Here is a 57,671-nt window from a genome sequence, read left to right as displayed (position 1 = left end):
GTTTCACTGGGAGTTCATGTTCACGCGCGCGATGTTCGAGACGCCGGACATGATCGAGCAGCACCGGATCCTCGGCGAAGTCGCGCGGCTCGTCGACGGCGGCACGCTGCGCACGACGCTCGGCGAACAGCTCGGTGCGATCAACGCCGCGAACGTGCGGCGCGCGCACCAGTTGCTCGAAGCCGGGCGCACGATCGGCAAGCTCGTGCTGAGCGGCTTCTGAGCGCGCTCAAACTCGTCGCTTCGTGCCGGGCTCTTCGACGAGGCATTCCCCGACGAGGCCTTCTGCGAGGCTGAAAACCTGGGGCGGCCCGGCGTTTTCTCGAGAGCCTGCATCGTGCATAAGGTTGCAACGCCGCGAACACAAGCGGGGTAACACCCGATGCGTTTGCGGCGCATTGCATGCCGCTTGGCGGTAGACTGGCAACGCATCATGCATCGAAAACCGCGCGGCACGCGCGTGCCGCCGCATTACAAGGAGGTCAGCATGAGCCAACGCAGCTTGTCAGTCGCCGCATCGTGGTCGGCCGTGTTCGCGGCGGCGTGCGTCAGCGCGAGCGTATTCGCGGCGCCGCCGGTCAAGGGCAGCCTGAAGGGCGGCGGTACGGGACAGCTCGAATACACCGTCAAGGTCGACTCGAAGACCTTCGGCAATACGCAGGAGACCCGCAAGATCCGCTCGGGCGAGACGGACGACTTCAACTGGAAGTCGGTGCCGCCGAGCGGCGCGATCGCGATGCCGGACGGCTGCCCGAACGCGGACAACCTGCCGCGCGACGCGAACGGCGCGATGGTGCGCCAGACCCAGGTGCGGCTCGCGCCGTCGATCGACGCGAAGGGGATCGCGAACGTGCAGATGAGCTTCCAGGCGTCCGCACCGAAGGGCACGCGCAACGTGACGGCTGGCGGCAAGTCGCTGCAATGCCCGGACGTCGTGTCGGTGAGCCAGGTGAAGTGGGTGTCGATTCCGACCAACGGCGGATCGAAGTCCGTGACGATGAGCGACGGCACGAAGGTGACGGTGTCGATCAAGCGTTGAGTGGCGCGTGCGGGCCGGCGTTTCGTCCGGTGCGCGCGCAACGGATTCGACTGGCTGTACGAGCAAGGCGGCACGTGAGCGCTGCGTGTCGCCGTCACGATGTTTCCCTCGGCCTGCTTCGCGGTACGGTGCCGCGGCAACGGCATTGCACCCGTTCGCCGCGCGTTCGCTCAGCGTGGCGACCTGCGTGACCTCATGCGGATGTCACGTTATGCTTCGCAGCATCATCACTTTCCTGTAACGACATCCCGATGAAATTCCGAATGTGCATGCTGCTGTCGGCCGCTGCGTTCGTCTCCGCGCACGCGCAGGCGGCCGACGATTGCAGTTTCGTGAAGAAGGTCGAGTTGCCGTCGCGGCAGCAGGTGGCTGTCGTGTCGAGCGGCGCACTCGAACCGTGCTCGACCGGCAGCTACGCGGTGCGCGTGTATTCGACCACGCACACCGCACCCGGCTTCGATACTGACGACTATGTGACGGGTGCGCTGCATGCGCGCGATGGCACGGTTACCGATGCGTTCACTGCGGACCTCGGAGCACGTGCGCCGCAGGCGCTCGTCGTGACGACGCGCTCGGCCGGCAGCGGCGGTTATGTCGGCGCGCAGGCCTATGTTACGACACCGCGTGCGGTGCGGCTCGTCGCGTCGGTCGACGGGCTCGCGCCCGACGCGGACATCGCGGCTGCGTTGCGGCAGGCGATCGGCAAGCGTCGCGCCGCGCGCTGACGCGCTGATCGCGCACCGCGCGAAAGCATCGCGCGGCGCCGCCGCGTGTCAGTGCGCACGCTCTTCGAGCCGCGCTGCGAGAAAGCGGTGATCGGCCGAGAACAGCCGGCGATAGGTCATCAGCACCGCGCCGACGGTGCCGAGCGCGGACGCCGCGGCGATCAGGAACATGATCACGATCTGGTAGCGCACGGCCTGCAGCGGCGACTGGCCGGCCAGCACCTGACCCGTCATCATCCCCGGCAGGCTCACGACGCCGACGACGGCCATCTGGTTCAGCGTCGGCAGCATGCCCGCGCGCACGGCCTGGCGCGCGGCATCCTGCGCGGCTTCCCAGCGTGTCGCCCCCAGCGCGAGCGCGGTCTCGACGCGGTCGCGGCGTGCGGTGAGTTCCTCCATCATCCGCTCGACGCCGAGCGACACGCCCGTCAACGTATTGCCGAGAATCATCCCGAGGATCGGAATCGCGTATTGCGGCGCGAACCACGGATGAATGCGAATCACGACGAACAGGCCGACCGCCGCGACGAACCAGCTGCTGAACCAGATCGACGCGATGCTGTCGATGCGCTGGCCGCGGTACGTGCGCTTGCCGCGTCCCGCGCCGGCGAAACCGGCGATCAGCGTCATCAGCGCGGTGAGCGGCAGCACGACGTACCAGTGAGGATGGCCGAACACCCAGCCGAGCACATAGCCGATCGCGAGCAACTGCACGACGGTGCGCACGGCCGCGAGGGCGAGCTTGCGGCCGAGGCCGAGCGACAGCGCCGCCGAGATCGCGCCGTTGATTGCGACAAGCGCGGCGGCGACGCCGACGTCGACGAGGCTCAGGTCCTGCAGTGCCGGGCTCATTGCGCAGTCTCCTTGGTGTCGGCAACGTGCAGCACGCCGGCCTGCATCATGAGCCGCGTCGTGCCGATCCGTGCGGCCTGGGCCGGATCGTGCGAGATCCACATGTACGCGCGCGCGTCGGGCGCCGCGTCGAACCACGCACCGACGAGCGCTTCGATCGCGCGCGCCGATTCGGGATCGAGCGCGGAGGTCGGCTCGTCGAGCAGCAGCACGTCGGGATCGAGCTGCAATACGCGCAGCAGCGCGGCGATCTGCGCTTCGCCGCCCGACAGGTCGCTCGCGCGCTTGTCGAGAAAGTCGGGGCCGCGGCCGGCACGTGCGGCGAGCGCTTCGGCGCGCGCGCGGTCGAACGCGACGTCGCGATAGATCGCGAGAGAATACGGATAGCGCAGTTGAGATTCGACGGTGCCGTCCATTTGCGCGGGGCGCTGGCGCACGTACGCGACGCTGCGCCGGTAGCGCGGGATCGCGCCGCGCCGGATCCGGCTGCCGTGCCACAGGATGTGGCCGCCGTCGAGCGGATCGAGCAGCGCGAGCGCGCGCAACAGTACGCTCTTGCCCGACCCGGACGGTCCCGTGACAGCAATTCGCGATCCCGTGGCGAGGCTGAAATCGGTCGGGGCGAGCAGGGTCTTGCCGCTGCTGGCGTCGCGCCGCGTGATGTGCTGCGCATCGATGAGGCCGGTGGGGGCTGTCATGTCACAATTGAAAAAAAGCGTTAATGGCGCCGAAACGTCGCCATGGCGTGCGTCATAATACCGATTGAAAAGCCGCGGGTGTCGTGTGCCGTTCGTCCACGCAAGCGGCCCGGCATGATGCGGCAACATTTCAGAACAACAACGGAACCGCCATGACGCTAACCCGAGCCATCGGCAAATCGGCTGCATGGATCGTCGGTATCGTCGCGGTGCTCATCGCGGCGGCCGGCGTCTTTCTCTTCACATTCGACTGGAACCGCGCGAAACCGTGGGTCAACGAACAGGTGAGTGCGGCGCTCGGCCGCCCGTTCGCGATCAACGGCGACCTGAAGGTCGGCTGGCGTCGCCCCGACGGCGAGACCGGCTGGCGCGCATGGGTGCCCTGGCCGAGCTTTTCGGCCACGCAGATCGAGATCGGCAACCCCGACTGGGCGAAGGCGCCCAAGTTCGTCACGCTCGATGCCGCGCACTTCGATCTCGCGATCCTGCCGTTGCTCGCGCATGAAATCGTCATTCCGTCGATCGACGTCGTGAATCCCGCCGTCGACCTCGAGCGGCTCGCCGACGGCCGCAACACGTGGACCTTCCAGTTCAAGCAATCGTCGCAGCCTTCGCCGTGGAAGGTACGGCTCGACAGCTTCGGCTTCGGGAAGGGTACCGTCACGTATCGCGACGCGATCACGAAGGCCGACCTGACCGTCGCGATCGATACGCTCGGGCAGCCGATTCCGCTCGGCGACGTGCTGAAGGAACAGGAGCAGACTTCGCGTGCGGCGTCCGCACAGCGTGTCGGCAAGCACGGTGCCGCGCAGTTGAGCGCGAAGGCGAATGCGGAAGCCGCGTCGAGCGCGTCGGCGGCGCAGGCTGCAGGGGCGTCGTCGTCCATGGCGGTTGCGGCAGCGTCTGCGGTTGCGCCTGCGTCGGCGGCTGCGGCCGCATCAGGTGCATCCGGTGCGTCCGGTGCAAGCGGCACCGCGGCGCCGGCGAAGCCGTCCGGCCCGACCTATGCGTTCGGGCTGAAGGTCGACGGCCGCTACAAGAACGTGCCGATCAGCGGTACCGGCAAGCTCGGCGGCGTGCTCGCGGTCGAGGACACGTCGCGGCCGTTCCCGCTGCAGGCCGACGTGAAGGCCGGCGACACGCGGCTTGCGATCGTCGGCACGCTGACCGACCCGCGGAGTCTCGCGGCGCTCGACCTGCGCCTGTGGCTGCAGGGCACGTCGATGTCGCACCTTTACCAGCTCACCGGCATCACGCTGCCCGACACGCCGCCTTATGCGACCGAAGGGCGGCTGATCGGCAACTTCAAGCGGCGCGCGAGCACGTTCCGCTACGAGAACTTCAACGGCCGCGTCGGCGGCAGCGATCTCGGCGGCACGCTGGTGTACGAGCAGCGCGAACCGCGGCCGAAGCTGTCGGGCGAACTCGTGTCGAACCTGCTGCAGTTCTCCGATCTTGCACCGGTGATCGGCGCGGACACGGCCGCGAGCAAGGCCAAGCGCGGCGACACGACGCGCCAGCCGCCGGGCCGCGTGCTGCCGGTCGAGACGTTCCGTACCGACCGCTGGCGCGCGCTCGACGCGGACGTGAAGTTCACCGGCCGCAAGCTGATCAAGAGTGCGAACCTGCCGATCACCAACCTGTACACGCACATCGTGATGCAGGACGGCGTGCTGTCGCTCGAACCGCTGCAGTTCGGCGTCGCGGGCGGCACGCTCGCGACGACCGCGCACCTCGACGGCAGCGGCGCGCCGCTGAAGGGCCGCTTCACGGTGGCCGCGCGGCACCTGAAGCTCAAGCAGCTGTTCCCGGCGCAGAAGGTGATGCAATCGGCGCTCGGCGAGATCAACGGCGACGCGTCGCTGTCGGCGACCGGCAACTCGCCGGCCGCGCTGGCTGCGACGTCGACCGGCGAAGTGAAGGCGCTCATCACCGACGGCCGTATCAGCCGCCTGCTGATGGAAGCCGCGGGGCTGAACGTCGCGAACGTCGTCTACGAGAAGCTGTTCGGCAATCGCGACGTGAACATCAATTGCGCGGCGATCGACTTCGTCGCGACCAACGGGATCCTCGACCCGAAGGTGTTCGCGCTCGACACCGACGACGCGCTGATCAACGTCGACGGCCCGATCAGCCTGCGCGACGAAACGCTCGACCTGAAGATCCATCCGCACACGAAGGGTTTCCGGATCTTCTCGCTGCGCTCGCCGCTGTACGCGAAGGGCACGTTCAAGAACCCGGACGTCGGGGTCGATGCGGGTGCGCTCGCGTTGCGTGCCGGCGCGATGATCGGGCTCGGCCTGATCAACCCGTTCGCGGCGCTGATTCCGCTGATCGCGCCGAGCAACAACAAGGACGTACCGTGCTCGGAACTGTTCGGGCAGATGAACGCGAAGGCGGCGCAGAGGGCGGCCGCGAAGGCCGGCAAGTGAGACGGGCGGGCGCCGGCGGGTGCCCGGCGCGGAGGGTGGATTGGCGGGGCCGGAACGGCATGGTCGGCAGTTTCTCCGACACCTGCTAAAATGCACGGTTTTCCGTCGATTTATCCTTTAACGGGACCTGCCGTGCTTTCTACTGCCAACATCACGATGCAATTCGGGCCGAAGCCCTTGTTCGAGAATATCTCGGTCAAATTCGGCGAGGGCAACCGCTATGGTCTGATCGGCGCGAACGGCTGTGGCAAGTCGACCTTCATGAAGATCCTCGGCAGCGACCTCGAGCCGAGCGCCGGCAACGTCGCGCTGGAGCCGAACGTGCGTCTCGGCAAGCTGCGCCAGGACCAGTTCGCGTACGAAGACGTGCGCGTGCTCGACGTCGTGATGATGGGCCACACCGAGATGTGGGCCGCGATGACCGAGCGTGACGCGATCTACGCGAACCCGGAAGCCACCGACGACGACTACATGCACGCGGCCGAGCTCGAGGGCAAGTTCGCCGAATACGGCGGCTACGACGCCGAGGCGCGCGCGGGCGCGCTGCTGCTCGGCATCGGCATCGAGGAGAAGTTCCACAACGGCACGATGAGCGACGTCGCGCCGGGCTGGAAGCTGCGCGTACTGCTTGCGCAGGCGCTGTTCTCGAAGCCCGACGTGCTGCTGCTCGACGAACCGACCAACAACCTCGACATCAACTCGATCCGTTGGCTCGAGCAGACGCTCAACGAGTACAACTCGACGATGATCATCATTTCGCACGATCGTCACTTCCTGAACTCGGTGTGCACGCACATGGCCGACATGGACTTCGGCACGCTGAAGGTCTGGCCGGGCAACTACGACGACTACATGCTCGCATCGGCACAGGCGCGCGAGCGCCAGGCCGCGGCGAACACGCGCGCGAAGGAGCGCGTGGCCGAACTGCAGGACTTCGTGCGCCGCTTCTCGGCGAACAAGTCGAAGGCCCGCCAGGCGACGAGCCGCGCGAAGCAGATCGACAAGATCAAGATCGAGGAATTCAAGCCGTCGTCGCGCCAGAACCCGTTCATCCGCTTCGAGTTCGAGAAGAAGCTGCACAACGTCGCGGTGGTTGCCGAAGAGATTACGAAGAAGTACGAGCGCACGATCTTCCAGAACTTCAACCTGTCGGTGCAGCCGGGCGAGCGAATCGCGATCATCGGCGAGAACGGCGCGGGCAAGACGACGCTGCTGCGTTCGCTGCTCGGCGCGCTCGAGCTCGAGCACGGCACGGTGAAGTGGTCCGAGAACGCGAATGTCGGCTACATGCCGCAGGACACGTACGAGGAGTTCCCGAACGACATCACGCTGATGGACTGGATCGACCAGTACCGCAAGGACGGCGATGACGAAACGATGGTGCGCGGCACGCTGGGCCGCCTGCTGTTCTCGTCGGACGACATCAAGAAGTCGGTGAAGGTGCTGTCGGGCGGCGAGAAGGGCCGCATGATCTGGGGCAAGCTGATGCTCGGCCGCCACAACGTGCTGCTGATGGACGAGCCGACCAACCACATGGACATGGAATCGATCGAGTCGCTGCAGATCGCGCTCGAGCAGTTCGAAGGCACGCTGATCTTCGTGTCGCACGACCGCGAATTCGTGAGCGGGCTGGCGAACCGGATCATCGAAGTGCGCACGGACGGTACGCTGTTCGACTTCGGCGGTAACTACGAGGAGTTCCTGACGAGCCAGGGGCAGGAGTAATTGTCCTGAGTTTGTCCCAAGACCACCGTTCATGCGTCCCGGATAGCCCCACGGAATTGTCCCGTTGGGACAACGGCAGTGTTGCTCTGTAGAGGACACTAGACCGGGCGCGTAACGCGTATCGCCAGAAACACGAAAGGCCCGCATCGGCAGTTTGTCGGTGTGGGCCTTCTTGTTTATACGCACTTAGCCAGTTTGCGCGCGGTGGTGCTAGTATCAAGTTCGTTTTTTTCTTAAAGAATTGATAACGGCACGTGGCGCGTATGGTTACTTATCTAATATCCGTTAGAAGAATCCGTTAGAAGAAGACGGCTATCGGGGCAACGATGCACGGAAGAAATGTAAGGCGGCTGACTTTAATGAGATTGCCTCAGCTATAGAAAGTCATGTCAACGGGCTTCTATATGAACAGAAAGAGCCTGTTTGTTCGTATGGCTATGACGAGGTAGTGCACGCGCTTGGATATATATTGAAGCGTAGCCCAGCCGCAATCTCGAATTAACATTCTAAAAAATCATAAAGAAATGTTAATTCTTTTTTCTCAAAAATATTCCATCGCTTTTCAGAGCGGAAAATCAGTCTTCGCTCGCTAATCTAACGATTTGTGACATTGTGGATCGCTCAGCGTCTGCTACGATCGCGCAGAAGGATCACGGGAGACCAATTGTGTGTGCGCTTTGATGTTGGGGCGCATAGCATAGCCGTGTGTAAACCTTTGCGAATCCTGCGCAGCACCGGCCGTGGCTGCGCGCAACGACAACCGGTTCAGTCGGATGTCGATTCCAGTCAAAAATTGAAGTAGCGACGCGATTTGCGTCGAACGAAGAATGAATAAAAATCGCTATCGGGTTGTGTTCAATCGCGCACGTGGCGCGATGATGGTCGTTCAGGAAACCGGCAACTCGTCGCATGCGGCCGGAAATCCGCAAGGCGTAAGTGCGCCGCTGAACATGCCGGGATTGCGCGTCGTGTGGCAACCGATCGCGATGGCAGCAGCGTTGCTGTTCGGCATACCGGTATTCAGCTTTGCGCAAATCGTTCCGACTCCGGGCACAAGCACGCACGTAATCCAGACGCAGAACGGCATCCCGCAAGTGAATATTGCCGCACCGTCCGGCGCTGGTGTCTCGGTCAACACGTACAACCAGTTCGATGTACAAAAACCCGGCGCGATCCTGAACAACTCGCCGACGATCGTGAATACGCAGCAGGCAGGGATGATCAACGGCAACCCGAATTTCGGGGCAGGCCAGTCCGCGCGGATCATCGTCAACCAAGTCAACAGCAACGCACCGTCGCAACTTCGCGGTTATGTGGAGGTGGGAGGCAATCGGGCTGAGGTAATCCTGTCGAACAGTGCAGGTATTCAGGTCGACGGCGGCGGGTTCATCAATACGTCGAGAGCTGTCCTCACAACGGGAACGCCGTATTACGGCGCAGACGGGTCGCTCGGTGGATTCAACGTATCGCGCGGCCTGATTTCCGTAAGCGGTGCTGGCCTTAATGCGTCGAACGTGGATCAGGTCGACTTGATTTCTCGCGCCGTACAGGCCAACGCTGCCATTTACGCGAAAAATCTGAACGTGGTCGCCGGGGCTAACCAAGTCAACCACGACACGCTTGCAGCAACGCCGATTGCCGGCGATGGTGCCGCACCCGCTATCGCGATCGACGTGAGCCAACTCGGCGGTATGTACGCCAACAGGGTCTTTCTCGTATCGAACGAATTTGGTGTCGGTGTCGCGAACGCCGGGACGATCGCTGCACAAGCAGGCGACTTGACGCTTCAATCGAACGGCCAACTCGTACTCACGGGCAAGACAACGGCGAGCGGCAACCTTACCGCAACCGCGAACAGTGTTCAAAACAGCGGCACGACATATTCGCAACAGAGCGCAAACGTTTCGGCAGCCGGTACGTTGTCGAACAGCGGCACGCTCGCAGCTCAACAGAACACGACGATCACCGCGGGCATCATCAATTCGACGGGAACGCTCGGCGCAGGCGTAAATAATGATGGTTCTGTCGGTCATAGCGGTGACCTGAATCTGTCGAGCACTGGCCAACTGACGGCGACTGGCCAAAGCGTCGCGGGCGGGAACGTGTCGATTTCGGGCGCTGCCGTTAACCTGGCGGGTAGTGAAACGGCCGCGAACGGCAATCTCACGCTGAACGCGAACGCAGGCGACTTGAACCTTTCGAACGCCGCGACGAGCGCGCAGGGGGCGGTCAATGCGAATGCAGCAGGTGCATTGATCAACAATCACGGTAGCCTGTCGAGCCAAGGCGGTACAACGCTTACCGCAGGCAGCATTTCGAACCAAGGCGGCAAGGTTTCGGCACAAGGTCCGCTGAGCGTGCAGTCGAACGGCGCAATCTCGAATCAGGGCGGCACGCTGGTTTCGGAAAATGCGATGCAGGTGCGTGGTGGCGCGATTGCGAATAACCAAGGCACGATGCAGAGTGCGGCCGGAATGAATATTTCGGGTAGTTCGCTGGACAACAGTGCCGGTCGCGTTACGTCATTGAATTCGGACGGCCTGTCGATCACGACGACAGGGCAATTGACGAACGCGGCTGGTACGACCGCACTTGGCGCACAAGGCGGCGTCATCGGCGGCAACGGCGGTGTGACGGTGCAAACCGGCAGTGTCGTGAACCACGGCACGGTCAGTGCACAAACGAACCTGCAAGTTGATTCGCAATCACTCGACAATGGCAGCGGTACGTTGTCGGCTGCACAAAATGCAGTGATCAATGCCGGCGCGCAATTGACGAATAATTCCGGCAGCATCGCGGCCGGACAATCGGCAACGGTGAATGCAGCATCGCTGAGCAACGACGCGGGTTCGATACAGGCCAACCAGTTGTCGTTCGGGGCGACGAATTTGTCGAACCACAGTGGCACGATTACGCAAACCGGGACCGGCGCAATGAATGTCGCTGTCTCGAACACGCTCGATAATTCGAGCAACGGCGTGATTCAGACGAACAGCACCGACCTGAACCTGACGCCTGCGACGCTGATCAACGATCATGGAAAGATTACGCACGCGGGCAGTGGTACGTTGTCGATCACAACCGGTGCGATGTCGAACCAAGGCGGCACGATCGCGACCAATGGCGCGTTGAGCCTGAAGGCTGCTGCTGTATCGAATAGCGCCGGGACACTGGCCGCACAGCGACAGGCTGCGCTCAACGTTCAATCGCTCGATAACCACGCAGGTGGTTACGTCGGTGCCGACAGCATCACGCTAAAAGCACAAGGCGCGGTCGATAACCGCGCGGGCACGCTCGAAGCGAACAATGGCGTTTCGGTGACAGCCGACAGCCTCGCGAATGATGGAGGCTCGCTTAAAAACGTGGGTACGAGCGCGCTGTCGGTCACGACGGCGAACGCGCTGACGAATACGGCTGGCGGCACGATCGGCGGCAACGGTGACGTGTCGGTGTCGGCGGGCAGTATCGATAATTCCGGTGGTTCGTTGCTTGCAGGCCAGTCGCTGGCAGCACAGTCGAACGGCCAAATCGTGAATGCCGCTGGTCTTGTTCAGGCGAACGGCAATCTGTCACTTCGTGCGCAAGGTGCCGTGACCAACAGCGCGGGCCAAATTGAAGCGAACGGCGCGACATCCATCCTCAGCGTATCGGGCTCCAGCGTCGATAACAGCGATGGTCGAATCGCCAATATCGGCAACGGTGCGACGACGATCGACGGCGGCGCATCAATCACGAACACGAACGCGTCTGGCAAGGCCGGTGCGGGTACGATTGGCGGAAATGGCGATGTTACGCTGACCACGCAAGCACTCACCAATGCACAAGGCGGGCAGACGCTTGCGGGACACGACCTGACGTTGAATGTCGCGAGCGACGCGAACAATGCAGGCGGCGTGCTGTCGGCGGCGAACAACCTGACGTTCAATGGTGCGAACGCGGCGCTGTCGAACCAGAATGGTTCGGTCCGGGCAAACGGCGCGTTGTCGTTGACGGCCGCATCGATTGACGACACGTCTGGCAAGATCGGTAACGACGCCGGTAGCAACGGCAGCGTGTCGATTCAGACCGGCGCACTGTCGAACCAGGGCGGTGCGATTGGTAGCGATCAAGACCTGACGCTGAACACGGGTACGTTGTCCGGCGACGGTTCCATCATCGCGGGCCGCAACGGCTCAATCACGCTCGCGAGCGATTACACGCAGACGGCGGCGAACAAGCTTCACACAAACGGCAACCTGAATTTCACTACGTCGGGCAAGCTGACGAACCAAGGCGTAATGGATGCCAACGGTGCGCTGACGGTGAATGCTGCGAACGTCGACAACCAGAGTGGTGCGGATTTGAATTCCGCAAACACGACGGTCAACGCGAACGGCGGCACGATCGATAACGCGGGCCGAATCGAAGGCGATTCGGTTACGACCAACAGCGCGACGTTGAACAACACGGGCACCGTGATCGGTGCCAACGTAACGGCGAATGCCAATACGATTACGAATACCGGTGCTGCCGCCGTATTTGCTGCTGCCAATCAGTTGAATCTGTACGCGACGAATCAGTTGTCGAACACGGGCGGTGCGAACCTGTTCAGCGTCGGTGATATCAATATCGCGGCGAATGGTCAGCGCGATGCAAACGGCTTGCTCGCGAACCGCACGCAAAACGTGCTGAACGATCAATCGACGATCGAAGCGCAAGGCAACGTCGAGCTGGCGGCCGGTACCTTCACCAATACGCGTCCCGCACCGACGGTCACGACCGAAACGACGAGCACGTCGAGCAAGCACGAAACGAAGCGCCAGAAATACATCGTGTGCGCGACGATGAATGCTGACCCGAACGGCGGCTGCTCGCAGGCGATGTGGGTAAACGGCTATAAAACGCCACTCACTTCAAGCTATAGCGCCTCGCAGGTTGTCTCGGAATCGTCCGGACCGAACGCGACCGACAAGGTGCTGGTCGTGAACGTGAACGGCAAGCAGCAAACGATTTACTACAACACGCTGACGACCAACGCGGACGGGTCTGTTACGGTCAACTATTGGGATGCCTACGACCCGCACGTCAACTACGTTCCGGATACGGAATACAAGACACGCAGCGACGGCCATAACGGCTATCAGCGGGTCGAAATCTGGCGCGATACGACTTCCACGATTCAGCAAGACAAGGTAACGAGTCAGGCGCAGCAAGCGCAGCTTGTCGCGGGTGGCAGTATCACGATGGCGAACGTCGGCACGATCAACAACGAATACAGCGCGATCACGGCCGGCAAGTCGATTCAAATCGGCAGCACGCAACAAGGCGGCTCTGTTGGCAGCGGAAGCTACGGCGGCACGACTGTGAACAACGTTGGTCGGACGCTGTATCAGTATCAGACCGACAATATCGTATCGATGTACGCGTGGAACGAAGACACGACGCAGGATCGCGGCACGATCGTTGAACCGTCCGTTGTGCACACGCCGATTGCTATCGGTGGAACGGGCGGCACGATCATCGCGAACCAGTCGGTGTCGATCGACGCGCAGAACGTCAATAACCAGAACGTCGCCGCGCAGAATTCGGCTACCGGTGCGACAGGGGGCACGCTTGGCAACAACGCGGCCAATCAGGGTGTATCGGGCACCAATCCGTCCAAGGTCGGAGCGGCGAGCGGAACGACGACAGTTCCGGCACTGCAATCCGTTGCAAGCGCGACCGGTGCTTTGTCGATCACGTTGCCGACAAGCGGGATGTATTCAATTCATCCCGCGCCCGGTCAGCCGTATCTGATCGTCACCGACCCGCGTCTGACGAGCTATACGAAGTTCATTTCGAGCGATTACATGCTCGGCAAGTTGAACCTGAACCCGGCGAGCATTGAGAAGCGATTGGGTGACGGGATGTACGAGCAGCAGATGGTGCGTAACCAGATTACGCAGTTGACCGGCCGTACGTTCCTGCCGGGTTACGCCAGCGCCGAGGATGAGTATCGAGCCCTGATGACGAACGGCGCGAACTATGCGAAGGAATTCGGTTTAGTGCCCGGGATGGCGTTGACGGCTGCGCAGATGGATGCCTTGACGAGCGATATCGTGTGGCTCGTTGACCAGACCGTGACGCTGCCTGACGGCAGCACGACACACGTGCTGGCCCCGGTCGTTTATATGGCGCAAACACATGCGAACGATCTGCAACCGACCGGTGCGTTGATCGCGGCGGACGATGTTGAAATTCATACGACTGGCAGCACGACCAATTCGGGTGTCATCAAGGGTGGCTCGAAAACCGTCTTGACCGCAACGGATATTTTGAATCGCGGCGGCACGATTTCCAGCGACAGCAAAAGCGGCACGACCGTCGTGTCGGCGAGCAATGATGTAGTGAACGCATCCGGGATGATTACGGGCAATCGCGTCGCTGTCAGTGCGGGTCGGGATATCGTTAATACGACGCTGGTCGATACGGTTGGTGTGAGCGGTGCATCAGGCTCGAGCAAGGTCAACCAAACGTTGCTCGGTCAGCAAGGCTCGATCGCGTCTACCGGCGCGCTCACGTTGGATGCCGGCCGCGATTTGACGATTCACGGCGCGAATGTGTCGGCCGGCACGAATGCGTTCGTAACGGCAGGACGTAATATCAATGTCGATACCATTCAGTCGACCACGAACCAATCGATGCACCTGAGCGATCAGCGGCATTGGGAAGAATCCACAACGACGAACGTTGTGAGTGGTGTCAACGCCGGCAACAGCCTGACGATGATCAGTGGCAACGATGCAACGTTCAAGGGCGCAACCGTATCGGCTGGCAACGATTTGCAGGTATCGGCCGGTGGAAACCTGACGGCGACGACGGTCACCGACGAACACCAACTGAATAACGTTGCTGTTGATGGTCGTGCACGTAAGGAGGTCGATCACACCTATGACCAAACTGCGGTCGGTACAACGTTCTCGGCCGGGCACGATGCAGGGCTCGCGGCGATCAATAGCAACGACGCAACCAAGGGTAACGTCACACTGACCGGTTCGACCGTCACGTCTGGAACCAATAGCCTGACTCCCGGCGGCGTGACGATCAACGCTACCGGCAATGTCACGATGAACGAAGGTCGTGAGGAACACGACAGTTTCCGCGACGTGCAGACGAAGCGAGGTAGTTTTGTCAGCGGTTCGACAACCGATGGTATGCAAAACACGCAAACCAATATCGGTGTCGGCAGTACCCTGTCCGGGGATACGGTCCAGGTGCACGCGGGTAAGGACCTGACCATTCAAGGCAGTAACGTCGTCGGCACGAATGATGTGAAGCTCGACGCGACGGGCAACGTGATCATCAAGACTTCGCAGGACACGCAGAACGCACAGAGTTACTACGAGAAACGCGACTACGGTTTCCTCTCGGGCCTGAATCCGTTGAACCAGCTTGACGGTGGCTTGCAGGGTTATTCGATCGGCGTGCGAAAGACCACCGATGCGCAGCAAGCGACGAGCGTGACGAACGTCGGAAGTATGGTTGGTTCGTTGAACGGCAACCTTTCGATTACGTCCGGCAACGACTTGCACGTGACCGGTAGCACGTTGCATGCTGGAAACGATCTGAAGCTTGACGGCAAGACCGTGAAAATCGACGCGGCGCAGGACACTGGAACACAAAGCGAACAGCAATCGTTTAGCCAAACGGGCATTACCGCCGGCCTGAGCGGTACGATTGTTACGGCGGTCCAAACGGGCATCCAGATGACAAAGGACGTGCAGCGCACGAAGGGCGACGCACGTCTCGATGCGCTGGCGGCGGCGACTACAGGGTTAGCCGCGAAAAACGCCATCGATCAAATTGGGCAAACCGGGAATGGTGTCGGGAATATCGGCGTTAGCGTGTCGCTTGGTACAAGCCATAGCAACAGCAGTTCATCAGCGTCACAGAGTACCGCTGTCGGCAGTACCGTTGCAGCCGGTCATAACGTGTCCATCACGGCAACGGGCGTAGGTGAAAATAGCAATATCGACGTGATCGGCAGCACGATCAGTGCCGGTAATGACGCATTGCTGAAAGCAGACGGCAAGATTAACCTTGAGGCCGCGCAAAACACCGACAGCCAGAATAGTAAGAGCAGTGGATCGAGCGCGGGTATCGGCGTGACCCTTGGCGTCGGTCAGCAAAACGGTCTGTCGTTCCAGCTCGGTGTGTCGGGCAACAAGGGCAACGGTAACGGAAGCGATACGACGTACACGAATACGCACGTCACGGCGGGTAACACGCTGACGATGGAATCCGGCGGCGATACGAATCTTATCGGCGCTGTTGCGTCCGGCAAGCAAGTCGTGACCGACGTGGGCGGCAATCTGAATGTTCAGAGCCTGCAAGATACGAGCAAGTACGATTCGAAGCAACAAAGCGCGGGCGTATCGATAAGCGTATGCGTACCGCCGTTGTGCTACGGCACTTCGAGCGGATCGGCCAATTTCAGCCAGCAAAAGATGCACAGCGACTACGCCGCAGTGTCTGAGCAATCGGGCATCAAGGCGGGTGACGGTGGATTCCAGGTCAACGTCAAGGGCAATACTGACCTCAAGGGCGGTGTGATTGCGAGTAGCGACATGGCAGTACGAGACGGCGCGAACAGCCTGACGACAGCGACACTGACGACGAGCGATATCGAGAACCATGCATCGTACGACGCGTCGCAGGTTGGTCTTTCCGCCGGCTATGGCCCGGGAGGTTGGAGTTCTCAGCCCCCTGTTGCCCTTGGTGCTTCGGGCGATGCGAGTTCGACGACGCGCAGCGGCGTTAGCGGCGGGTCACTGACAATTACAGATAGCGCTAAGCAGCAGGAGCTGACCGGCAAGACGGCCGATGAAACAGTCGCCAACATCAATCGTGATACGTCGAACACAGGCGGCGCACTGGCCCCGATTTTCGACAAAGACAAGATTGAAGCTGGTTTCGATATTACGAGCCACTTCATTAGTGAAGCCGGGACGTTTATCCAGAACCGTGCGATAGAAGCGGACGCCGCCCGAAAGGCTCTGGATGCAGAAAAGGCCAAACCGGCAGATCAACAAGACGCTGCAAAAATCGCGCAGTTGACGCAGACCCTTCAGGACGACGCAACGTGGCTGGAAGGCGGAACTGGCCGCAGAGTGTTGACTGCGATCACAGCGGCGGCCGGCGGCAACGTTACCGGTTCGGCCGGCGCGATGGTGCAAAGTGCGGCGGCGTATTATTTCCAGAGCCTAGCCACTGAACAGGTTAAGGGAATTGCCGATGCGCTCGACAGCGAAACGGCTCGCACTGCGTTGCAGGGCCTTGTCGGATGCGCCGGTGCAGCGGGAGCGGGTAAAAGATGTGGGGCTGGCGCGGCTGGCGCGGCCGCAAGCGTGGTCCTGAACAACCTGTTGGATAGCCTGAACGGCACTCAGGCGTCGACGCTTACTAACGACGAAAAGCTACAACGCGAACGGCTCATCGAGTCGATTGTGGCCGGTACGACCGCTGCGTTGGGTGGCGACGCGGCAGCGACTTCAGCCGCTGCTTTGATCGAATCTGAAAACAACGCGACGAATTTCGTGAAAGGCACGACGCCGCGTATGCAGACGGCCGCGACAAGCGTAGCGGACGCGTTGAGAAAGCCGAAGGGAACGCTTACGCGAGCGGACATCGATGCGCAGATTGCCGCGCTAAACGCGTTGGAGGGCCAAGGGAATCTATCGAATCAAGAGGCATTGAACCTTAGTTCGCTGTGGATGGCGGTCGTTGAGCGAGCTGCAGTCGAAAATTTGATGACGCCACAGGAGATCATCGGAAGTAAGCAAGCACTGCAAGCAGCAATCGCTTCGATGATGTTTAGCGGCGGTGGTGATGCCTCCATCGGTGTCGGAAAGGGTACGTCGGGTCCGCAGTTGCCGGGTACAAGCGGCAATCGGACGGGGTACCTTACATCTGGTGGAGAGGCAAATGTAGCTGCGGGGTCAGGCTTACGCAGTCAACTGAATCAGGCTAATCTTGATGCTATCGCAGCGCAAGATGCCCGACTGGCGAAGGCGATAAACGGCGACGGTACTGGCAACCGAAACTTTTCGATCGGCACGGGCACTTATGCGGATGCTCAACGACTTGGCGAAATTTGGGTAGGAGATGGCGCACGACCTATGACCAATGTTCCGGGTGGACTAGTAAGTGCGGATGGCACTCGTACCTACAGACCGCCGACACCCAAAGGCAATTCCCCTTTCGCTATTACCGGGGTGCAGGCGAATTTCCAACAATTCGAAAATGGACAAATGGTCAGCAATGGGCATTTGAATGTGCATCAATGAAAGCAAAAGTGAAATCATTTGATCTTGGTGGGACGGTCGGCGTCTTCGAATACGTTCCAGAAGATCAAGACTGTTTCTGTCTATGGATGACATTCGTTATTGGCAGCGTCGTTAGCGATGGGGGCGATTATTTTCGCCTCATGATTTGTACGCCGGGTTGGCTCAAAAATAACCTCGCATACATGTCGTGGGGACGGCATATGCTGATAGTCAATGATGGATATAAGCCACAAAGCATCATTGATTACGTTGGCGAATTTCTGGCGTCACTTGACGAAAAAGACTGGCCTGCCTTGACGGCGAAGATTTCCCGTGTGATGGAATGGGAATTCGAAGACTACAAAAATTGATTCTAGGCCCGATGACGTGTCGAACTTCGGTACATGGATTCGAGCCTACATCGGCCCGGAGGGCGCGGCTGGTTTTGAGTCGTTTGATATACGTGTTTCCACGCCTGATTGGCTAATATCGCAGATCCACTCTTGAAATCCAAAGGGCACGAGCAAAGAAAAGGCTAGGTATGGATCATAAGCAAATTTTCGCCGGTGAAACACGCTTTGTTGGATGCCGCGCCATACGTTCTTCTTTCTCTTGCTGATGCAGATGGACTCCTTACATTGCGGCTCCAAGAGGGAGTGTGAAATGAAGGAATTGAAAGTAATGGCTGACTGCCAGTGTCATCCAGTGTGGGATATGTCGCCTGAGATGTATGGTGATATCGATCCGAACGCCTTGTCGATTTCGGACGGATTAAAGCGACGACTAGCTGATTGGGCGGGTGAGTTTGACGAAGCGTTGAATATGGAAGACCCTGAAAATTCTGGCTTCAGGAGCGTAGAGGCTGCGACGGTTTTCAAAGAGCAGGGGGGCGGCTTGCAGAGCAGTTACGAAGCAAAATCGGTTCTGACTATCTCGTTTCCGTCAAAGTCTGAATTGCCACAAACACGGATCGAATTTGCTTCAAAGCGGGGCGACATATCGCTCCCTCCACTGGTCGCGAACCCGACAGCGGGACACGAACGATGAAAATCGTTAAAGATTGCTGGGAAGACATGGCGGCGTTCGATTGTCAATGTGGCGCTCATCTTTTTGATGGGAAGGGCGCGTACATATACGTGAACAGCTGGCTAAGGTCATTCGGAGAAGTTGAGGGCCAATTTTCAAAGCGAAATGGCGAAGGTTTTGTAGGGCATTGTGTTTTGGTATTCAAATAAATCAAAAGCTTTGATTTTGATATCAAGCCCTACACTAGGATTGGCAACTCCATATCTTGGGGGGGGATACGATTTCATTCAATTATATAGGTGATGCCCAAGATGTGAGAGCGTATGAATTGGCGGGAAGTCTTCATGGATTCGCTTCGTCGGTAAGCATCTCTGTGGAAGCACATGAATTTGAACTGCATATCTTAGAAATGGATGAGCCCGCGCGCCAATCATAAACCAGCGAATTTGGGTAGCGGTAGATTCGGTGGAATCAGGGAATAGATCAACAATGAAAAACATTAGACGACTGGCGGCATTGCCATTCGTGGCTTCCGTGTCGCTCGGGGTTCATGCACAGCAGACCCCCACGCCTGCTGACCAAGCCGCCGCCGCGCGCGCGAACGCGGAACAGGATCGACAAGCGCAGCAGCAACGCGACGCGCAGCAGCGCGACGCAGCATTGCGCACGCCTTCCGTTCGATCGGAAGTGCCACACGCCGAAACATACCCGCCGTTGCCGAGCGAACAGCCGTGTTTTCGGATTGACCGCTTCACGCTTGACGTTCCTGATTCGTTGCCGGGCACGGTGAAATCGCAAGGCATGTCGACATTGCCGATGGACCGCTTTGCGTTCGCGCGTGAATGGCTCGAACACTACACGGGGCAGTGCATCGGCAAGCAAGGGCTGGACGTTCTCGTCAAAGCATTGTCGCAAGACATTCTGTCGCGCGGGTACATCACGACGCGCATGCTCTTGCCCGAACAGGATTTGGCGACTGGCATATTGAAGGTCTCGCTGATTCCCGGCGTGATTCGGCACGTGCGCTTCGCCGATGAAAAACTGCGTGGCACATGGAAAACCGCGTTTCCGACGCGCGACGGCGAACTACTAAACCTGCGCGACCTTGAGCAAGGTCTGGAGCAGATGAAGCGCGTCACGAGTCAAGACGTGTCGATGCAGATCGTCCCTGCTGACCAACCGGGCGAAAGCGATGTTGTGCTCGACGTGAAACGCGGCAAGCCGTGGACCGTCGTCGCATCGATCGACAACTCTGGAACGCGCGCGACCGGTAAGCTGCAAGGCAACCTGTCGATCGGCATCGACAACCCGTTGGGCTTGAACGACATTTTCAACGTGGGTGTGAGTCAAGACCTTGAACTTGGTGACAAGCGCCTTGGTTCGCACGGCTGGAACGGTTTCTATTCGATTCCGTGGGGCTACTGGACCGCGACGTTATCGGCCTACACGAACACGTACTACCAGCAAATCGCGGGGGTTAATCAGACGTTCGTGGCGAGCGGAAATTCCAAGACGATTGATTTCAAACTGGCACGCGTGCTCGCACGCAGTCAGAACGACGTGTTGGGCGGTTATTTTCGCTTGTCGCGTCGCTTCGGCCAGAGCTTCATCGAAGATACTGAGATTCCGCAGCAGCGCCGCAACAACACGTTCGTTGAATTCGGGCTGACCGATCGCCACTATTTCGGCGGCGCGCAGTTCGATGGCACGCTTGCGTACAGGCAAGGTATCGGCACGTTTGGCGCACAGGATGATGTATTGGCAACGGGTGGTGGTCCGACGTACCGCTACAAAATGGCCGTGCTGGATGCGAACCTGTCGGTGCCGTTCGCGATCGCGCAACAGCCGTTCCGCTACGTCACGACCTTTCACGGCCAATACACCGGCAACACGTTGTACTACATTGACGACCTGACGATCGGCAGCCGTTACACGGTCCGCGGTTTCGACGGCGAAACGATGCTGGCGGCGGCGCGCGGCTTCTACTGGCGCAACGAATTGCAGATGCCTATCGGGCAGACAGGGCAGGCGGTCTACGCGGGCCTCGACTACGGACGTGTATGGGGATCTCAACCGGTGGCGTTGGTCGGGACGCAGTTGGCCGGTGCTGTGATCGGCGTTAAGGGCAGTGTAGCAACGCGCTTCGGCGGCTATGGCTACGACCTGTTCGCAGGAACCCCAGTCTACAAGCCGTCCGGATTCCCGACTGCGCGCGTCACGGTCGGATTTCAGATTACAGCGCAGTTTTGATCATTTCGTATCTGACTGCTCCACGAGGTTGAACACTTTGCTCAGTAGCATCGGCTGCTGTATTTTTTCTACAACGACAAAACAACGTAAATCATGCAAGGACGACGAGTTTGGTTGGCGGGTGTGATGAGTACTGCGATGCTACTGACCGCATGCGGCGGGGATAGCGCCGGAACCGTCAATTCGGGAAATAGTCCGTCGAGCGGTAACGCGGCCGGGACGCCGACCACGACATTGCCGACCTCACCGCCACCGGTTTCCTCAACGCAGCCGCCTGCGGCTCAGGCGGCATGTCGGCCGAATGGCAACTTTACCTATTCGGGTTCCGCTTCTCTGGTCGCGGCGAACAACGGTCAACTGTCGGTAGTCGTCGTGCCGAGCTTGCCGAGCGCGTACTCGAAGAACCGGAACATGACTGCGCCGAACGCGCCTGCGTCCAGTCTGGTGCAGCAGGTAAGCGGAGCGTTCACGACGCTCGCATCGTCGGCGGCGGCAACGGATTGCCTCGGGCTCGATCATGGCGCCGTGACGGAGATTCAGAGCATCGGCACCGACGTTGCGATCGGCCGATGGAACCAGGCGATGGATACGGACGGCAATACCTATACCAATACCCAGGGCGTTCACTATGCGGTCGGCACGCCGTTATCGTTGTCGGGGACGAGCGGCACGCTTGCATGCACGCAGATGCTGGCCGACACGGTCACGACCAGCGACGGCACTTCGTCTGGCACGCTCGGCACAAGTACGGCCACGCTCGATCTTGCCGCGCGCACGCTCAATAACCTGAACCTGTCGATCAATATGGCGAATGCGCAATACACGCTGACATTCTCCAAGGCATCGTTGAACGCTGCCTCGGCGACTGTCGGACAGATGTCCGTTCAGCCGGTTGTCGTTGGGCACGATGCGATGCAGCCTTTAGTCGCAGTTGGCTACTCGTCCGCGCTGCCGAATACACAGGGGATAGGCGGTATCGTGGTGCTGTCGTGCAAATGATGGGCGTTGTCGACAAGCCGTCCGGATTCCCGACTGCGCGTGTCGCGGTCGGATTTCAGGTTACAGCGCAGTTCTGAAATTATCGAAGATAGAATTCAGTGATGTTTAAAAATACGTTGATGGTCTTCGCACTCGGCACATTGTTGGCTGGCTGTGCGTCGCACAACACGCACAGCGCCGCCTACGATCGTGCAACGGATGCGAGGATTCGCGTTTATTTTGGCGCATCCACGCACTTCTTCTTCAACACGACATGCGAACCGAAGAAAGGTGTACTCGGTTTCGGCGGCGGCGGAATGGCAGTGGCTAAACTACGCACGCTACATCTCGCCAACACGACGATTGGGATGCCCGTTCCAGAGGACGCGTATCGGTACTATGACGAGTATGTGATCAAAGCCAACGAGCCACTGACGATTTCGGTCGAATACGGTGGTGACTCGTTGCCTGATTTTAACGGCTTCGTTTTTAGAAGTCGGTTTCAGCACATTGCGCGTACTTTCGTTCCTCTGGCTGGCAAAGATTACGAAGCGTTCGCAAGCAATTCATCGAATAGTCTCCAACTCAACGTTCGGAGGCTATCTGTCGTAGGTGAGCACGTTCAGACGGAGCCGGTCGGCATCAAGGCCGCGCCAAAGTGCCAAGATGTGAGTCCCGATCCTGCCGGGTAAGTTTCGTTTACCTATGACGAGTTCACGACAGCAACCGATGCAGGAAGATCGCGAGCTTACCGCTTTTTTGCGGCGGCATGTCGATGCGTCGCTGTCGCCGAATTCTGAGCCACGCCCGCCGTGCTTTCATTGCGGCTCAGCGCACGTTGGTATCCGTGGATACCGAAACGCCTTGAGCGGTCACCGAATTCCGCGCTTCCTGTGTGGGGCATGTAATCGCGAATTCACACGGCTGCACGGTACGCCGATGTGTGGGCGTCATGCGCAAAAGTTGGAGGCGCTGATAGCGCTTCTATCGCAACCGTTCAGCCGTTCGACCGTTGCGACGACACGGCCGCTTCATTGACAAGGTACGGATGCGACTGGGAAAAATTGTCACTGCTTGGCGGCTGTGGAGCCCTCCGTTCGTGTGCCGGGGCTGGACAGTACGAAGCGCGGCGCATGGAGCGAAACCAACGGAAATGCATCAGGCCCGCATCGGCAGCCTCGTCGAAGTGGGCTTTTTCTTTCCGCCCGCGGCCAAGCCCGATACCGTCGTGCGTTCCAGTTTCCTCCCGCTGATCGACTTCGGGTAAATTACCCACCGAACGCCAATCCCTATTCCCAATCCCGACCCGGAGCCACCCCTCGATGCAGGATCATCCTCTCCCGCTCGACCTGTCCGGCCTTGCGCCAAGCCTGTACGCGCAGGGCACCGAGGAAAGCATCCTGGCGCGGCTGATGGAGCGGATCACGCCTGCGAATCGCTTCTGCGTCGATATCGGCGCGAGCGACGGCCTGCGCAACAGCAACACCGCGCGGCTGCTGCGCGAACAGGATTGGGCGGGCGTGCTCGTGGAAGGCAGCGCGTACCGCTTCGGCAAGCTTGCCGCCCACTACGCGGGTGCGGAGCGTGTGCGCCTGCACCACGACCGCGTCCAGCCCGACACGATCGACCAGTTGCTCGCCGATGCGAACACACCGGCCGACTTCGACCTGCTGTCGATCGATATCGACGGCAATGACTACTGGGTGTGGCGCGGCCTGCAAGCGTTTCAGCCGCGCATCGTCGTGATCGAATACAACCCGTACTACACGCCGCCCGAACGCTGGGTCATGTGCTTCAATCCGGACCACGAATGGGACGGCTCGACCTATTACGGCGCGAGCCTCGAATCGCTCGTTCATCTCGGCAGGCAGAAGGGCTATGAGCTCGTCTGCTGCGACGACATGGGCAACAACGCATTCTTCGTGCGGCAGGACCTGTACCCGCTGCTCGGCATCGCGAACAACGCTCCTTCGGTGCTGTTCCGGCCGGCGATGTACAAGCTGCGCTACGTCGGCCACAACACGTTCCTGAGCGGCCATCCATATCGGTACGGGCCGGCCGAGCACATCTGAATGGACCAGCCCGCCGTCACCTTCGACGAAATCCGCGATGCCTACGCGCTCGGCCAAAGCGGGCCGCCGCGGCAGGTCGGCGAACGCGTGTGGCATCTGCCGACCGACGGCGGCGGCGTGGCGGTCAAGCTCTATGCGCAGGAGCATCATGCGCGCGCGGCCAAGGAAGCCGCTCTCCTTGCGCATTTCGAGACGCACGGCGATGCGCGCTTCCGTGTACAGACACTGAAACGCACGACGGCCGGCGAACCGCTGTGGACGGGCACAGGCGTGCACGCAATGGTGACGCGCTGGGAAGCGGGGCAGTTCAGAACCTACGATACGTTTTCGCCTGCCGAGTGGGAGGCACTTGGCGCGAGTCTGGCAGCGTTGCATTTGAGCCTCGAGCGACTTCATCTGCCGTCGCTCGACACGATCCGCGAGCGGCTGACCGCGATCGACGCGGACACGGTGCGCCGCAGCCTGCTGGACGCGCTGGCTCGCTCGCGCTCGGACGACGGCGCCGCGAACCTGCACCGCTATGTCGAACTCGCGCTGCGCATGATCGACCGCTACTATCCGGGCAGCGTCGAAGCGTTTCCCGCCGACGATCCGCAGCACCCGATCCACAACGACTACAACCAGTTCAACTATCTGTTCGCGGACGTGGGCACGCCGCCGCCGCTCATCCTCGACTGGGAAGCGTCGATCGGCGCGCCGCGCGAATACGAGCTGGTGCGTTGCCTGAATCATCTGCCGCTGGAGGCGCCGCACCTGGCGGAAGCCTTCGTGCGCGCGTACCGGCGGGGCCGGCCGGTGGATCCCGCGCGCATCGCATGGGCCGTCGATGCCGCGTGTCTGCAGCACGCGCTCAAGCTGTGGGTCGTGCAAGGCTGGCTCGACGATCCGTCGCGCTTCGCCGCTCACCTGAACGGGGCGGTGACGATGGCGTCCGCGATGGTGGACGCGCGCGGCCGTCTCGTCGATTTCTTTTCTCGTTGCGTGGAAGCAGGAAACTGAAGTGAATGCGAATCCGAACCGGACCACGAACCCGCTGCCATCCGGCGAGCGACAACATGTCTTCCCGCCGCCGCTGGATCGCGATTACCGCGTCGAAGACGGGCGCGTCCGGACGCGCTCGCTGGAAGCGCATATCGTCGATCACTGCAACCTGACCTGCGCGGAATGCTGCTCGCTGTCGCCGCTCCTGCCCGAGTGGCATGCGAGCCCCGATTCGCTCGAGGCCGATCTGCGCATGGCCGCGAAGGTCTTGAGCCCGCGCATGTTCAAGCTGGTCGGCGGCGAACCGCTGCTGCATCCGGCGCTCGTCGAGCTGATCGAACGCGTGCGCGCCACGGGCATCGCGCCCGTGATCTCCGTCACGACAAACGGCCTGAAGCTCGGCGAGATGCCGGACGCGTTCTGGCAGTCGGTGGATGCGCTGACGATCTCGCGCTACCCGAAGCCGTCGCTTTCGCCAAACCTGATCGCGCATGTCGAGCACCAGGCCGCGCGCTTTAACGTGCGCCTGAACTGGAAGGTGCAGGACGTGTTCACGACGATGAATCGCGCGCAGCCCGGCACGGATCGCGACGACGCACAGCGCCTCTATCGCGATTGCTGGATCCGCGAGCGCTGCCATATGATTCGCGACGGCATGTTCTACACGTGCACGCGTCCCGCGCATTTCCATACGCTGTACAAGGGCGAGAAGGATTTTCAATCCGACGGCCTGCCGTTGCGCGACGACGCAGGCATGCTCGACGCGATGCTCGCCTATCTGCAACGCGAGGCGCCGCTCGAAGCGTGCCTGCATTGTCAGGGCGGCAGCGCGCCGGTGGCGCCGCATCGCATCCTCAAACGCATTGAAGTGGACACCCTGAAGGCTCGTTATCCATGATCGTCGGCACGCGCGACCTGTTCGGTTTCGATCGTCTGCACTACCATCCGCGCAGCGGCGTATCGGCGTCCGGCATCCGGGCCGTCCTGCATGCTTCGGGGCAACCGGCCGGCGCGCCGGACACGGCCGCCATCGCGGGCTACCTGAGCGGCGAGCGTCCCATCAGTCGCACCGTGCTGCGCGACGTGCTGGCGGTGCCGCCCGGCCATGCGCTGATCCGTTCGCCGCAAGGGCTGGCGGTGCAGCCGGCGCCCGAGCGGCCGCAGCGCGGCGATCTGGAAACCGTGCTGCGCGCATCGCTGCAACGCGCGCTCGACAGCGGCAAGCGCGTCGCGCTGGCGCTGAGCGGCGGGCTCGATTCGGCGCTGCTGCTCGCGTTGCTGCGCGAACTCGGCGCGCAGCGGCACGTGACGTCCTACATCCTCGCGACCGACATGCCGGACTATTGCGAACGGGATGCCGCACTCGAACTGGCCGCGCAGATGAAGGCGACGGTGAAGATCGTGTGCGCGAACGAGGCCGATTTCGTGGCCGCGCTGCCGAGAACGACCCATGCGGTCGAGGAGCCGATGTTCAACCTGCATCCGGTCGCGAAGCTGCTGCTGGCCGAGGCGATGGCCGCGGACGGCATCGAGGTGGCCATCACCGGCGACGGTGCGGACCAGGTGCTGCGCCGCGACCGGTCGGCCAACTATCTGCCGCTGTGCCATGCGTTGTTCGATGCGGCGTCGGTCGACCTGCATCCGCCGTTTGTCGACGCCGCCGTCGTCGCGCATCTGACGAGCATCGAGCGCGACCCGAACAAGCAGTGCCTGCGCGATCTCGGTGCGCGCCTGAATCTGCCGGACCGGCTCGTGCACGGCCCCAAGCGCGGGCGGCTCGCGCCGGCGATGGACCTCACGAAACTGCTCGATCGCGACCGTACGCACGCGCTGGCCGACACGCTCGGTCTCGCCGCGCCCACGCTGCAGGCGGATACCGAACGCGTGCTGTGGGCGACGCTGACGCTGATCCTCGATCATCTCGACCACTTCGATGCCGTGCATCGCCCAACCTGAGTCGCTCATGAAACGCATCCTGTTCTGCGTGGTGCCCGAAAAAGGGCACGTCAATCCGTGCATCGGCCCGGCCCAGCATCTGCGCGCCGCCGGCTGCGACGTCGCGTTCTACGCGCCGGCCGACATCAGCGCGCAGCTCGATGGCGCCGGCGACTTCGCGTTCGTCGGGCCGCGCGAGACGCCCGAGCGCCACGACCTGTCGCGCGGCGCGAGCTTCGCCGCGAACATTCGCGATGCCGACTGGCTGCGGCACTGGATCCGCACGCTGCTGATCGATCTCGCGCCCGCGCAGGTGGACGGCATCCGCGCGGTGCTGCGCGAATGGCAGCCCGACGTGGTCGTGATCGATCCGCTGCTCTATGCGGCGGCGATCGCCGCCGAGCTGGAAGGGCTACCGTGGGTCTCGATGTCCAATTCGCTGAATCCGGTGCTGCCGGACGATCTCGATTCGGAACTGCTGCGCACGGTGCGCTGGCTCGCGCCGGAACGCACGCGCCTGTTCGCGCGCTACGGTCTCGACGCGCGTTTTCGCGGTTGCGACATCCTGTCGCCGCATCTGACGCTCGCGTTTACGACCGACGCGCTGGTCGGCGCGCCGCCGCCGGGTGTCGAGCTGGTCGGCCCCGCGCTGCCGTCCGGCCCGCGCGGCGACGAGGCGCCGTTCCCGTGGGAGCGCCTCGACGCGGATCGCCCGCTCGTCTACATGTCGCTCGGCAGCCAGCTTTACTACCACCCGGACGTATTTGCGAAGGTCATCGAAGCGACGCGCGCGACGTCGGCGCAACTGGTGCTGTCGGTGGGCGAACTGGTCGATTCGGATCTGCTGCCGGCTGGTGACGAGCGCGTCGTCGCAGTGCGTTATGTGCCGCAACTGGCGCTGCTGCGGCGCACGCACGCGTTCGTCAGCCACGGCGGCGCGAATTCGGTGATGGAGTCGCTCGCGTGCGGCGTGCCGATGCTGCTGTCGCCGTTCTGCAACGACCAGTTTCATTCGGCGCACTTCGTCGAACGGGCCGGCGCCGGGTGCGTGCTGGATCTGCAGCAGGCCGGCGTCGCGAGCATTACCGATGCGCTCGAACGCCTGTTGCGTCCCGGCTCGCTGCGCGAGCACGCGGCGCGCATCCGTGCGAGCTACGCGCGCGACGGCTCGGCGCAGGCCGCCCGGCTGATCAGCGCACTCGCTTCAGGAAGCCGCCTGGCGACAGCGTCATGAGCACGCGGTCCTCGATGTCCTCGTCGACCTCGAACCGGTCGTCGCGGGCGAGAAATTCGCGCACGGCCGTCGCCGGGTTGTTGCCTTTGCCGTACGGCTTGCCGTCGAACATCGATGGCGGCAGATATTCCATGATGGTGTCCATCACGATCGCGTAGCTGCCGGGCGTCACGAGGGATGCATAGCATTCGAGTTCGCGCAGCACGTGCGCGTGCGTATGCGTGAGATCGAGGATCGCCATCACGCGCGCGCCGTCGCCGATCTGTTCGCGCACCGACGCGAGCGTGTCGGCCGCGCACGATTCGCCTTCGATCAGCACCATGCGATGGGCGAGCCGGTGCGATTGCAGGCGCTGCCTGACCTCGTCGCGCAGGCGCGGTTCGATCGCGACGACGCGGCCGCGATCGCCGTTCAGTTCCAGCATCGACGCGGAGAACACGACGCCGCCGCCTGCCGCGATGCCGGTCTGCACGATGCAGTCGGGGCGCTCGCGCCAGATCAGTTCCTGGAGCGCGAGCATGTCGCCGGGCAGATGGAAGAAGCGCTCGCCGAGCCAGCGCGTCTGGAACAGATGGTCGAATTCGGCAGCGCGCGTCAGCCATTCGATGTTGATGTCCCGCATGCGGGCCGAAGGACGCTCTGACATGGTCAATGCAACGAGTAGGAGTGACGTGAAAACGCTGGAACCCTGGCTTCGCCGGCACTGGAACCTCGGGCCGGCGCGCCTGCAGGCGCTGTCGTCGGGTCATACTAACAAAACGTATCTCGTCGAGTGCGATTCGGAGCGCGTGGTGCTGCGCGTGTCGTGGTCCGGCAAGCCGGTCGAGCAGGTGCATCGCGAGGCGTCGATACTCGGCGATCTCGGCCGTTCGCGCACGGCGCCGATGCTGCCCGCGCTGCCGCGACTGCGGCCGACCGTGGATGCGCAGTCCGGGGTGCAGGTGCCCGATGGAAGCTGGCTGCACCTGTTCGAGCATATCGACGGCGACCCCGGCCTGCCCGACGATGCGCAAGCGGGTGCGATCGATGCGATGCGCGCGCTCGCGCATCTGCATGCGGCGCTGGCGGCGATACCGGCGAGCGCATCGGCGCCGCTGGCGTGGCTGTCGGCGCGCCATGCGCGCGTATCGGCACGCGCGGTGCCGTCGTTGCCGGGCGAGTTGAGCGGCGATTACGACACGATGATCCGGCGGATCGGCGCGCATCTCGCCGCCGCGTCCCGCTGGCTGACGGGGCCGGTGCATTGGCTGCACGGCGACTATCACGCGGGCAACCTGCTGTACGTGGGGCGTGCGGTGAGCGGCGTGCTCGATTTCGACGATGTCGGGCAGGGCGCGCAATGGCTCGAGGCGGCCTTTGCGCTGTTCGCGCTGTCGCGCGATGCGGGCAGGGACGATCGCTTCGTGTTCGATGGGCAGCGATGGGAGGCTTGCCTGCAAGCCTATGCGGCGACGCGGGCCGATGCTGCGCCGGACTGGATGCGCGCGAACCGCGCTGCGTTGATGTCGCTGTTCTGCGTGGACCAGACGCTGATCCATCTGGAAGCCGCGCAGCGCGGCCTGTGGATGCCGGGGCCCGGCATCGGGTTTCTCGGCGGCTGGCGGCAACTGCTGGACGGCGCGGCGCCTGGACGCTAGCCGGCCGTTGCGTCAATCCTGTCGATTCAGGAACAGGCGCACGGCTTCGACCGTGTTGGGCCGCGCTTCGCCATGCCGCGATCCGTCGTGCATGCAGAACAGCACGTCGCGATGCCGTGCCGCGCTGTCGGCGACATGCGCGCGCATTGCGTCGAACAGTGCCTCGGGCGACGGCGCCGGGCGCTGCCAATCGTCGAGGATTGCGGTCCAGCCCGTGTGTTCGCGCCGCAGCCGAGCAAGTACGCCGGCGCGATTGTCCTGCGGCACCAGCCCGTAAGGCAGGCGCAGCGGGATCGCGTCCGGTGCGGGAACGCGGGCCAGGCGATAGGCTTCGCGAATCAGCGCGTCGGTCGTCTCGATCTCGTCGATCAGCACATCGTCCGCCAGCGCGCCCGGCCTCGCGTGCGAATGCGTGTGATTGCCGAGCCGATGGCCTTCGCGCGCCATTCTCGCCGCGACGTCGAGCGCGCCCGCCAGGTTCTTGCCGAGCAGGAAGAAGGTCGCCTTGCACGAAGCGGCGCGCAGGACGTCGAGCAAGGGCGGTGTCGAGGGACCCGGGCCGTCGTCGAAACTGAGGCGAACGGACATCGCGTGTGGGGTGTGCCGTGTGAGTGGAACCTGAACGATAACGCAATCCGGCGGATGGCTGTTCGGTCAGGGCCGGCATCACGGCGTTCGCATCGACGGCACCCGCGCGAGTTTCCGCGAGCAGGGCGCACGGGCGACAGCGCCGGATGCCGAACGGGTGAGCCAGCCTGCACCACTACGCGATGCGGTATTTTCCCGCGTCGGCAGCATCGGATGCGCTTGCGCGAGGAAGCGGGGGCACGTGACCGGAGGAGCCGAAACACGAATGCGGCCGTGTCGTGCGCGACACGGCCGGGGGAAACCGCCTGCGTTCAAGCGTCGAATCGTTCAAGCGTCGCAAGCAAGCACCGGCTCGTCCGGAATCGCGTGCTCCGCCAGCGCGACGTAATCGCCCGACGCCGTGCGCTCGACCCGCGCATCGACGCGATACGCGTGCCGCAGGTTCGGCGGCGTCAGTACGTCCGCTGGCGAGCCGTCGGCGACGAGTCCGTCGGCACTCAGCAGCATGAGCCGGTCGCAGAAACGCGACGCGAGATTCAGGTCGTGCATCGCGACCAGCACGATCGCGCCGCGTCGGCGGGCCGCATCGCCGACCGCCTCCAGCGCGAGCAATTGCCAGCGCAGGTCGAGTGCGCTGGTCGGTTCGTCGAGCAGCAGCAGCGGCGTGTCGCGCACGAGCACCTGCGCGAGCCCGACCATCTGTCGCTGGCCGCCCGACAACCGGTCGAGCGGCAACATCGCCAGCGGGTGCAGCCGCAGCCGCGTGAACACTTGTTGCAAACGCCGGTCGCTCGTCGCGTCGGACAGGCCGCCGCAGGTGGCGCGCAACGCGCTGCGCACGGCTTCGTACACGAGCAGCGACGACGGTTGCGGCAAGGTCTGCGGCAGATAGCCGACCTGCCGCGTGTGTTCGCGGCGCGACCCGCACAGCAGGTCGAAGCTGCCGAATGCCGCGCGACCGGTGGCGGACGCGAGCCGCGCCAGTGCGCGCAGCAGCGTCGACTTGCCGACCCCGTTCGGCCCGAGCAGCCCGATCGTCGTGCCAGGCTCGACCGGCGCGAGCGACAGCCCGTCGAGCACGACCCGGGCGCCATAGCGGACGGACAGCGCGTCGAGATGCAGCATCGGCTCAGCCATCGAGCCTCCTGCGCCGGCTGACGAGCAGCATGAACAGCGGCACGCCGACCAGCGCGGTGATGATGCCGATCGGCAGCGTCACGCCGGGGATCAGCGTCTTGCTGAGCACGGACGCGCCGGCCAGCATGATCGCGCCCGCGAGCGCCGCGCCCGGCAGGTAATAGCGATGTTCATCGCCGACCAGCAGCCGCGCGACGTGCGGCCCGACGAGCCCGACGAAGCCGATCGTGCCGACGAACGACAGCGCCGTCGCGGACAGCAGGCTGATGCGCGCAAGCGCGACGAGCCGCAGCCGTTCGACCGCGATGCCCATGCTGCGCGCTTGCTCGTCGCCGACGCGCAGCGCCGTCAACGACGCCACGTCGACGCTGGCCCACAGCGTGCAGGCAGCGAACACGCAGGTCAGCAGCGCGATCTTGCCCCAGGTCGCGCGCGCCAGGCTGCCCATGCTCCAGAACACGATCTGCTGCAGCGCATTCGCATCGGCGATGAACTGCAGCAGCCACAGCAGGGCTTCGAAGCTGAACATCAGGCCGATGCCGAACAGCACGACGGTTTCGGTCGTCGCGCCGTGGCGCCACGCGAGCCAGACGATCAGCAGCGTCGCGACGCTCGCGCACGCGAACGCGCCGAGCGACAGCGCGACGTTCTCGTTCCACAGCACCAGGTGCCAGCCGGAAATCACGACGAGCGACGCGCCGACGCTCGCGGCGGCCGACATGCCGAGCGTGAACGGGCTCGCGAGCGGATTGTTCAGGACGGTCTGCATTTCGGCGCCGGCGAACCCGAGCGACGCGCCGACGAGCACGGCCATCAGTGCATACGGCAGGCGTACGTCCCACAGGATCACGCGCTGTTCGAGCGGCAGCCCGTCGGGCCGGAACAGGCCGCCGACCAGGTCGGCGACCGGAAACGGCGACGGGCCGGTCGAGACGTCGACGACGAGCAGTACGAAGAGCACGCATGCGAGTGCGGCCAGCGCACCGACACGCCGCGCGGCGACCGCGCGGTAGCGGAGCCGCAGCGACGGAGGCGAAACGGGTGTCGTCGTGCTCATGCGACGGCTCCGGACGCGGGCTCGACAACCACACGTGACGCAAGCGCGAGGCTCGGCAGCACGACACCGCCATGATCCTCGCCGTCGATCAGCCGGAACGCGGCGTCGAGCCCTGGCCGGCCGCCCACGCGCGCGACGAAGTCGCGGGCGGAGCCGACCTGCTTGCGTGCCTGCTGGCGGCGCATCCGTTCGGCGTCGTGGTTCGATGCACCTTCCTCGAGGCCGCCTGCGGTCACGAGGACGCGCAGCGGTGGTGCGAGCGGGGCGGTTTGCGCGGCGAATCGGTCGGCATAGGGCAGCAGCGCGCGCTCGCCCCACCAGATCGACGGGCTCGCGGCCACGTAGCGCCGAAACAGGTGCGCGCGCGTGAGCATCGCGTACAGCGTCAGCAGGCCGCCGTACGAGTGGCCGAACAGCGTCTGTCGCTCGGGATCGACCGGCAACTGGCGGGCGAGCCACGGCTGTACGTCGTGCTCGATGAAGTCGAGAAAGCGGTCCGCGACAACGCCGCGGCCGTTCGGCAACGGCGCGAGCGTGTAGTCGTCCGCACGCGCGGCCATGTCGTAGGGCCCGTCGACCGGATAGCCGATGCCGATCACGACGGCCTCGGCGTCGCGCGCGCCGTCCGGCCGAGAGCGGAGATTGCGGACGAGCTGCGCCGCGAGCGGGAATAGCGCATTGCCGTCGAGCACGGTGAGCACCGGATGGGGCGCCGAGTCAGTACGCTCGGCCGGCAGCGCGACGAACAGACGCCGCGTGCGGCCGGCGATCGTCACGTCGAACTGGCGGCTGTTCGGCACGACGACCGGCAGTGCGGCTTCGAGGCCGGGCCAGGCAGGCGCATCGGCGGCGCGCGCGGGCGCGAGCCGGCCGACGAGCGGACCGGCCAATCCGGAGACGAGCAGGGAGCGGCGCATGGAGGAAACGGGCATCCGCATGTCAGGACCCTTCCTGTACCCAGTATTCGCCTTGCAGCGGAACGGGCTGGAAGCGTCGGACCATCGTATCGAACGTGGCGCGCGGATCGAGATCGGCGAACAATGCCGGATGCAGCCACTTGGCCATCGCCTGCACGGCGACGACGTTGAACGGCGAATTATAGAAGTGATGCCAGATCGCATACGCGCGCCGCTCGCGGACCGCGCGCAGCGGTGTGAGCTGCGGCCGCTTCAGCGACCGGTCGAGCGAACGGACGGCGGCGTCGTGCGGCACACCGGCGCCGAGCGCGATGCGTTGTGGCGCGCTTTGCAGCGTCTGGAGCGAGCCGATCGCGGTGCCGATGTAGAAATCGGGCTGGCGGCTCAGCAGGTATTCGGGGTTCAGCGTGCCGTGCTCGCCGGGCACGCGGCCTTTCGCGACGTTGTTGCCGCCAGCGGCGTCGAGCAGGCGGCCCATCATGCCGGTCATCGTGTCGCAGCAGTCGCCCGACAGGCCGACGCGGCTTTCGAGGAACACGCTCGGCGCGGCCGGGCGCGCGGTCGCGAGCCGCGTGCGGACGAGGTCGAGCTGCTGCTGCCAGTACGCGTTGAATTCCGTCGCGCGCTGCGGCGAGCCGAGCACCTGGCCGAGCAGCGCGATGCTGCGCGGCGTGTTGGCGAGCGGGTCGTGCCGGAAGTCGACGAACACGATCGCGACGCCGGCCGCCTCGAGCCGCGCGAGCGTTTCGCGATCGCGCTCGCCGGGGCCGTGGCCGCCGCCGAGCCCGAAGATCGCTATCTGCGGACGCAGCGCGAGCGCGCGCTCGTCGCTGAAGCTGCCGGACTGCGAGCGTCCGATGCGCGGCACGTCCTTCAGGTGCGGGAAGCGCGCGAGCCATTGCGCGTAGCTCGCGGGATCGAGCTGCTCGAAATCACCCATCATGCCGACAAGGCGGCGCGTCGGATCGTCACCGTCGACCACCGCCAGCGCCGGCAGCAGGCGGCCCTCGCCGAGCAGCACGCGCTCGACGCGCGCGGGAATCCGGACCTGCCGCCCGGCCAGGTCGGTGACGGTCGTCGTGTCCGCCTGCGCGGCATGCATCACGAGCCAGCCGCACAGCCATACGCCCAGCATGGCCCATATTCCGCTTGTTTTTTTCACGCGACTCCCGATACGATATAAATGAGAACAATTCTCATTTGATTGTAGCCGAGCCGAAGCCATGACAGGGGCATCGGCCATTTGATCGAACACCAAAATAGTTTGCGCGGGCGCAAGAGGCCTGTGCGCGGGGTATGACGACATGACAGCGCTGACGCCAGCCGCTTCCCATTCCGATCGCTATCGACACGACGCGCACGTCGCGCGGATCCGCGAGGTGCGGCCCGGGCTGCGGATCCATTCGGACGACGCCACTGATGAATTCGACGCCGTGATGTCGGGGCAGTGTTCGCCGGGCCTGCATCTCGTGCTGCTGCTCGAGGGCGCGCTCGACGTGTCGTACGGTGACCGGCGCGTGGTGCTGACGACGGACGGGCGCCGCACCGGCCGTACGGATTGCGAAGCCGCGCGGCCCGCGGTGCGGATGCAGTCGTTCCTGCTCAACGCGGTCGAGCCGGACACGTTCCGCAGGCGGCTCAGCAAGGGCGGTTACGCGCGGCGGCTGAGCCTCGCGATGTCGGGCGAATGGCTCGGCCATCTGCAGGCAGCCAGCCGCGGCGTCCTGCCGGAACGGCTCGACGCGATGCTGTCCGCGCATCTCGCGATCCGCTTCTGGCAGCCGACGCCGCGTGCGACGGCGCTCGCCGAACAGATCGTGCGGCCGCCTGCCTATCAGCCGATGCTGCAGGCAATCTATCTGGAGAGTCGCGTGCTCGAACTGCTCGCCGAGGCCTTCACGCCGCTCGAGACCGGTGCGGCGCAGGCGTCGGACGCGTCGCTCGGCTCGCGCGACTATCGGCGGATGGCCGAGTTGCGCGCGTTCCTCGCGAGCGACGCGGCGCAGGAACTGTCGCTCGACGACATCGCGCGGCATGCCGGGATGAGCGCGAACGCGATGCAGCGCCAGTTCCGCGCGGCCTATGGCACGACCGTGTTCGACTTCGTCCGCGAGCATCATCTGCAGCGCGCACGGCTTGCGCTCGAGCGCGATGCGGTGAGCGTCAAGCAGGCCGCGGCGCTGGCCGGCTACACGAGCGCCGCGAACTTCGCGACGGCCTACAAGCGCCGCTTCGGCGTCACGCCGACGCTCGCGCGACGCAGCGACCGTCGCTGACGGCAGCCGGCGGCGGCGCTCAAACGAGTTCGATGCTGACGCAAAGATTTCGGTTGCTTGCATGTTTCATAATGCAAATGAGAATCAATAGCATTATGAAACGTAGAAGGCGCCACCATGTCGAGTCAAGCTGCAAGCTTTGCATTGAAGCCGGTCGTCGTTGCCGGCCTGTATCTGATGGGCGTGTCGTGCGCGTGGGCGCAGACGCCTGGCCGGGCGGCGGAACCCGCCGCCGCGTCGTCCGTCGCCGCCAAACCGGATGACCCGGCCAAACCGGCCAAACCGGTCGAATCCGCGCCGCCGGAGGCAGTCGCCGATCCGGCCTCGCTGAAGGAGATCGTCGTCACGGCGAGCCGCCGCGAGCAGGCGATCCGCGAGGCGCCCGCGAGCATTTCGGTAATCAGCCGGGAAGACATCGAGGCGAAGCCGTATACGTCGGTCGCCGAGATCGTCGCCAACGTCGAGGGCGTGAGCGTCGTCGGTGCGTCGCCGAACGACCAGGACATCTCGATTCGCGGGATGCCGGGCGAGTACACGCTGATCCTCGTCGACGGCCGCCGCCAGAACACGCGTGAAACGATGAACCGCGGCACGGCCGGCGTGCAGTCGAACCTGATGCCGCCGCTATCCGCGATCGAGCGGATCGAGGTCGTGCGCGGGCCGATGTCGTCGCTGTACGGCGCCGACGCGATGGGCGGCGTGATCAACGTGATCACGCGCAAGGTGCCGAAGCGCTGGGGCGGCACGATCACGGCCGGCAGCGTGTGGCAGCTCGAATCGAACCAGGGCGACACGCAGAGCGTCGACTTCTGGCTCGGCGGCCCGCTGAAATCCGACGTGCTCGGGCTGCAGGCGTCGGGGCGTCTCCTGCATCGCGGCGAAGACGACATCTACTACCCGAACAGTGGAACGGGTGGGGCGAACGGGCAGCGGATCGGCAGCTTCGATGTGAAACTGTCCGCGAAACCCGCGAGCAACCAGGACGTGAGCGTCAATATCGGGCGCGAGCAGCTCACCTATCTCAGCACGCCGGGCAAGAGCGCCGCGCCGCTTACGCCGCGCACGGCGGCCACCGCGCTCACGGAGACGCGTCATGTCCGCGATTACTGGGGCGTCACGCACGACGGCCGTTGGGGCTTCGGCGACACGACGGTATCGCTGTACGGCGAGCGCGGCGTGCAGGACCAGTGGACGCCGGCCGGGCGTTCGCCGGTGAAGCCCGCGCTGACCGACACGATCCTCGAAGCCAAGGCCGCAATGCCGTGGTGGGGCGAGCGCAACATCCTGACCGTGGGCGGCCAGCACATCTGGTCGCGGCTGTCGGGCGTCAGCGTGCAGGACGCGGTGCCGAAAGGGCATGGGGCCAATGCGGATCGCGTCACACGCAACGCGTGGGCGCTGTTCGGCGAGAACGACTACTTCTTCAACGACCGCTTCACGCTGACGACCGGCGTGCGACTCGATCACGACGACCGCTACGGCAGCCACGTGAGCCCGCGCATCTACGGCGTGTACCAGCTCAGCCACGCGTGGACGGTGCGCGGCGGCGTATCGACCGGGTTCCGGCCGCCGTCGCTGCGCCAGAGCACGGCCGGCTACTGCATGACGTCGGGCGGCGCGGCGGGCGCGACGCCCGGCACGCTGTGCGGCAATCCGGATCTCAAGCCGGAGACGAGCCTGACCGAGGAGCTCGGCGTGCGCTACGACCTGGGCGACACGTACGCGGGCCTGACGCTGTTCAACAATCTGTTCAAGAACAAGGTGGCGAGCTACGACACGGGCATGCCCGATCCGCGCTCGCCGGGCCGCAACATCTATGTGTACGACAACATCGACCGGGTCAAGCTGTACGGGCTCGAGATCGGCGCGGGCACGCGCCTGTCGCGCACGCTGAAGGTGTCGGGCGCGTACACGCTGACCGAATCGCGCCGCGAAGGCAGCGGCGAGAAGGCGTTCAACGGCAGTTCGCTCGACGGCTATCCGCTCGACAAGACGCCGAAGCACAAATTCAACGTTCAGGTCGACTGGACGCCGACCGCCAAGCTCGATCTCTACGCGACGGCGAACTATATCGGCAGCGAATACTGGGCCGCGTTCCGCAACGGCGCGCAGGGCGTGCGCGAGCGGCCGTCGACGACGACCTTCGATCTCGGCGGGCGCTACCGGATCGACAAGCGTTTCTCCGTCAATTTCGCGGTGCTGAACCTGACCAACAAGATGGTGCCGATCGACGATCGCACGCGCACGACCGGGCTGAGCGGAAACTGGCTCGTCGACCAGGGGCGCCGCATCGCGGTGAGCCTGACCGCCGAAATGTGACGGCATGGCCGGCGCGCCGCGCCGGCTCGTTCAATCTGGAGGCAATGTCATGAATGCGATTTCCCGACTTTCCGAACTATTAGTACCCCATAGCGTGTGGGATGTTTATCGCGCGGATACCCCGCTGTTTCTCGCAACGCCGGCACATACGCTGCTGGCCTGCGATGTTGCGGCGGCGATCCCGCATGCGGACGCGCCGCTCGCCGCGCGCGTGAACGACGCGTTGCGTCGCGAGCGGGCCGACGGCCATATGGACGCGGCGGTAGTTGGCGCGGTGCCGTTCGACGTCGACGCGCCGGCCGCGCTGCGGGTCGCGCGCACGATGCTGCGTGCGCGGCCGCTCGGCGCGCAGCGGGCTGCCGGGCCGGCCGGCACGCGCTACGCGACGCGCGAGGTGCCGTCCGCGGATGCTTATGCGGACGCGGTCGCGCAGGCGGTCGCCAGGATTCGCGCGGGCGAGCTCGACAAGGTCGTGCTGGCGCGCACGCTGGAGGCGACCGGTGACGCGCCGGTCGACGTTGCGGCGCTCGTCGCGCGACTCGCGTCGTGCAATCCGCACGGCTATACGTTCTCCGTGGATCTCGGCGCGGGCCGCACGCTGCTGGGCGCGAGCCCGGAGCTGCTCGTGAACCGCTTCGGCGGCGTCGTGCGCGCGAATCCGCTGGCGGGCTCCGCGCCGCGCAGCCGTGACCCGGTCGAGGACCGGCGCCGCGCGCAGGCGCTGCTGGCGTCCGGGAAGGATCTCGACGAGCACCGGGTCGTCGTCGAGGCCGTGCGCGACAGCCTCGCGCCGCTGTGCCGGCGGCTCGACGTGCCGGCGCGCCCGTCGCTCGTCCATACGGAAACGATGTGGCATCTGTCGACCGAGGTGCGTGGCGAAACCGACGCGGATGCGTTGACGCTCGCACTCGCGCTGCATCCGACGCCCGCCGTCTGCGGCGCGCCGCGCATGGCGGCGCGCGACTGCATTCGCGATGCCGAGCCGTTCGATCGAGGCTTCTACGCGGGGATGCTCGGCTGGGTCGACGCGCACGGCGACGGCGAGTGGGTCGTCACGATTCGCTGCGCCGAAGCGTTCGACCGCACGCTGCGGCTCTATGCGGGCGCGGGCGTGGTCGCCGAATCGACGCCCGACGGCGAACGCGCGGAAACCGCCGCCAAGTTCCGGACCATGTTGGATGCGCTCGAGATCGATCGAGATGCCGCATCGGGCGCCGCGCGGGAGGCTGCATGACGTCCGCGAATCGCACGCCTTGGCCGGACGCGTTTGCCAGCGCGTACCGGCAGAAGGGGTACTGGCTCGGCCAGTCGTTCGCGCAATGGTTCGGCGAGCGCGTCGCGCGGCACGGCGAACGCATCGCGCTCGTACAGGGCGACCTGCGCTGGTCGTACCGGACGTTCGCGGCGGAAGCCGAACGCACGGCCCGCGCGCTGACCGCGTACGGGATCGTGTCGGGCGACCGCGTCGTCGTGCAACTGCCGAACTGCGTTGCATTTTTCGCGGTGACGTTCGCACTGTTCCGGATCGGCGCGTTGCCGGTGTTCGCGCTGCCCGCGCATCGCCGGCACGAGGTCGGCTACTTCTGCCGGCACGCGGGCGCGCTCGCCTATGTCGCGGCGGAACAGTACGACGGGTTCGACTACCGGGCGCTCGCGAGCGAGATCCGCGCCGATGCGCCGACGTTGCGCCACGTGCTGTTCACGGCGCCCGGCAATATGCGCGTCGCGCTGCCGGAGGCGACGCCCGACGTCACGCTCCCGCCGGGGCCCGGCGCGCACGAGATCGCGTTCCTGCAATTGTCGGGCGGCAGCACGGGTACGCCGAAGCTGATCCCGCGCACGCACGACGACTACCTGTACAGCGTGCGCGAGAGCGCGCGCATCTGCGGGCTGACCGAGCACAGCGTCTATCTCGCGGCGCTGCCGGCCGCGCACAACTATGCGCTGAGTTCGCCGGGCTCGCTCGGCGTCTTCGATGCCGGCGGCACAGTGGTGCTGAGCGACAGCGCGAGCCCCGACGCCGCGTTCCCCCTGATCGAGCGCGAGCGCGTGACGGTGGCGGCGCTGGTGCCGCCGCTCGTGCCCGTGTGGCTGGCCGCGGTCGGGCAGCGGCGCGGCGCGCTCGCGAGCCTGGAACTCGTACAGGTCGGCGGCGCGCGCTTCGATCCGGCGCTCGCGGCGCGCGCGGCCGACGGCTTCGGCGCGCAATTGCAGCAAGTGTTCGGGATGGCCGAAGGGCTCGTCAACTACACGCGGCTCGACGATCCGCGCGACGTGGTGATCGCCACGCAAGGGCGTCCGATCTCGCCGGACGACGAGATCCGCATCGTCGACGACGACGACCGCCCGGTCGAACCCGGTGAGGTCGGCCATCTGCTGACGCGCGGCCCGTATACGATCCGCGGCTACTACGACGCGGCCGCGCACAACGCGCGCGCGTTCACGGCGGACGGCTTCTATCGCACCGGCGATCGCGTCCGCCTGACGGCGGGCGGCCAGCTCGTCGTCGAGGGGCGCGCGAAAGACCAGATCAATCGCGGCGGCGAGAAGATCCCGGCCGAGGAGATCGAACACCTGCTGCTCGCGCATCCGGGCGTCGTCGACGCGGCGCTGGTCGCGATGCCTGACCCGTATCTCGGCGAACGCAGTTGCGCGTACGTGATTCGCGGCGCGCCCGCGCCGGCCGCGGCGGACCTCGTGCGCTTCGTGCGCGGACAGGGCGTGGCCGCGTACAAGGTGCCCGACCGGATCGAATTCGTCGATGCATTCCCGAAAACGCCGGTCGGCAAGATCGACAAGCGCGCGCTTCGGCAGCACATCGCGGATCGGCTCGCCGCCGCCGCTTGACGGGCGCGACGACGCTCCGTCGATTCCTCCATTCCAATGCAATCCATCATGGCCATTCCGAAAATCGCTTCCTATCCGATGCCGGCCGAGCTGCCGGCGAACCGCGTGAACTGGCGGTTCGACCCGCGCCGCGCGGCGCTGCTCGTGCACGACATGCAGGACTACTTCCTCGACTTCTACGACCGTACGGCCGCGCCCGTGCCGACGCTCGTCTTGCACGTGCGCCGCCTGATCGATTTCGCGCATGCGGCCGGGATGCCGGTCTACTACACGGCGCAGCCGGCGACGCAGGCCGCGGCCGACCGGGCGCTCCTGACCGACATGTGGGGGCCGGGCCTCACCGCGCAGCCGTCGCGCGCGGCGATCTGCGACGCGCTCGCGCCGGCGCCCGGCGACACGGTGCTCGACAAGTGGCGCTACAGCGCGTTCCGGCGCTCGCCGCTCGAGACGCGCCTGCGCGAGCAGGGGCGCGACCAGCTCGCGATCTGCGGGATCTATGCGCACATCGGCTGTCTGATGACCGCCTGCGACGCGTTCATGCGCGACGTGCAGCCGTTCTTCGTCGCCGACGCGCTCGCGGATTTCTCCGAACGTGAGCACCGAATGGCGCTCGACTACGTGGCCGGCCGCTGCGGGATGGCGGTGACGACGAACGCACTCGTCGGCGTCGCGCCAGTGCACGATGCGGCGCCGACGCTCGCCGCGATCGCGGCGCAGGTCGCTCGCAGCCTGCGAATGCCTGCCGTCGACCTGCGCGAGCACGACAACCTGGTCGATTGCGGGCTCGATTCGATCCGGATGATGACGCTCGTCGAGCAGTGGCGCGCGCAAGGCTACGACGTCACGTTCGTCCAGCTCGCCGAGCAGCCGACGCTCGACGCATGGACGCGGGTGCTGCAGCGCGCGGCGCAGGTGAGCGCATGACGGCGCGTCCGGCGATGTCCGATGCCCGTCCGGCGCCGTTCGTCAGCACGGCGGAGGTGTCGGTGCCGCAGGCCGACCGCGTGCTGTTCAAGCTGTGCAAGCACTACGCGATCAAGGTGCCCGTCGTGTTCGACGAACATCGCGCGACCGTCGATTTCCCATACGGCGTCTGCCGGATGCTGCGCACCGACGACGTGCTGCAGCTTCGCTGCGAAGCCGATTCTTCGGAGCAGCTCGAGCAGATCCAGTACGTGATGGACGAGCACTTGGGGCTGATGTCGCGCAACCGGGCGCTGGTGGTCGGATGGGAGCGGGGCGCGTGACGCGGCCCACTTCCGGTTCAACGAACTTCGGGGCAAACCCGCTCATGAAAAACGAATCCTTGCCGATCCGCGCGACGTCCGCGCAATACGGAATCTGGGTCGCGCAACAGGTCGACCCCGACGATCCGGGCTATCTGACGGCCGAGACCGTCGAGCTCGACGGCGCGCTCGACGTTGCCGCGCTGGCCGACAGCGTCAAGGTCGTGCTCGATCACGCCGACGCGCTGCACATGCGGTTCGCGTGGCAGGACGATACGCTGTGGCAGGCGCGCCGGACGGCGCGCACGCGGCTGCCGCTCGTCGACCTGTCGGCGCACGCCGATCCCGTGCAGGCGGCGCACGCGTGGATGAAGGCGTCGCTGTCGATCTGTTGCGACGTGACGGCCGATCCGCTGTACTGCACCGCGCTGCTGCGGCTGTCGCCGACCCGGCACTGGTGGTATCTGCAGGTACATCACATCGCGCTCGACGGCTTCGGCTACGGCCTGCTGCAGCAGGCCGTGGCCGCTCGCTACAACGCGCGCGTCGGCGGCGGGCCGCTGCCGGTGCTGCCCGACTGGCGGATCGATCGCGTCGTGGACGCCGAGGCGCGTTATCGCGCCGACGGCGGCTTCGATGCCGATCGCGCGTTCTGGTGCGCGCATCTGCGAGACGTGCCCGCGCCGCTCGTGCTCGCGCCGAAGCAGGACATCGCCCCGTACGCGCGGCGCGCGACGCGCGTGCTCGACGCGGAGCGCGTGCACGCGCTCCGCGCGGCCGCCGAGCGCGTCGACGTCGACTGGAATGCGTGGCTGCTGTGCGCGGTCGGCATCTGGCTCGCGAAGCAGGGCGGCCAATGCGACCTGACGCTCGGGTTGCCGGTGATGAACCGGCTCGGTGCGCCGGCGCTCGGCGTGCCGTGCATGGCGATGAACATCGTGCCGTTGCGCATGCATGTCGACGCCGGGCGCTCGCCGCGTGCGCTCGCGCGCGAATGCGCGGAGCGCCTGTGCGCGATCCGGCCGCACCTGTACTACCGGTACGGCTGGATTCGCGGCGATCTTGGGCTGCTGGAACGCAACGCGTTCCTGTTCAACCAGGCCGTCAACGTGATGCCGTTCGAACGACAGGTCGCGTTCCACGGGCTCGCGAGCGACACACACGCGGTGAGCGGCGGCCCGGTGAAGGATCTGAACGTGACGCTCGCGGTGCGCGGCGGCGCGTGGCACCTGACGTTGGAAGCGAACCCGAACGCGTACGACGAGGCCGTGCTCGCCGCGCATGCGCACGATTTTTCCGCGTGGCTCGACGCGTTCGCCGGACAGGCGCCGGACGAACCTGTCGGCGCGCTGCTCGACGGGATGTCCGCGCCGTCGATCGTGCGCGGCGCGCCGCTCGCCGGGCCGTGCGATGACGTACTCGCGCGGATCGAACGCATCGCGCGCGACACGCCGGCGCAACCGGCGATCGAGGCCGGCGACCGGCGCATCGATTATCGCGCGCTGCTCGCCGATGTCGATGCGCTCGCGACGGACCTCGAACGACGGGGCGTGGCGCGCGACGCGCGCGTCGCGATCGCGGCACCGCGCGCGCCGGACGTGATCGCGGCGATGCTGGCCGTGCTGAAGGTCGGCGCGACGATCGTGCCGATCGATCCGGACGGGCCGCCGCAGCGCGTCGCGGCGATGCTGGCGGATGCGGCGCCCGCGCTGGTGATCACGCGCGACGCGTATCGCGAATGCGCGGGTGGGCGGCCGGTGCTCGATCTGGACGCGGCGCGTGTGCCGTCGCCGCACGACGCGGCGTGCGTGGCGTCCGACGCGGCACAGCCCGCGTACCTGTTGTACACGTCGGGATCGACCGGCCGGCCGAACGGCGTGCTGGTCGGGCGCGGCGCGCTCGCGCATTTCGTCGCCAGTACGCGCGACCTGTATCGCATCGGTCCGGGCGACCGGGTGCTGCAGTTTGCGCCGCTGCATTTCGATGCGAGCTTCGAGGAGATCTTCGCGACGCTCTGCAACGGCGCGACGCTCGTGCTGCGCGACGACGCGATGCTCGACTCGGTCGACGCATTCACGGTCGAGGTCGAGCGCCGCCGCATCACGGTGCTCGACCTGCCGACCGCCTACTGGCACGTGCTCGCTCATGCACTGGACGCGCGCCATGCGCGGCGCCTTGCCGGCGTGCGTCTGACGATCATCGGCGGCGAGGCCGCGTTGCCGGAGCGGATCCGGCGCTGGCACGCGCACCTGCCGCATCTGGCGCTGCTGAACACCTACGGGCCGACCGAAACCACGATCATCGCGACGGCCGCCTGCGTGAGCGGCCCCGGCGCGGTCTGGCGCGCCGGCGAGCCGGTGCCGATCGGCACGCCGCGCGCGGGCGTCGACGCGCAGGTTGTCGACGAGCGCCTGTATCCGGTGGCCGAGGGCCGTACGGGCGAGCTGGTGCTGTGCGGCGACGCGCTGGCGCTCGGTTACCCGGGCAATGCGGCGCTGACGTCCGAGCGCTTCGTCACGCTGCCGGGGAGCGGTGTGCGCGCCTACCGGACCGGCGATCTCGCTACCGTGCGCGCCGGCCGGCTGGTATTCGACGGCCGGATCGACCACGAGGTGAAGATCAGCGGCGTGCGCATCGATCCGCGCGAGATCGAGGACTGGCTGCTGCGCACGCCGGACGTGCGCGAGGCGGCGGTCGTCGCGCTGCGCGGCGACGCCGACGTGACGACACTCGCGGCGTTCGTCGCCGGTGTCGACGATACGGCAGCGCTGCGCGTGCGGCTCGCCGACGCGCTGCCGGCCGCGGCGATTCCCGATGCGTGGCACGTGCTCGAACGACTGCCGCGCAACGTCAACGGCAAGACCGATCGCAACGCGTTGCATCAGCTCGCGATGGCGGGCCGCATCGGCGTGGACGACGACTCGCGCGCCGACGCGCTCGAACGGCAGGTGATGCACGCGTGGCGCAGCGTGCTCGGCGGCGTCGCGCTGACGCCTGATTCGAATTTCTTCGACATCGGCGGGAAGTCGTTGCAGGCAATCCAGGCGAGCGCGCGGCTGGCGACCGCGCTCGGCCGCGACGTGCCGGTGTCGATGCTGTTCCGCCACGCGACGGTCGCGGCGCTGACGGCTGCGTTGCGCACGCCGCTGCCGTACCGGCCGCGGGCGGCGCGCGACGCGTTCGCGCCGCATCTCGCGATCCAGACGGCGGGCGGGCCCGCGCAGCGGCTGATCTGCATCCATCCGGCCGACGGCCTCGCATGGAGCTACCTGCGGCTCGCCGCGTACCTGCCCGACACGACGATCGACGGGCTGCAACTGTCGGTCGATGACACGAACGGCGCGGCCGATTTCGACGCGCTCGTCGACACCTATGTGCAGCGCGTGCGTGCGCTGCAGCCGAACGGTCCATACCACCTGCTCGGCTGGTCGCTGGGCGGCGCGCTCGCGTATGCGGTCGCGGCGGCCCTCGAGCGCTCGGGCGCACCGGTCGGCGTGCTCGCGCTGATGGACAGCTATCCGTCGTCCGCGTGGGCGGCGCAGCCGCAGCCGGAGACGGGCGACGCGCTGCGGATCCTGCTGACGGTGAACGGCGATTTCGACACGGCGGCGTTGTCCGATGCGCTGCTGCGGCAGCGCCTGCTGCGCGCGAACAGCCCGTTCGCAACGCTCGGCGGCACGGGGCTCGACGCGCTGGTCGACGCGACGCTGCGGCAGATGCGCCAGTTCCGTGCGACGCCGACCCCGCATTACGGCGGCGAACTGCTGCTGTTCAACGCGACTCGCAAGCGACCCGGCACGCCGGCGCCCGACAGCTGGGCCACGCACCGGCCGGCAGCGTTGCCGACCTGCGTGGCGCTCGACTGCTCGCACGACGGGATGTCCGATCCCGAACCGATGGCGGCGATCGGCGCCGCGCTGGCCGAACGGCTCGCCGCATGGGCCGACATGGAAACCGATACGAGGAGCTTGAATCGATGAGCAGTGAAACCGAAATGACATTTCCGGCGGGCGTGGCCGTCGTGACCGGCGCGGCGCGCGGGATCGGCGCCGCCGTGGTTCGCGCGCTCGCCGCGCGCGGGGTCGACGTCGTCGCGTTCGATGCCGACGGCGACGCGCTGGCGCGGGCGAACGAGGATCGCCCGCCGGCGCCGGGCCGCGTCCAGCCGTTCACGGTCGACGTGGCCGACGCGCGCGCCGTGCGCGCGGCAATCGAGCACGTGGAGGCGACGGTCGGCCCGATCGGCATGCTCGCGAACGTCGCCGGTGTGCTGCGGCTCGCGGCCGCGACGTCGCTGACCGACGACGACTGGGCGCATTGCTTCGCGGTGAACACGCACGGCGTGTTCCACCTGTCGCGCGCGGTCGCACAGCGCATGAGCGAGCGACGCGCGGGCAGCATCGTGACCGTCGGGTCGAACGCGGCGCTCGTGCCGCGTACGCAGATGGCCGCCTACGCCGCGTCGAAGGCTGCCGCGCATCAGTTCACGCGCTGCCTCGGCCTGGAGCTGGCCGGCCACGGCATTCGCTGCAACATCGTCGCGCCGGGTTCGACCGACACGCCGATGCAGCGCCAACTGTGGCGCGGCCCGGAAGGCCCGGCGGGCGTCATCGCGGGTTCGCTCGAAACCTATCGCACGGGCATCCCGCTCGGCCGCATCGCCGTGCCGGATGACGTTGCCGGCACCGTGCTGTTCCTGCTGTCCGACGCCGCGCGCCACGTGACGCTGCACACGCTGTGCGTTGACGGCGGCGCGACGCTCGGTGTGTGACGGCCCGGCCGCCTTCCGTTTCCGGAGCATCGTCATGAAATACATCCCGGCCTGTGCCGAACGAGGCGCGGCAGGCGCGTTCGCGTTGCCGCGTCACGGGGAACGGCAGCGCGTCGGTGCGCGGCTGCCCGTGCCCGATGCGCCGCGCCACGCGGTGCCGGCGTCCATTTGCACTGACGCACGACGCTTACCTTTTTCATCGGAACACCTTATGTCGACGACTTCCGCTGACTCCCTGCCCACGCCGGCCGATGCCGGCGTGTCTTTCCTGCCGCTGCTGTTCGTGAATTTCGCAATGGTGGCCGGCACCTACGCATTCGTTACGATCGCCGGGCCGATGGCGCGGCGCATGCATCTCGAGCCGCTACATGTCGGCGCGATCATCGGCATCGTCGGGCTCGTGTGGATGATCGCCGCGCCGCGCTGGGGGCGCGCGGCGGACACCCGCGGGCGGCTGCCGGCGATGCGTGCGGCGATCGGCGGCTTCGTCGCGAGTTCGCTGCTGCTAGCCGGCTACGTCGGATGGGCGTTGCGCGACGGCGGCAGCGCCGTGCCGCCGGTATGGGCGGGCTTTGTCGCGCTGCTCGTCACGCGCGCGGCGATGGGCGGTTGCTATGCGGGGCTGCCAGTCGCGGCCATGGCGTGGATCGCGGACCGGACACCGGCCACGGGGCGCGCGGCCGCGATCGCACGATTCGGCGCGGCGGGCGCGATCGGGATGGTGCTCGCGCCGCCGCTCGCGGGCTGGCTGGCCGGGATCGACATGACGCTCGCGCTCGCCGTTTTCGCGCTGCTGCCGCTCGCCGGACTGGCGGGGCTGCGACGGCTGCGCGACGACGGCGCGCATGCGGTGCGGCAGGCGCCGCCCCGGCTGAAGCCGACCGATCCGCGCCTGCGCCTGCCGTGGTGCAGCGCGTTCGCGCTGTACAGCGCGGTGATGATCGCGAACAGCGTGCTCGGCTTTTACGCGATCGACCGGCTGCACGTGCGGACGGGCGATGCGTCGATGGTGGTCGGCTACGCGCTCGGCAGCGCCGGCATCGGGCTGATCGCGACGCAGTCGCTGGTCGGCCGCCTGCGTGCGGTCGCGCCGCTCCAGTGCCTGCGCTGGGGCGCGCTGGCGGGAGGTGCGGCGTTCGTGTCGGCGCTGGCCGCGCAGGCCGCGTACCCGCTGCTGCTGTGCGCGAGTTACTTCGTGGCAGCGTGCGGGTTGGGCGCCGCGTTTCCCGCAGTCGCGGCGCTCGCGAGCACGAGAGTCGAAGCGCACGAGCAGGCCGCGTGCGCGGGCGCGATGTCGACGGCGCAAGGGCTCAGCATGGTCGTCGCGCCGCTGGCCGGTACGATGCTGTACGAACTGCATCCGGCGGCGCCGTTCGTGTCGATCGGCGTGGTGCTCGCGGTCGTGTTCGTCGCAGCATGCGGCGACGGGGCGCGCGTGCCGGCGGCGTGACGGTTTTCACGAGTGCTGCGCGAATCGGTCGCCGGTTATTCGCCTGGCGCAACGACCAGCGGACAGGTGCCGACCGGACGCAGCCGCGTGCCGGTCCATTCGTAGAAGAACCGGGCCGCCTTCGCGTTGTCGTCGCCGCAATCGTCGTTGAAGCAGCCCGCGACGATCAGCAGCCTGCTGCCGGTGCGAAAATCGACGCGTTCGTCGTCGTTGCCCATCACGCCCGCGATGGCCTTCACGCCGGGCATCGTGTACGTCGCGCCCGTGTACTTGTCGACGATCGCGAAGTTTCGGCAATCCGTTCCGCAACCCCAGATCGCGACGCGATAGTGGCCGGCAAAATTGGCCGGTTGCGTGAACTCGTCGCGAATGACGGTGCGGTACAGGCGGGATTCCTTGGTGGTCAGCTGTGGCGACCCGGCCGGCTTGCGCGGCGCGCTTGCGGCGGGTGCCGGATAGCGGTCGAACGACGGCGACGGGCATGCTGCGACAGCCGTTGCTGCGGGCGGAGGTGCCGCATGGGTAGCGCCGGAACCGGCAATCAGCGCGGCCGCTGCGGCGACCGGCAGAAATCGACAGGCGAGCGTCACGCGGGCATCCTTCAGGTTCGTGGTGAGATCGGGCCGGATGGTCCGAACGGCAGGCGACGACGATTCTATGACGCATCGCATGAGCCGGCGACACGCAATGGCGATCGTGCGCGAGTGCAGGCTGTCGCGCATCGAACCGGCCGCGCGTGATGCGCGGGCATCCCGTCAAGCATTGTCAAATCGCGGCGATATCACGATGCCTGACGTTTCAGGTCGCGCACGAAGGCTGTCATGCACCGGTTGATTGAGTATCCTTTGATTCGATTCGAGGCACTTATGTAGTCACAACCGGGAGGCTTCACATGAATGCACGTCTATACCGCGCGATCGTTGCCGGCGCGCTGATCGGATTGCTCGCGTCGTTTTCGGTGGCCCATGCGCAGCTTGGCGACGTCCTGAAACAGGTCGGCGGTGGTGGCGACTCGGGCGGCAGCGCGGGCGGTGCGCTCGGCAACCTCGGCGGCCTCGGCGGTGCACTGACGGGCGGCGGGTCGTCGCTGATGCCGGGCAGCACCGGCAACGTCGCGGGCCTGCTGCAGTTCTGTGTCCAGAACAACTATCTCGGCGGCGCGTCCGGCAGCGCATCGTCGGTGAAGGACGCGCTGCTCGGCAAGCTCGGCGGCAATGCGTCGACCGACAGCGGCTATACCAGCGGCGCGAGCGGGATCCTCGACGCCGGCAACGGCAGCAAGCTCGACCTGAGCGGCGGCGGCCTGAAACAGCAGGTGACCAGGCAGATCTGCGACAAGGTGCTGACGCAGGCAAAGTCGCTGCTGTAAGCGCAACAGCGCGCATTGCGCGTGCCGGTGCAGCGGGTGGTGCTGGCGCGCCGTGCCCCGTCAGCCAGTCCGGCCGCTACTTCCGCATCGACGACAAGACCGTCGCGCAAAGCGGTGCCGCGGCCCGTACGCGTACGGCTCGATATGCGGCTCAATCGGCCAGCCGCTTGTCCGCGAGCGCCTTGCAGCAGTCGTCGTACACCCATTGCACGAGTTTCGCCCGATAGTCGAGATCGTCGGTATCGACGATTTCCTCGACCGCGTCGCGCGCCCACGGCGCGTCGACGAACCCGGCGTGCCGTTTCGCGATGTCCTGCGCGAGCGCCGCGAGCTTGGCGACCGCGAGCCAGTCGGCCTGGCGGTGATGACGGTCGAGCCAGCGGTGCGCGGCCTGGACCTGGAACGTGGCGTCCGGCCATGATTCGTTGAGGTAAAACGCGCCGAGATTGCCGCAGGTGAGCCAGCAAAGCAGCTCCAGGCGGTCTTGCGAGCCGAGGGTATGGGATGCGTCGGACATGGCAGCGCTCACGAAATGCGTCGATTCCGGGCGGCGCCGGTCGCAATGACCCGGTGCCGATAATAAAAACATAGCACGATGCGGGCCCGACCGCGCACCCGGGCGGATGCTGACATGGCGGCGGCATGGCGGGCGCCGGGCCGGCGTTCGCGGCTGACGGCGCAGCGAGGGTGCGGCAGAGTCCAGGGTCCTTTCGAATGGCTGTCAATCGTCACACCAGTCGACCGCAACGCTCGTTAGAATGTCGGCTTCCCGCGAAGCATCGGGCTGGAGCAGGTGCCGAAGCAGCTATGCCAGCCGACCTGAGCTTCAAGGCGCCAACTCTGGCCAACAGGAGACGGAACACGATGAAAATCTACGACCAGTTCTATATCGACGGCGCTTGGCGCAAACCTGCCGGAACGGGCACGATCGACGTGATCGACTCGGGCACCGAGGCGGTGATCGGCCGGATTCCGGAGGGCATCGCATCCGACGCGCAGGATGCGATCCGCGCGGCGCGCGCGGCCTTCGACGCGTGGGCGGCCACGCCGGCCGCGACGCGCGCGGGCTACCTGCGCAAGATCGTCGAGCATCTGCAGGCGCGCAGCGAGGAACTCGCGCAGTCGATCACGGGCGAAGTCGGGATGCCGATCAAGCTGTCGCGCGCGATCCAGGTCGGCGGCCCGATCTACAACTGGAAGGCGTACGCGAAGCTCGCCGAGTCGTTCGAATTCGAGGCACAGGTCGGCAACTCGCTCGTGGTGCGCGAGCCGGTCGGCGTGGTCGCGGCGATCACGCCGTGGAACTATCCGCTCAACCAGGTCACGCTGAAGGTCGCGCCGGCGCTCGCGGCCGGCTGCACGGTGGTCCTGAAGCCGTCCGAAGTCGCGCCGCTCAACGCGTTCATGCTCGCCGAAGCGATTCACGAAGCCGGCCTGCCGGCCGGCGTGTTCAACCTCGTGTGCGGCTACGGCCCGGTCGTCGGCGAGGTGCTGGCCACCGACCCGGACGTCGACATGGTGTCGTTCACGGGCTCGACGCGCGCCGGCAAGCGGGTGGCCGAGCTGGCGGCCGCGGGCGTCAAGCGCGTCGCGCTCGAACTGGGCGGCAAGTCGGCGTCGGTGATCCTCGACGATGCCGATTTCGCGACGGCGGTGAAGGGTACGGTCAACGCGTGCTACCTGAACGCGGGGCAGACTTGTTCGGCGCACACGCGGATGCTGGTGCCGGAAGCGCGCTACGAAGAGGCGCGCGAGATCGCGAAGGCCGCGGCCGAAACATACGTCGCGGGCGACCCGCGGCAGGACGCGACGCGCCTCGGCGCGCTCGCGTCGGCCGTGCAGCAGCAGCGTGTGCAGGCATACATCCAGCGCGGGATCGACGAAGGCGCGGAACTCGTGACGGGCGGCACGGGCCTGCCCGACGGGCTCGCCAAGGGTTTCTTCGTGAAGCCGACCGTGTTCGGCCGCGTCGATCCGAAATCGACGATCGCGCAGGAAGAGATCTTCGGGCCGGTACTGTCGATCATCACGTATCGCGACGAAGACGAAGCCGTGCGGATCGCGAACGATTCGCCGTACGGGCTCGGCGGCGCGGTATGGGCCGGCAGCGACGAACGTGCGATGAGCATCGCGCGCCGCATCCGCACGGGGCAGGTCGACATCAACGGCGGCACGTGGAACGGCGCCGCGCCGTTCGGCGGCTACAAGCAGTCGGGGCACGGCCGCGAGAACGGCGTGTATGGGCTCGAAGAGTATCTCGAGTACAAGTCGATGCAGTTGAAACCGGCGAAGCCAGCCTGAGCGCTTCGCGCCGCATGAACGTGAAACGGCACGCTCGCGTGCCGTTTTTTTATTGACGACTGTCAAGGTGCGCGGCGGTGAATCGTCGATCATCGCGGTTCCGATGTTCCGACGAGGTATCCGATGACCGTACGCACTTCCTTTCCGCCGCTGACGATTCGCGGCCGCACCTTGCTGCCTGTCGTGCAGGGCGGCATGGGCGTCGGCATCTCCGCGCACCGGCTGGCGGGCAGCGTCGCTCGCGAAGGCGCGGTCGGCACGATCGCGAGCATCGACCTGCGTCACCATCATGCGGACCTGCTCGCGCGTTGCCGCGCGCAACCCGATCGCGCGACGCTGGAGGCCGCGAACCTCGACGCATTGGCACGCGAGATCCGTCTCGCGAAGACCTACAGCGAAGGGCGCGGGATGATCGCGGTCAACGTGATGAAGGCGGTGAGCGCGCATGCGGACTACGTGCGAGTCGCGTGCGGCGAGGGCGCCGATGCGATCGTGATGGGCGCGGGCCTGCCGCTCGACCTGCCCGATCTCACGCAAGGACACGACATCGCGCTGATCCCGATCCTGTCGGACAGCCGCGGGATCGCGCTCGTGCTGAAGAAGTGGATGAAGAAGGGACGCCTGCCCGATGCGATCGTGATCGAACATCCGGCGCATGCGGGCGGCCACCTTGGCGTCACGCAGATCGACGACATGCACGATCACCGCTTCGATTTCGCGCGCGTGCTCGACGAGACCGCGCAGGTGATGGCGTCGCTCGGCCTCGCGCGCGACACGATCCCGCTGATCGTTGCGGGTGGGGTCAACAGCCATGACATGGTGCGTGAGGCGCTCGCGGCCGGTGCGAACGGCGTGCAGGTCGGGACGCCATTCGCGGTGACGGAAGAGGGCGACGCGCATCCGGCCTTCAAGCGTGTGCTCGCCGATGCGGCGCCCGACGACATCGTCGAATTCGTCAGCGTGACGGGGCTGCCCGCGCGCGCGGTGAAGACGCCATGGCTCGATCGTTACCTGCGCAACGAGACGCGCATCCGCAACAAGCTCGGCGCATTCAAGCAGCGCTGTCCGACCGCGCTCGAATGCCTGAGCGTATGCGGCTTGCGCGACGGCATCGAGAAGTTCGGCCATTTCTGCATCGACACGCGGTTGGCGGCCGCGCTGCGCGGCGACGTCGCGAACGGCTTGTTCTTCCGCGGCCGCGAAGCGTTGCCGTTCGGCCGCGCGATCCGCAGCGTGCGCGATTTGCTCGACCTGCTGCTGACGGGCCGTGCGACCGAGCCTGCGGCAAACCGTCCCACGTTTACGCTGGCTTGACGGATATCAAGATAAGGAAAAGACCCTACGGGGAGAATGGCTACATTCTTTGGGGGTCCGTACCATGCATAAAACGATTCGAACTTTTGTCACCGCTGCCGCCGTTGCGACAAGCCTCGTTGCGATGCCGTCGGTGTCGCACGCAGCGTCGCCGGGCGACGGCATCAACCAGGGCGACGTCCTGGTCCGGCTGCGCGCGATCAGCATCCAGCCGAACGAGCGCGCGAGCGACACGCTCGGCGCGCTCAACGTCGGCGTGAACAACGCGATCGTGCCCGAGCTCGACTTCACGTACATGATCCGCGATTACCTCGGTGTCGAGCTGATCCTCGGCACGTCGCGGCACCAGGTGACGTCTAGCCTCGGCAATCTCGGCGGCGTGGGCGTGCTGCCGCCGACGCTGCTGCTGCAGTATCACTTCAACCATGCCGGCAAGGTGCGTCCGTACGTCGGCGCGGGGTTGAACTACACGTATTTCTACAACAACGGGCTCAACGTCGGCGGGGAGGGCGTGTCGATCAACAAGAGCAGCTTCGGCCCCGCGCTGCAGTTCGGCGTCGACGTGCAGTTGACGAAGAAGGTGTTCATGAACGTCGACGTGAAGAAGATCTGGATGAGCACCGATGCGACGCTCGGCGACAAGGGTATCGGCACGCTGCACATCGATCCGCTGATCGTCGGCGTGGGCGTCGGGATGAAGTTCTAGACGCCGTAGGAAAAGAACAGAGTTGGGGTTGGCGGCATGTCAGTCGGCATGCCGCTTTTTTTATGCGCGGCGGATTTACAGCTTGTCGTACTGGAAGCGCATCGCGGTGCCTTCGCGCGTGATGCGCTCCCACACCGCGCGCTTCTCGTCGTCGCTCAGGAACACCCAGTTCGACACTTCGGCGGCCGTGCGGCCGCAGCCCTTGCAGACTTCGTCGAAGAGGGTCGAGCACACGCCGATGCAGGGGCTGTCGGGCAGGTCGTGGAGATTGGAGGCCATCGGGAGGGTTCGCGCGGTTGAATCGTGAGCCGCCATTTTAATGCATCGCGGCCGGTCGGCCCGACGGGTGCGGCCGGCATGCGGTACCGGCGTATCGTCACGACGGTGCGGCCGGCCGGTCCGGCGCGGAAGCACCGCAACGGCCGGCCGACAGGGTCGCCCGCCAGGCGCCGGGGCGCGCAGCGTGCCGAGATTTTCACCGGTGAAACGGCGGCGCGCGCAAGCCGTTGGGCGAGCGACCCGAGCGGCCGGCGAACGCGGTTGCGCCGCCGCCTGTTTTTCCCGGTGGACAGCCGCCGATTACCCGATAGAATTCCTCCCGGAATGCCCGGCCGCACGGGCGGCCTGACTGACCGGCGGCGGTAATCTGTTCCGTTTGCGCGACACCGGCATGATTTTTTTGTGACCGAGCGCGAATGGTGGTAGTTTTCGGGGTTTTCGAGGGGCGGAGCACCAGAATGCACCGCCGTGACGAGGCAGACGGCAGCCGGACAAACGGTCCGGCCGGAGGGAGAACGGGATGAAAGCAAAAGTAGTGGGCCGGTTCGCAGCGCTCGCGCTGTGCGTGGGTGCATCGGCGGCAGCGGCGAAGGATACGCAGCTCAATATCTATAACTGGTCGGACTACATTGCGAAGGACACGATCCCGAACTTCGAGAAGCAGGCGGGCGTCAAGGTTCGCTACGACAACTACGACAGCGACGACACGCTGCAGGCGAAGCTGCTGACGGGCAGCTCGGGCTACGACATCGTCGTGCCGACCAGCAACTACGCGGGCAAGCAGATCGCCGCCGGCATCTTCGCGCCGCTCGACAAGTCGAAGCTGCCGAACCTCAAGTACCTCGACCCGCAACTGATGGCGCTCGTCGCCGGCGCGGACCCGGGCAACAAGTACTCGGTGCCCTGGGCGTACGGCACGACCGGTCTCGCGTACAACCTGACGAAGGCGCAGCAGGCGCTCGGCAAGGTGCCGCTCGACAACTGGGACATCCTGTTCAAGCCGGAAAACCTGTCGAAGCTGAAGACCTGCGGCGTGTCGGTGCTCGACGCGCCCGACCAGATGTTCGCGGCTGCGCTGCACTACATCGGCAAGGATCCGATGAGCACGAACCCGGCCGACTACAAGGCCGCGATGGAAGTGCTGAAGAAGATTCGCCCGTACATCACGCAATTCAACTCGTCGGGCTACATCAACGACCTGGTCGGTGGCGACATCTGCTTCGCGTTCGGCTGGTCGGGCGACGTCGTGATCGCGAAGCATCGCGCGATCGAGGCGAAGAAGCCGTACAAGGTCGAGTACTACATTCCGAAGGGCGGCGCGCCGGTGTGGTTCGACGTGATGGCGATCCCGAAGGACGCGAAGAACAAGGATGCCGCGCTGCAGTGGATCAACTACATCGAGGATCCGAAGGTGCACGCGGCGATCACGAACGCGGTGTACTACCCGAGCGCGAACGCCGAGGCACGCAAGTACGTGCGGCCCGACGTCGCGAACGACCCGGCCGTCTACCCGCCGGCCGACGTCGTGAAGACGCTGTTCCTGCTCAAGCCGCTGCCGCCTGAAATCCAGCGCCTGCAGACGCGTCTGTGGACCGAGCTGAAGTCGGGCCGCTGACGCGAGCCGGCGTTCCCCAGCAGTCATGAAGCCCCTGGTGCCCCCGGGGGCTTTGTTCGTTAAACGCAGGAGAGAAGCAGCACATCATGAATAGCCAGTCGGGTGCGCCGGTCGCGGGCGCACCGTCCTCCGTTTCCTCCTCCGGCGCCGATGCGCGCGCCGAGAATTTTGTCCAGATCGTCGACGTCGTGAAGAAATTCGGCGACACCGAGGCCGTGCGCAGCGTCAACCTGACCGTGCGCCGGGGCGAGCTGTTCGCGCTGCTCGGCAGTTCGGGCTGCGGCAAGTCGACGTTGCTGCGCATGCTCGCGGGCCTCGAGACGGTCACGTCGGGCAAGATCCTGATCGACGGCGAGGATCTCGCGCAGATGCCGCCGTACAAGCGGCCCGTGAACATGATGTTCCAGTCGTATGCGCTGTTCCCGCACATGTCGGTCGAGTCGAACGTCGCGTTCGGCCTCAAGCAGGAAGGCGTGCCGAAGGCCGAGCTGAAGGAGCGCGTGCATGCGGCGCTCGAACTCGTGCAGATGAGCAAGTATGCGAAGCGCAAGCCGCATCAGCTCTCCGGCGGCCAGCAGCAGCGCGTCGCGCTCGCGCGTTCGCTGGTCAAGCGCCCGAAGCTGCTGCTGCTCGACGAGCCGATGTCGGCGCTCGACAAGCAGATTCGCCAGCGCACGCAGATCGAGCTCGTCAACATCCTGAACAAGGTCGGCGTCACCTGCATCATGGTCACGCACGACCAGGAAGAAGCGATGACGATGGCGAACCGCCTCGCGGTGATGAGCGAAGGCCAGATCGTGCAGATCGGTTCGCCGAATGAAGTCTACGAATTCCCGAACAGCCGCTTCTCGGCCGAGTTCATCGGCTCGACGAACCTGTTCGACGGCGTGACCGTCGAGGACGAACCCGACCACGTGTACATCGAATCGCCGGAGCTGCCGAGCCGGCTGTACGTGAGCCACGGGATCTCGGGCCCGCTCGGGATGCCGGTCACGGTGTCGGTGCGCCCCGAGCGGATCGCGCTCACGCGCAAGCCGCCCGAAGGCGCGTTCAACTGGGCGCGCGGCAGGATCAGCAACGTTGCGTACATGGGCGGCTATTCGCTGTATCACGTGAAGCTCGACGCGGGCAAGACGGTGATCGCGAACGTGTCGAGCCTCGCGATTTCGGAGCTCGACACGCCGGCGCTCGGCGACGAGATCTACGTGCGCTGGAGCGCGACCGCAGGCGTGGTGCTGACGTCATGAGCGCGTTCAAGTCCCTGCTCGAGTGGCCGGTGCGGCGCTTCAACCTGACGGGTGCGACGGCGGTCGTCGCCGGGCCGTTCACGTGGCTCGTGCTGTTCTTCCTCGTGCCGTTCGTGCTGGTCGTCAAGATCAGCTTCGCGGAGCTGCAGCTCGGCATCCCGCCGTACACGGAGCTCGCGTCGTACGCGGACGGCGTCGTGCACGTCGCACTGAACCTGTCGCACTACGCGTTCCTGTTCACGGACAGCCTGTATTTCTCGACCTACGTGAATTCGGTGTGGGTGGCCGCGGTCACGACGCTGCTGTGTCTGCTGATCGGCTATCCGATGGCGTACTACATCGCGCGCTCGAACCCGGCGACCCGCAACCTGCTGATGATGGGCGT

General features: G+C 65.3%; 45 protein-coding genes (2 of these 45 cut by a window edge). 34 read left to right on the top strand and 11 right to left on the bottom strand.

The window, feature by feature from the left end:
• The 3 genes from OEJ37_RS14950 to OEJ37_RS14940 form a co-directional block, all read left to right on the top strand.
• Nucleotides 1-223, top strand: the 3' portion of a protein-coding gene (locus OEJ37_RS14950) for a zinc-binding alcohol dehydrogenase family protein (RefSeq protein WP_175919400.1). Its footprint begins 794 nt before the window's first position; 223 of the gene's 1,017 nt are visible here — the last part of the coding sequence; its start codon lies beyond the left edge, outside the window; its stop codon occupies nt 221-223.
• Nucleotides 224-487: 264 nt separating this feature from the next.
• Entirely contained in the window at nt 488-1,039 is a 552-nt protein-coding gene (locus OEJ37_RS14945; RefSeq protein ID WP_174419303.1) for a DUF6013 family protein, read from the top strand.
• Between the two features lie 251 nt (nt 1,040-1,290).
• Nucleotides 1,291-1,764 (top strand): PliI family lysozyme inhibitor of I-type lysozyme, encoded by a 474-nt coding sequence (locus OEJ37_RS14940; protein ID WP_263344698.1) that lies wholly within the window; start codon nt 1,291-1,293, stop codon nt 1,762-1,764.
• Nucleotides 1,765-1,812: 48 nt separating this feature from the next.
• On the opposite strand, the gene OEJ37_RS14935 is transcribed toward OEJ37_RS14940, so the two are convergent.
• Both OEJ37_RS14935 and OEJ37_RS14930 read right to left on the bottom strand, forming a co-directional pair.
• Nucleotides 1,813-2,616 (bottom strand): ABC transporter permease, encoded by an 804-nt coding sequence (locus tag OEJ37_RS14935; RefSeq protein ID WP_174419287.1) that lies wholly within the window; start codon nt 2,614-2,616, stop codon nt 1,813-1,815.
• Complete coding sequence (locus OEJ37_RS14930; RefSeq protein WP_174419286.1) at nt 2,613-3,314, bottom strand: ATP-binding cassette domain-containing protein; 702 nt, start codon at nt 3,312-3,314, stop codon at nt 2,613-2,615. Before OEJ37_RS14930 ends, OEJ37_RS14935 begins: the two co-directional genes overlap by 4 nt.
• 152 nt (nt 3,315-3,466) lie before the next feature.
• On the opposite strand from OEJ37_RS14930, the gene OEJ37_RS14925 reads away from it, so the two are divergent.
• From OEJ37_RS14925 to OEJ37_RS14860, 14 genes are all read left to right on the top strand, one after another.
• Nucleotides 3,467-5,746, top strand: coding sequence for an AsmA family protein (locus OEJ37_RS14925; protein WP_174419285.1), 2,280 nt, complete (start codon nt 3,467-3,469; stop codon nt 5,744-5,746).
• A 132-nt stretch (nt 5,747-5,878) separates the two neighbouring features.
• Entirely contained in the window at nt 5,879-7,471 is a 1,593-nt protein-coding gene (locus OEJ37_RS14920) for an ABC-F family ATPase (RefSeq protein ID WP_174419284.1), read from the top strand.
• An 827-nt stretch (nt 7,472-8,298) separates the two neighbouring features.
• Entirely contained in the window at nt 8,299-17,775 is a 9,477-nt protein-coding gene (locus OEJ37_RS14915; protein ID WP_263344697.1) for a hemagglutinin repeat-containing protein, read from the top strand.
• Nucleotides 17,772-18,125, top strand: coding sequence for an immunity 8 family protein (locus OEJ37_RS14910; protein ID WP_263344696.1), 354 nt, complete (start codon nt 17,772-17,774; stop codon nt 18,123-18,125). The genes OEJ37_RS14915 and OEJ37_RS14910 overlap by 4 nt, the downstream gene beginning before the upstream one ends.
• Entirely contained in the window at nt 18,121-18,261 is a 141-nt protein-coding gene (locus tag OEJ37_RS14905; RefSeq protein ID WP_174419301.1) for an Imm8 family immunity protein, read from the top strand. Before OEJ37_RS14910 ends, OEJ37_RS14905 begins: the two co-directional genes overlap by 5 nt.
• A gap of 156 nt (nt 18,262-18,417) precedes the next feature.
• Nucleotides 18,418-18,801: a hypothetical protein gene (locus OEJ37_RS14900; protein WP_263344694.1), complete on the top strand. Its 384-nt coding sequence runs from the start codon at nt 18,418-18,420 to the stop codon at nt 18,799-18,801.
• A gap of 468 nt (nt 18,802-19,269) precedes the next feature.
• A complete protein-coding gene (locus tag OEJ37_RS14895) occupies nt 19,270-21,030 on the top strand; it encodes a ShlB/FhaC/HecB family hemolysin secretion/activation protein (protein ID WP_263344692.1) in 1,761 nt (586 codons plus the stop codon).
• 93 nt (nt 21,031-21,123) lie between these two features.
• Nucleotides 21,124-22,029 carry a hypothetical protein gene (locus tag OEJ37_RS14890; RefSeq protein ID WP_263344691.1) on the top strand — a complete coding sequence of 302 codons (906 nt, stop codon included), beginning with the start codon at nt 21,124-21,126 and terminating at the stop codon, nt 22,027-22,029.
• A 101-nt stretch (nt 22,030-22,130) separates the two neighbouring features.
• A complete protein-coding gene (locus tag OEJ37_RS14885) occupies nt 22,131-22,700 on the top strand; it encodes a hypothetical protein (RefSeq protein WP_263344690.1) in 570 nt (189 codons plus the stop codon).
• A 630-nt stretch (nt 22,701-23,330) separates the two neighbouring features.
• Entirely contained in the window at nt 23,331-24,080 is a 750-nt protein-coding gene (locus tag OEJ37_RS14880) for an FkbM family methyltransferase (protein WP_263344689.1), read from the top strand.
• Nucleotides 24,081-25,079 carry a phosphotransferase enzyme family protein gene (locus tag OEJ37_RS14875; protein ID WP_263344688.1) on the top strand — a complete coding sequence of 333 codons (999 nt, stop codon included), beginning with the start codon at nt 24,081-24,083 and terminating at the stop codon, nt 25,077-25,079.
• A gap of 1 nt (nt 25,080) precedes the next feature.
• Nucleotides 25,081-25,959 (top strand): 4Fe-4S cluster-binding domain-containing protein, encoded by an 879-nt coding sequence (locus OEJ37_RS14870; protein ID WP_263344687.1) that lies wholly within the window; start codon nt 25,081-25,083, stop codon nt 25,957-25,959.
• Nucleotides 25,956-27,017: an asparagine synthase-related protein gene (locus tag OEJ37_RS14865; RefSeq protein ID WP_263344686.1), complete on the top strand. Its 1,062-nt coding sequence runs from the start codon at nt 25,956-25,958 to the stop codon at nt 27,015-27,017. Before OEJ37_RS14870 ends, OEJ37_RS14865 begins: the two co-directional genes overlap by 4 nt.
• A 7-nt stretch (nt 27,018-27,024) precedes the next feature.
• The gene (locus OEJ37_RS14860; protein WP_263344685.1) at nt 27,025-28,230 is read left to right on the top strand and encodes a glycosyltransferase; all 1,206 of its coding nucleotides are present in this window, start codon (nt 27,025-27,027) and stop codon (nt 28,228-28,230) included.
• Here the strand turns inward: OEJ37_RS14860 and OEJ37_RS14855 are convergent.
• The gene (locus tag OEJ37_RS14855; protein WP_263344684.1) at nt 28,187-28,876 is read right to left on the bottom strand and encodes a cephalosporin hydroxylase family protein; all 690 of its coding nucleotides are present in this window, start codon (nt 28,874-28,876) and stop codon (nt 28,187-28,189) included. The genes OEJ37_RS14860 and OEJ37_RS14855 overlap by 44 nt on opposite strands.
• Before the next feature lie 25 nt (nt 28,877-28,901).
• Between OEJ37_RS14855 and OEJ37_RS14850 the strand changes: the two genes are divergently transcribed.
• On the top strand, nt 28,902-29,867 hold the full coding sequence (locus OEJ37_RS14850; RefSeq protein ID WP_263344683.1) for a phosphotransferase: 966 nt from the start codon (nt 28,902-28,904) through the stop codon (nt 29,865-29,867).
• Between the two features lie 12 nt (nt 29,868-29,879).
• On the opposite strand, the gene OEJ37_RS14845 is transcribed toward OEJ37_RS14850, so the two are convergent.
• The 5 genes from OEJ37_RS14845 to OEJ37_RS14825 all read right to left on the bottom strand — a co-directional run bounded on the left by OEJ37_RS14845 (nt 29,880) and on the right by OEJ37_RS14825 (nt 34,710).
• The gene (locus tag OEJ37_RS14845) at nt 29,880-30,455 is read right to left on the bottom strand and encodes a polysaccharide deacetylase family protein (RefSeq protein ID WP_174419270.1); all 576 of its coding nucleotides are present in this window, start codon (nt 30,453-30,455) and stop codon (nt 29,880-29,882) included.
• A gap of 327 nt (nt 30,456-30,782) precedes the next feature.
• Nucleotides 30,783-31,592, bottom strand: coding sequence for an ABC transporter ATP-binding protein (locus OEJ37_RS14840; protein WP_263344682.1), 810 nt, complete (start codon nt 31,590-31,592; stop codon nt 30,783-30,785).
• Complete coding sequence (locus OEJ37_RS14835) at nt 31,585-32,649, bottom strand: FecCD family ABC transporter permease (RefSeq protein ID WP_263344681.1); 1,065 nt, start codon at nt 32,647-32,649, stop codon at nt 31,585-31,587. The genes OEJ37_RS14840 and OEJ37_RS14835 overlap by 8 nt, the downstream gene beginning before the upstream one ends.
• Complete coding sequence (locus OEJ37_RS14830; protein WP_263344680.1) at nt 32,646-33,566, bottom strand: alpha/beta hydrolase; 921 nt, start codon at nt 33,564-33,566, stop codon at nt 32,646-32,648. The genes OEJ37_RS14835 and OEJ37_RS14830 overlap by 4 nt, the downstream gene beginning before the upstream one ends.
• Nucleotides 33,567-33,588: 22 nt before the next feature.
• Nucleotides 33,589-34,710, bottom strand: a complete 1,122-nt coding sequence (locus tag OEJ37_RS14825) for an ABC transporter substrate-binding protein (RefSeq protein WP_263344784.1) — start codon at nt 34,708-34,710, stop codon at nt 33,589-33,591.
• A gap of 160 nt (nt 34,711-34,870) precedes the next feature.
• Between OEJ37_RS14825 and OEJ37_RS14820 the strand changes: the two genes are divergently transcribed.
• From OEJ37_RS14820 to OEJ37_RS14780, 9 genes are all read left to right on the top strand, one after another.
• Nucleotides 34,871-35,842 carry a helix-turn-helix transcriptional regulator gene (locus tag OEJ37_RS14820; RefSeq protein WP_263344679.1) on the top strand — a complete coding sequence of 324 codons (972 nt, stop codon included), beginning with the start codon at nt 34,871-34,873 and terminating at the stop codon, nt 35,840-35,842.
• A 117-nt stretch (nt 35,843-35,959) separates the two neighbouring features.
• The gene (locus tag OEJ37_RS14815) at nt 35,960-38,161 is read left to right on the top strand and encodes a TonB-dependent receptor domain-containing protein (RefSeq protein WP_175919384.1); all 2,202 of its coding nucleotides are present in this window, start codon (nt 35,960-35,962) and stop codon (nt 38,159-38,161) included.
• Between the two features lie 49 nt (nt 38,162-38,210).
• A complete protein-coding gene (locus OEJ37_RS14810; RefSeq protein ID WP_263344677.1) occupies nt 38,211-39,395 on the top strand; it encodes an isochorismate synthase in 1,185 nt (394 codons plus the stop codon).
• Nucleotides 39,392-41,008 carry a (2,3-dihydroxybenzoyl)adenylate synthase gene (locus OEJ37_RS14805; protein WP_263344676.1) on the top strand — a complete coding sequence of 539 codons (1,617 nt, stop codon included), beginning with the start codon at nt 39,392-39,394 and terminating at the stop codon, nt 41,006-41,008. The genes OEJ37_RS14810 and OEJ37_RS14805 overlap by 4 nt, the downstream gene beginning before the upstream one ends.
• A gap of 48 nt (nt 41,009-41,056) precedes the next feature.
• Nucleotides 41,057-41,932, top strand: coding sequence for an isochorismatase family protein (locus tag OEJ37_RS14800; RefSeq protein WP_174419262.1), 876 nt, complete (start codon nt 41,057-41,059; stop codon nt 41,930-41,932).
• Nucleotides 41,929-42,255 carry a DUF2218 domain-containing protein gene (locus tag OEJ37_RS14795; protein ID WP_174419261.1) on the top strand — a complete coding sequence of 109 codons (327 nt, stop codon included), beginning with the start codon at nt 41,929-41,931 and terminating at the stop codon, nt 42,253-42,255. Before OEJ37_RS14800 ends, OEJ37_RS14795 begins: the two co-directional genes overlap by 4 nt.
• A gap of 44 nt (nt 42,256-42,299) precedes the next feature.
• Nucleotides 42,300-46,214, top strand: coding sequence for an amino acid adenylation domain-containing protein (locus tag OEJ37_RS14790; protein WP_263344675.1), 3,915 nt, complete (start codon nt 42,300-42,302; stop codon nt 46,212-46,214).
• Nucleotides 46,211-47,005: a 2,3-dihydro-2,3-dihydroxybenzoate dehydrogenase gene (locus tag OEJ37_RS14785; RefSeq protein ID WP_263344674.1), complete on the top strand. Its 795-nt coding sequence runs from the start codon at nt 46,211-46,213 to the stop codon at nt 47,003-47,005. The genes OEJ37_RS14790 and OEJ37_RS14785 overlap by 4 nt, the downstream gene beginning before the upstream one ends.
• Nucleotides 47,006-47,216: 211 nt before the next feature.
• The gene (locus OEJ37_RS14780) at nt 47,217-48,455 is read left to right on the top strand and encodes an MFS transporter (protein WP_263344673.1); all 1,239 of its coding nucleotides are present in this window, start codon (nt 47,217-47,219) and stop codon (nt 48,453-48,455) included.
• A 35-nt stretch (nt 48,456-48,490) separates the two neighbouring features.
• Here OEJ37_RS14780 and OEJ37_RS14775 read toward each other — a convergent pair whose 3' ends face one another.
• The gene (locus tag OEJ37_RS14775) at nt 48,491-49,045 is read right to left on the bottom strand and encodes a hypothetical protein (RefSeq protein WP_263344672.1); all 555 of its coding nucleotides are present in this window, start codon (nt 49,043-49,045) and stop codon (nt 48,491-48,493) included.
• A gap of 302 nt (nt 49,046-49,347) precedes the next feature.
• Between OEJ37_RS14775 and OEJ37_RS14770 the strand changes: the two genes are divergently transcribed.
• Nucleotides 49,348-49,824 (top strand): DUF2501 domain-containing protein, encoded by a 477-nt coding sequence (locus OEJ37_RS14770; protein ID WP_174419257.1) that lies wholly within the window; start codon nt 49,348-49,350, stop codon nt 49,822-49,824.
• A gap of 151 nt (nt 49,825-49,975) precedes the next feature.
• Here OEJ37_RS14770 and OEJ37_RS14765 read toward each other — a convergent pair whose 3' ends face one another.
• A complete protein-coding gene (locus OEJ37_RS14765) occupies nt 49,976-50,341 on the bottom strand; it encodes a hypothetical protein (RefSeq protein ID WP_152863610.1) in 366 nt (121 codons plus the stop codon).
• Nucleotides 50,342-50,688: 347 nt separating this feature from the next.
• Here OEJ37_RS14765 and OEJ37_RS14760 point away from each other — a divergent pair, with 347 nt between their 5' ends.
• The 3 genes from OEJ37_RS14760 (at nt 50,689) to OEJ37_RS14750 (ending at nt 54,145) form a co-directional block, all read left to right on the top strand.
• Entirely contained in the window at nt 50,689-52,125 is a 1,437-nt protein-coding gene (locus OEJ37_RS14760; protein ID WP_263344671.1) for an aldehyde dehydrogenase family protein, read from the top strand.
• Nucleotides 52,126-52,248: 123 nt separating this feature from the next.
• Nucleotides 52,249-53,439, top strand: a complete 1,191-nt coding sequence (locus OEJ37_RS14755; RefSeq protein ID WP_263344670.1) for an NAD(P)H-dependent flavin oxidoreductase — start codon at nt 52,249-52,251, stop codon at nt 53,437-53,439.
• Between the two features lie 64 nt (nt 53,440-53,503).
• On the top strand, nt 53,504-54,145 hold the full coding sequence (locus OEJ37_RS14750) for an OmpW/AlkL family protein (protein WP_175919375.1): 642 nt from the start codon (nt 53,504-53,506) through the stop codon (nt 54,143-54,145).
• A gap of 75 nt (nt 54,146-54,220) precedes the next feature.
• Here the strand turns inward: OEJ37_RS14750 and OEJ37_RS14745 are convergent, their stop codons facing one another.
• A complete protein-coding gene (locus OEJ37_RS14745; RefSeq protein ID WP_006493160.1) occupies nt 54,221-54,424 on the bottom strand; it encodes a DUF1289 domain-containing protein in 204 nt (67 codons plus the stop codon).
• Nucleotides 54,425-54,944: 520 nt separating this feature from the next.
• Here OEJ37_RS14745 and OEJ37_RS14740 point away from each other — a divergent pair.
• The 3 genes from OEJ37_RS14740 to OEJ37_RS14730 form a co-directional block, all read left to right on the top strand.
• Nucleotides 54,945-56,039: a polyamine ABC transporter substrate-binding protein gene (locus tag OEJ37_RS14740; RefSeq protein WP_263344667.1), complete on the top strand. Its 1,095-nt coding sequence runs from the start codon at nt 54,945-54,947 to the stop codon at nt 56,037-56,039.
• A gap of 86 nt (nt 56,040-56,125) precedes the next feature.
• Nucleotides 56,126-57,286, top strand: a complete 1,161-nt coding sequence (locus OEJ37_RS14735) for an ABC transporter ATP-binding protein (RefSeq protein ID WP_174419253.1) — start codon at nt 56,126-56,128, stop codon at nt 57,284-57,286.
• Nucleotides 57,283-57,671, top strand: the start of a protein-coding gene (locus tag OEJ37_RS14730; RefSeq protein ID WP_174419252.1) for an ABC transporter permease subunit. It continues 538 nt past the right edge of the window; 389 of the gene's 927 nt are visible here — the first part of the coding sequence; the start codon lies at nt 57,283-57,285; the stop codon falls past the right edge of the window. Before OEJ37_RS14735 ends, OEJ37_RS14730 begins: the two co-directional genes overlap by 4 nt.

The organism is Burkholderia sp. BKH01 (genome assembly GCF_025685725.1).
Classification (GTDB): Bacteria; Pseudomonadota; Gammaproteobacteria; order Burkholderiales; family Burkholderiaceae; genus Burkholderia; species Burkholderia pyrrocinia_C.
This window is presented reverse-complemented; position numbering and strand designations above follow the sequence as displayed.

Coding starts and splice junctions, on each gene's coding strand:
- OEJ37_RS14945 (WP_174419303.1), top strand. CDS start 488: ATGAGCCAACGCAGCTTGTCAGTCGCCGCATCGTGGTCGGCCGTGTTC.
- OEJ37_RS14940 (WP_263344698.1), top strand. CDS start 1,291: ATGAAATTCCGAATGTGCATGCTGCTGTCGGCCGCTGCGTTCGTCTCC.
- OEJ37_RS14935 (WP_174419287.1), bottom strand. CDS start 2,616: ATGAGCCCGGCACTGCAGGACCTGAGCCTCGTCGACGTCGGCGTCGCC.
- OEJ37_RS14930 (WP_174419286.1), bottom strand. CDS start 3,314: ATGACAGCCCCCACCGGCCTCATCGATGCGCAGCACATCACGCGGCGC.
- OEJ37_RS14925 (WP_174419285.1), top strand. CDS start 3,467: ATGACGCTAACCCGAGCCATCGGCAAATCGGCTGCATGGATCGTCGGT.
- OEJ37_RS14915 (WP_263344697.1), top strand. CDS start 8,299: ATGAATAAAAATCGCTATCGGGTTGTGTTCAATCGCGCACGTGGCGCG.
- OEJ37_RS14910 (WP_263344696.1), top strand. CDS start 17,772: ATGAAAGCAAAAGTGAAATCATTTGATCTTGGTGGGACGGTCGGCGTC.
- OEJ37_RS14900 (WP_263344694.1), top strand. CDS start 18,418: ATGAAGGAATTGAAAGTAATGGCTGACTGCCAGTGTCATCCAGTGTGG.
- OEJ37_RS14895 (WP_263344692.1), top strand. CDS start 19,270: ATGAAAAACATTAGACGACTGGCGGCATTGCCATTCGTGGCTTCCGTG.
- OEJ37_RS14890 (WP_263344691.1), top strand. CDS start 21,124: ATGCAAGGACGACGAGTTTGGTTGGCGGGTGTGATGAGTACTGCGATG.
- OEJ37_RS14885 (WP_263344690.1), top strand. CDS start 22,131: ATGTTTAAAAATACGTTGATGGTCTTCGCACTCGGCACATTGTTGGCT.
- OEJ37_RS14880 (WP_263344689.1), top strand. CDS start 23,331: ATGCAGGATCATCCTCTCCCGCTCGACCTGTCCGGCCTTGCGCCAAGC.
- OEJ37_RS14875 (WP_263344688.1), top strand. CDS start 24,081: ATGGACCAGCCCGCCGTCACCTTCGACGAAATCCGCGATGCCTACGCG.
- OEJ37_RS14865 (WP_263344686.1), top strand. CDS start 25,956: ATGATCGTCGGCACGCGCGACCTGTTCGGTTTCGATCGTCTGCACTAC.
- OEJ37_RS14860 (WP_263344685.1), top strand. CDS start 27,025: ATGAAACGCATCCTGTTCTGCGTGGTGCCCGAAAAAGGGCACGTCAAT.
- OEJ37_RS14855 (WP_263344684.1), bottom strand. CDS start 28,876: ATGTCAGAGCGTCCTTCGGCCCGCATGCGGGACATCAACATCGAATGG.
- OEJ37_RS14845 (WP_174419270.1), bottom strand. CDS start 30,455: ATGTCCGTTCGCCTCAGTTTCGACGACGGCCCGGGTCCCTCGACACCG.
- OEJ37_RS14840 (WP_263344682.1), bottom strand. CDS start 31,592: ATGGCTGAGCCGATGCTGCATCTCGACGCGCTGTCCGTCCGCTATGGC.
- OEJ37_RS14835 (WP_263344681.1), bottom strand. CDS start 32,649: ATGAGCACGACGACACCCGTTTCGCCTCCGTCGCTGCGGCTCCGCTAC.
- OEJ37_RS14830 (WP_263344680.1), bottom strand. CDS start 33,566: ATGCGCCGCTCCCTGCTCGTCTCCGGATTGGCCGGTCCGCTCGTCGGC.
- OEJ37_RS14820 (WP_263344679.1), top strand. CDS start 34,871: ATGACAGCGCTGACGCCAGCCGCTTCCCATTCCGATCGCTATCGACAC.
- OEJ37_RS14815 (WP_175919384.1), top strand. CDS start 35,960: ATGTCGAGTCAAGCTGCAAGCTTTGCATTGAAGCCGGTCGTCGTTGCC.
- OEJ37_RS14810 (WP_263344677.1), top strand. CDS start 38,211: ATGAATGCGATTTCCCGACTTTCCGAACTATTAGTACCCCATAGCGTG.
- OEJ37_RS14805 (WP_263344676.1), top strand. CDS start 39,392: ATGACGTCCGCGAATCGCACGCCTTGGCCGGACGCGTTTGCCAGCGCG.
- OEJ37_RS14800 (WP_174419262.1), top strand. CDS start 41,057: ATGGCCATTCCGAAAATCGCTTCCTATCCGATGCCGGCCGAGCTGCCG.
- OEJ37_RS14795 (WP_174419261.1), top strand. CDS start 41,929: ATGACGGCGCGTCCGGCGATGTCCGATGCCCGTCCGGCGCCGTTCGTC.
- OEJ37_RS14790 (WP_263344675.1), top strand. CDS start 42,300: ATGAAAAACGAATCCTTGCCGATCCGCGCGACGTCCGCGCAATACGGA.
- OEJ37_RS14785 (WP_263344674.1), top strand. CDS start 46,211: ATGAGCAGTGAAACCGAAATGACATTTCCGGCGGGCGTGGCCGTCGTG.
- OEJ37_RS14780 (WP_263344673.1), top strand. CDS start 47,217: ATGTCGACGACTTCCGCTGACTCCCTGCCCACGCCGGCCGATGCCGGC.
- OEJ37_RS14770 (WP_174419257.1), top strand. CDS start 49,348: ATGAATGCACGTCTATACCGCGCGATCGTTGCCGGCGCGCTGATCGGA.
- OEJ37_RS14765 (WP_152863610.1), bottom strand. CDS start 50,341: ATGTCCGACGCATCCCATACCCTCGGCTCGCAAGACCGCCTGGAGCTG.
- OEJ37_RS14760 (WP_263344671.1), top strand. CDS start 50,689: ATGAAAATCTACGACCAGTTCTATATCGACGGCGCTTGGCGCAAACCT.
- OEJ37_RS14755 (WP_263344670.1), top strand. CDS start 52,249: ATGACCGTACGCACTTCCTTTCCGCCGCTGACGATTCGCGGCCGCACC.
- OEJ37_RS14750 (WP_175919375.1), top strand. CDS start 53,504: ATGCATAAAACGATTCGAACTTTTGTCACCGCTGCCGCCGTTGCGACA.
- OEJ37_RS14745 (WP_006493160.1), bottom strand. CDS start 54,424: ATGGCCTCCAATCTCCACGACCTGCCCGACAGCCCCTGCATCGGCGTG.
- OEJ37_RS14740 (WP_263344667.1), top strand. CDS start 54,945: ATGAAAGCAAAAGTAGTGGGCCGGTTCGCAGCGCTCGCGCTGTGCGTG.
- OEJ37_RS14735 (WP_174419253.1), top strand. CDS start 56,126: ATGAATAGCCAGTCGGGTGCGCCGGTCGCGGGCGCACCGTCCTCCGTT.